At 64.7% G+C, this 56,709-nt stretch carries 53 protein-coding genes (1 of these 53 only partly in view); 19 read left to right on the top strand and 34 right to left on the bottom strand.

All coding sequences use genetic code 11. The features are described 5' to 3' along the window. A protein-coding gene (locus tag CIW53_RS16990) for a sugar-transfer associated ATP-grasp domain-containing protein (protein ID WP_149365913.1) crosses the window boundary here: on the top strand, positions 1 to 213 show its 3' portion. Its footprint begins 915 nt before the window's first position; only the last 213 of its 1,128 coding nucleotides appear in the window; its start codon lies beyond the left edge, outside the window; the stop codon is at positions 211 to 213. A 9-nt stretch (positions 214 to 222) separates the two neighbouring features. On the opposite strand, the gene mddA is transcribed toward CIW53_RS16990, so the two are convergent. The 8 genes from mddA to CIW53_RS16950 form a co-directional block, all read right to left on the bottom strand. Continuing rightward, on the bottom strand, positions 223 to 1,002 hold the full coding sequence (gene mddA, locus CIW53_RS16985) for a methanethiol S-methyltransferase (protein WP_149365912.1): 780 nt from the start codon (positions 1,000 to 1,002) through the stop codon (positions 223 to 225). Between the two features lie 46 nt (positions 1,003 to 1,048). Continuing rightward, on the bottom strand, positions 1,049 to 2,488 hold the full coding sequence (locus CIW53_RS16980) for a hypothetical protein (RefSeq protein WP_197736692.1): 1,440 nt from the start codon (positions 2,486 to 2,488) through the stop codon (positions 1,049 to 1,051). Positions 2,489 to 2,654: 166 nt separating this feature from the next. Then, complete coding sequence (locus CIW53_RS16975; RefSeq protein ID WP_149365911.1) at positions 2,655 to 5,471, bottom strand: serine/threonine-protein kinase; 2,817 nt, start codon at positions 5,469 to 5,471, stop codon at positions 2,655 to 2,657. Positions 5,472 to 5,579: 108 nt separating this feature from the next. Further along, entirely contained in the window at positions 5,580 to 6,110 is a 531-nt protein-coding gene (locus CIW53_RS16970; RefSeq protein ID WP_172969718.1) for an ECF-type sigma factor, read from the bottom strand. A gap of 192 nt (positions 6,111 to 6,302) precedes the next feature. After that, complete coding sequence (locus CIW53_RS16965; RefSeq protein WP_242451962.1) at positions 6,303 to 7,379, bottom strand: hypothetical protein; 1,077 nt, start codon at positions 7,377 to 7,379, stop codon at positions 6,303 to 6,305. 342 nt (positions 7,380 to 7,721) lie between these two features. Beyond that, entirely contained in the window at positions 7,722 to 8,582 is an 861-nt protein-coding gene (locus CIW53_RS16960) for a sulfotransferase (RefSeq protein WP_172969717.1), read from the bottom strand. A gap of 183 nt (positions 8,583 to 8,765) precedes the next feature. Then, entirely contained in the window at positions 8,766 to 9,764 is a 999-nt protein-coding gene (locus tag CIW53_RS16955; protein WP_149365908.1) for a helix-turn-helix domain-containing protein, read from the bottom strand. Continuing rightward, complete coding sequence (locus CIW53_RS16950; protein ID WP_149365907.1) at positions 9,761 to 11,008, bottom strand: MFS transporter; 1,248 nt, start codon at positions 11,006 to 11,008, stop codon at positions 9,761 to 9,763. The genes CIW53_RS16955 and CIW53_RS16950 overlap by 4 nt, the downstream gene beginning before the upstream one ends. A 421-nt stretch (positions 11,009 to 11,429) precedes the next feature. Here CIW53_RS16950 and CIW53_RS16940 point away from each other — a divergent pair, with 421 nt between their 5' ends. Next, on the top strand, positions 11,430 to 13,010 hold the full coding sequence (locus CIW53_RS16940) for an SDR family oxidoreductase (RefSeq protein ID WP_149365905.1): 1,581 nt from the start codon (positions 11,430 to 11,432) through the stop codon (positions 13,008 to 13,010). A gap of 159 nt (positions 13,011 to 13,169) precedes the next feature. Here CIW53_RS16940 and CIW53_RS16935 read toward each other — a convergent pair whose 3' ends face one another. After that, positions 13,170 to 14,561 carry a tyrosinase family protein gene (locus tag CIW53_RS16935; RefSeq protein WP_149365904.1) on the bottom strand — a complete coding sequence of 464 codons (1,392 nt, stop codon included), beginning with the start codon at positions 14,559 to 14,561 and terminating at the stop codon, positions 13,170 to 13,172. A 533-nt stretch (positions 14,562 to 15,094) separates the two neighbouring features. Between CIW53_RS16935 and CIW53_RS16930 the strand changes: the two genes are divergently transcribed. The 6 genes from CIW53_RS16930 (at position 15,095) to CIW53_RS16905 (ending at position 20,064) form a co-directional block, all read left to right on the top strand. Continuing rightward, positions 15,095 to 15,796: a pirin family protein gene (locus CIW53_RS16930; RefSeq protein ID WP_149365903.1), complete on the top strand. Its 702-nt coding sequence runs from the start codon at positions 15,095 to 15,097 to the stop codon at positions 15,794 to 15,796. A 39-nt stretch (positions 15,797 to 15,835) separates the two neighbouring features. After that, positions 15,836 to 16,852 carry an NAD(P)H-quinone oxidoreductase gene (locus tag CIW53_RS16925; RefSeq protein ID WP_149365902.1) on the top strand — a complete coding sequence of 339 codons (1,017 nt, stop codon included), beginning with the start codon at positions 15,836 to 15,838 and terminating at the stop codon, positions 16,850 to 16,852. 96 nt (positions 16,853 to 16,948) lie between these two features. Then, a complete protein-coding gene (gene ada, locus CIW53_RS16920) occupies positions 16,949 to 18,025 on the top strand; it encodes a bifunctional DNA-binding transcriptional regulator/O6-methylguanine-DNA methyltransferase Ada (protein WP_149365901.1) in 1,077 nt (358 codons plus the stop codon). Next, complete coding sequence (locus CIW53_RS16915) at positions 18,022 to 18,750, top strand: 2OG-Fe(II) oxygenase (RefSeq protein ID WP_149365900.1); 729 nt, start codon at positions 18,022 to 18,024, stop codon at positions 18,748 to 18,750. The genes ada and CIW53_RS16915 overlap by 4 nt, the downstream gene beginning before the upstream one ends. Then, positions 18,747 to 19,406, top strand: a complete 660-nt coding sequence (gene alkB, locus CIW53_RS16910; RefSeq protein ID WP_149365899.1) for a DNA oxidative demethylase AlkB — start codon at positions 18,747 to 18,749, stop codon at positions 19,404 to 19,406. The genes CIW53_RS16915 and alkB overlap by 4 nt, the downstream gene beginning before the upstream one ends. Positions 19,407 to 19,410: 4 nt before the next feature. Further along, positions 19,411 to 20,064, top strand: coding sequence for a DNA-3-methyladenine glycosylase (locus CIW53_RS16905; RefSeq protein WP_149365898.1), 654 nt, complete (start codon positions 19,411 to 19,413; stop codon positions 20,062 to 20,064). On the opposite strand, the gene CIW53_RS16900 is transcribed toward CIW53_RS16905, so the two are convergent. Both CIW53_RS16900 and CIW53_RS16895 read right to left on the bottom strand, forming a co-directional pair. Then, positions 20,042 to 20,470 carry a DUF2231 domain-containing protein gene (locus tag CIW53_RS16900; RefSeq protein WP_149365897.1) on the bottom strand — a complete coding sequence of 143 codons (429 nt, stop codon included), beginning with the start codon at positions 20,468 to 20,470 and terminating at the stop codon, positions 20,042 to 20,044. The genes CIW53_RS16905 and CIW53_RS16900 overlap by 23 nt on opposite strands. Before the next feature lie 16 nt (positions 20,471 to 20,486). Then, on the bottom strand, positions 20,487 to 20,828 hold the full coding sequence (locus CIW53_RS16895) for a hypothetical protein (RefSeq protein ID WP_172969716.1): 342 nt from the start codon (positions 20,826 to 20,828) through the stop codon (positions 20,487 to 20,489). A 196-nt stretch (positions 20,829 to 21,024) separates the two neighbouring features. Between CIW53_RS16895 and CIW53_RS16890 the strand changes: the two genes are divergently transcribed. Beyond that, positions 21,025 to 21,948: an MBL fold metallo-hydrolase gene (locus CIW53_RS16890; RefSeq protein WP_149365896.1), complete on the top strand. Its 924-nt coding sequence runs from the start codon at positions 21,025 to 21,027 to the stop codon at positions 21,946 to 21,948. An 18-nt stretch (positions 21,949 to 21,966) separates the two neighbouring features. Here the strand turns inward: CIW53_RS16890 and bla are convergent, their stop codons facing one another. The 11 genes from bla to cmk form a co-directional block, all read right to left on the bottom strand. After that, the gene (gene bla, locus CIW53_RS16885; protein ID WP_149365895.1) at positions 21,967 to 22,845 is read right to left on the bottom strand and encodes a subclass B3 metallo-beta-lactamase; all 879 of its coding nucleotides are present in this window, start codon (positions 22,843 to 22,845) and stop codon (positions 21,967 to 21,969) included. A gap of 100 nt (positions 22,846 to 22,945) precedes the next feature. Beyond that, complete coding sequence (locus CIW53_RS16880) at positions 22,946 to 23,293, bottom strand: tRNA-binding protein (protein WP_149365894.1); 348 nt, start codon at positions 23,291 to 23,293, stop codon at positions 22,946 to 22,948. Continuing rightward, entirely contained in the window at positions 23,290 to 24,579 is a 1,290-nt protein-coding gene (locus CIW53_RS16875) for an FAD-binding oxidoreductase (RefSeq protein ID WP_149365893.1), read from the bottom strand. Before CIW53_RS16875 ends, CIW53_RS16880 begins: the two co-directional genes overlap by 4 nt. A 94-nt stretch (positions 24,580 to 24,673) precedes the next feature. After that, a complete protein-coding gene (gene galU, locus CIW53_RS16870; protein WP_149365892.1) occupies positions 24,674 to 25,558 on the bottom strand; it encodes a UTP--glucose-1-phosphate uridylyltransferase GalU in 885 nt (294 codons plus the stop codon). Beyond that, positions 25,555 to 27,453, bottom strand: coding sequence for a nucleoside-diphosphate sugar epimerase/dehydratase (locus CIW53_RS16865; protein WP_149365891.1), 1,899 nt, complete (start codon positions 27,451 to 27,453; stop codon positions 25,555 to 25,557). Before CIW53_RS16865 ends, galU begins: the two co-directional genes overlap by 4 nt. Next, the gene (locus tag CIW53_RS16860) at positions 27,440 to 28,462 is read right to left on the bottom strand and encodes a glycosyltransferase family 4 protein (RefSeq protein ID WP_149365890.1); all 1,023 of its coding nucleotides are present in this window, start codon (positions 28,460 to 28,462) and stop codon (positions 27,440 to 27,442) included. Before CIW53_RS16860 ends, CIW53_RS16865 begins: the two co-directional genes overlap by 14 nt. A gap of 7 nt (positions 28,463 to 28,469) precedes the next feature. After that, entirely contained in the window at positions 28,470 to 29,642 is a 1,173-nt protein-coding gene (lapB, locus tag CIW53_RS16855; protein WP_149365889.1) for a lipopolysaccharide assembly protein LapB, read from the bottom strand. Next, on the bottom strand, positions 29,639 to 29,884 hold the full coding sequence (locus CIW53_RS16850) for a LapA family protein (protein WP_149365888.1): 246 nt from the start codon (positions 29,882 to 29,884) through the stop codon (positions 29,639 to 29,641). Before CIW53_RS16850 ends, lapB begins: the two co-directional genes overlap by 4 nt. Before the next feature lie 152 nt (positions 29,885 to 30,036). Further along, positions 30,037 to 30,336 carry an integration host factor subunit beta gene (locus CIW53_RS16845; protein WP_149365887.1) on the bottom strand — a complete coding sequence of 100 codons (300 nt, stop codon included), beginning with the start codon at positions 30,334 to 30,336 and terminating at the stop codon, positions 30,037 to 30,039. Between the two features lie 73 nt (positions 30,337 to 30,409). After that, the gene (gene rpsA / locus CIW53_RS16840) at positions 30,410 to 32,083 is read right to left on the bottom strand and encodes a 30S ribosomal protein S1 (RefSeq protein WP_149365886.1); all 1,674 of its coding nucleotides are present in this window, start codon (positions 32,081 to 32,083) and stop codon (positions 30,410 to 30,412) included. A gap of 175 nt (positions 32,084 to 32,258) precedes the next feature. Continuing rightward, entirely contained in the window at positions 32,259 to 32,939 is a 681-nt protein-coding gene (gene cmk, locus CIW53_RS16835) for a (d)CMP kinase (RefSeq protein WP_172969715.1), read from the bottom strand. 111 nt (positions 32,940 to 33,050) lie between these two features. Between cmk and CIW53_RS16830 the strand changes: the two genes are divergently transcribed. From CIW53_RS16830 to ykgO, 4 genes are all read left to right on the top strand, one after another. After that, positions 33,051 to 33,308: an acyl-CoA-binding protein gene (locus tag CIW53_RS16830; protein ID WP_149365885.1), complete on the top strand. Its 258-nt coding sequence runs from the start codon at positions 33,051 to 33,053 to the stop codon at positions 33,306 to 33,308. A gap of 87 nt (positions 33,309 to 33,395) precedes the next feature. Then, positions 33,396 to 35,414 (top strand): NADPH-dependent 2,4-dienoyl-CoA reductase, encoded by a 2,019-nt coding sequence (locus CIW53_RS16825; protein ID WP_149365884.1) that lies wholly within the window; start codon positions 33,396 to 33,398, stop codon positions 35,412 to 35,414. Between the two features lie 259 nt (positions 35,415 to 35,673). Further along, positions 35,674 to 36,585, top strand: coding sequence for a LysR substrate-binding domain-containing protein (locus CIW53_RS16820; RefSeq protein WP_149365883.1), 912 nt, complete (start codon positions 35,674 to 35,676; stop codon positions 36,583 to 36,585). A gap of 61 nt (positions 36,586 to 36,646) precedes the next feature. Continuing rightward, positions 36,647 to 36,772 carry a type B 50S ribosomal protein L36 gene (ykgO, locus tag CIW53_RS16815; RefSeq protein ID WP_007080705.1) on the top strand — a complete coding sequence of 42 codons (126 nt, stop codon included), beginning with the start codon at positions 36,647 to 36,649 and terminating at the stop codon, positions 36,770 to 36,772. 101 nt (positions 36,773 to 36,873) lie between these two features. Here the strand turns inward: ykgO and greA are convergent, their stop codons facing one another. The 3 genes from greA to carA are packed head-to-tail and all read right to left on the bottom strand — an operon-like array spanning position 36,874 to position 41,703. Further along, positions 36,874 to 37,350 (bottom strand): transcription elongation factor GreA, encoded by a 477-nt coding sequence (greA, locus tag CIW53_RS16810; protein WP_149365882.1) that lies wholly within the window; start codon positions 37,348 to 37,350, stop codon positions 36,874 to 36,876. Beyond that, complete coding sequence (gene carB, locus CIW53_RS16805) at positions 37,347 to 40,574, bottom strand: carbamoyl-phosphate synthase large subunit (RefSeq protein ID WP_149365881.1); 3,228 nt, start codon at positions 40,572 to 40,574, stop codon at positions 37,347 to 37,349. The genes greA and carB overlap by 4 nt, the downstream gene beginning before the upstream one ends. Next, positions 40,567 to 41,703: a glutamine-hydrolyzing carbamoyl-phosphate synthase small subunit gene (gene carA, locus CIW53_RS16800; protein ID WP_149365880.1), complete on the bottom strand. Its 1,137-nt coding sequence runs from the start codon at positions 41,701 to 41,703 to the stop codon at positions 40,567 to 40,569. Before carA ends, carB begins: the two co-directional genes overlap by 8 nt. Before the next feature lie 216 nt (positions 41,704 to 41,919). Here carA and CIW53_RS16795 point away from each other — a divergent pair, with 216 nt between their 5' ends. After that, positions 41,920 to 42,615: a 2OG-Fe(II) oxygenase gene (locus CIW53_RS16795; protein WP_149365879.1), complete on the top strand. Its 696-nt coding sequence runs from the start codon at positions 41,920 to 41,922 to the stop codon at positions 42,613 to 42,615. A 136-nt stretch (positions 42,616 to 42,751) separates the two neighbouring features. Here CIW53_RS16795 and dapB read toward each other — a convergent pair whose 3' ends face one another. From dapB to hrcA, 5 genes are all read right to left on the bottom strand, one after another. Next, entirely contained in the window at positions 42,752 to 43,552 is an 801-nt protein-coding gene (dapB, locus tag CIW53_RS16790; protein WP_149365878.1) for a 4-hydroxy-tetrahydrodipicolinate reductase, read from the bottom strand. Positions 43,553 to 43,609: 57 nt separating this feature from the next. Continuing rightward, the gene (dnaJ, locus tag CIW53_RS16785; protein ID WP_149365877.1) at positions 43,610 to 44,737 is read right to left on the bottom strand and encodes a molecular chaperone DnaJ; all 1,128 of its coding nucleotides are present in this window, start codon (positions 44,735 to 44,737) and stop codon (positions 43,610 to 43,612) included. A 131-nt stretch (positions 44,738 to 44,868) separates the two neighbouring features. Next, on the bottom strand, positions 44,869 to 46,800 hold the full coding sequence (dnaK, locus tag CIW53_RS16780) for a molecular chaperone DnaK (protein WP_149365876.1): 1,932 nt from the start codon (positions 46,798 to 46,800) through the stop codon (positions 44,869 to 44,871). 142 nt (positions 46,801 to 46,942) lie between these two features. Then, on the bottom strand, positions 46,943 to 47,476 hold the full coding sequence (grpE, locus tag CIW53_RS16775) for a nucleotide exchange factor GrpE (RefSeq protein ID WP_149365875.1): 534 nt from the start codon (positions 47,474 to 47,476) through the stop codon (positions 46,943 to 46,945). Between the two features lie 79 nt (positions 47,477 to 47,555). Next, complete coding sequence (hrcA, locus tag CIW53_RS16770) at positions 47,556 to 48,617, bottom strand: heat-inducible transcriptional repressor HrcA (protein WP_149365874.1); 1,062 nt, start codon at positions 48,615 to 48,617, stop codon at positions 47,556 to 47,558. Positions 48,618 to 48,903: 286 nt separating this feature from the next. On the opposite strand from hrcA, the gene recN reads away from it, so the two are divergent. Beyond that, the gene (gene recN, locus CIW53_RS16765) at positions 48,904 to 50,577 is read left to right on the top strand and encodes a DNA repair protein RecN (protein ID WP_149365873.1); all 1,674 of its coding nucleotides are present in this window, start codon (positions 48,904 to 48,906) and stop codon (positions 50,575 to 50,577) included. 31 nt (positions 50,578 to 50,608) lie between these two features. Here recN and CIW53_RS16760 read toward each other — a convergent pair whose 3' ends face one another. Further along, positions 50,609 to 51,244, bottom strand: coding sequence for a response regulator transcription factor (locus tag CIW53_RS16760; protein WP_149365872.1), 636 nt, complete (start codon positions 51,242 to 51,244; stop codon positions 50,609 to 50,611). Between the two features lie 107 nt (positions 51,245 to 51,351). Between CIW53_RS16760 and CIW53_RS16755 the strand changes: the two genes are divergently transcribed. After that, positions 51,352 to 52,950, top strand: a complete 1,599-nt coding sequence (locus CIW53_RS16755) for an MASE1 domain-containing protein (RefSeq protein ID WP_149365871.1) — start codon at positions 51,352 to 51,354, stop codon at positions 52,948 to 52,950. A gap of 324 nt (positions 52,951 to 53,274) precedes the next feature. Here CIW53_RS16755 and fur read toward each other — a convergent pair whose 3' ends face one another. After that, positions 53,275 to 53,697 carry a ferric iron uptake transcriptional regulator gene (fur, locus tag CIW53_RS16750; RefSeq protein WP_149365870.1) on the bottom strand — a complete coding sequence of 141 codons (423 nt, stop codon included), beginning with the start codon at positions 53,695 to 53,697 and terminating at the stop codon, positions 53,275 to 53,277. Positions 53,698 to 53,773: 76 nt separating this feature from the next. Between fur and bamE the strand changes: the two genes are divergently transcribed. After that, positions 53,774 to 54,232, top strand: coding sequence for an outer membrane protein assembly factor BamE (bamE, locus tag CIW53_RS16745; protein WP_149365869.1), 459 nt, complete (start codon positions 53,774 to 53,776; stop codon positions 54,230 to 54,232). Positions 54,233 to 54,243: 11 nt separating this feature from the next. On the opposite strand, the gene CIW53_RS16740 is transcribed toward bamE, so the two are convergent. Then, positions 54,244 to 54,522: an RnfH family protein gene (locus CIW53_RS16740; protein WP_149365868.1), complete on the bottom strand. Its 279-nt coding sequence runs from the start codon at positions 54,520 to 54,522 to the stop codon at positions 54,244 to 54,246. After that, positions 54,515 to 54,946, bottom strand: coding sequence for a type II toxin-antitoxin system RatA family toxin (locus CIW53_RS16735; RefSeq protein WP_149365867.1), 432 nt, complete (start codon positions 54,944 to 54,946; stop codon positions 54,515 to 54,517). The genes CIW53_RS16740 and CIW53_RS16735 overlap by 8 nt, the downstream gene beginning before the upstream one ends. Before the next feature lie 83 nt (positions 54,947 to 55,029). Here CIW53_RS16735 and smpB point away from each other — a divergent pair, with 83 nt between their 5' ends. Continuing rightward, entirely contained in the window at positions 55,030 to 55,521 is a 492-nt protein-coding gene (gene smpB, locus CIW53_RS16730; protein ID WP_149365866.1) for an SsrA-binding protein SmpB, read from the top strand. Positions 55,522 to 55,624: 103 nt separating this feature from the next. After that, complete coding sequence (locus CIW53_RS16725) at positions 55,625 to 56,179, top strand: hypothetical protein (protein WP_149365865.1); 555 nt, start codon at positions 55,625 to 55,627, stop codon at positions 56,177 to 56,179. Positions 56,180 to 56,709 lie beyond the last annotated feature (530 nt).

Here is a 56,709-nt window from a genome sequence, read left to right as displayed (position 1 = left end):
TTCGCGGCAGCGATCGCCATGGTCAAGCGAGTGCACGAATACCTTCCGCACATCCATTCGATCGGTTGGGATGTCGCCATCTCCACCGATGGCCCAGTCATCGTCGAGGGCAACGATGACTGGGACGCCGGCTGTCTGATGGTTCTCGAACAGGGTTTCAGACAGCATTTTATGGAGCTGTGTGGCAGGCGCGATTCGAAACGCGTCCGTTGAAGACCGAGCTCAGTGCTGCGGCACTCTCGCCGTCGGCTCGGATGCCTTGCCGTGTAGCCGCGGCCATGGGCAAAGCATCGGCACCTCACGTTGATAACGCTGGTAGTCGCAGCCGTGCGCGGCGATCAGGTCGCGCTCCTCGAGGAACTTCACCGCGATCAGGATGTAGCCCGTGGTGGCCACGGCAAACAGCAGATGACCGACGCTCATGTGCGGAATGGCCCAGAACGCGATGAGGAAACCGAGCATCAGCGGATGCCGCACGACGCGGTAGAAGAAATGCTGTTTGAACGGCAGCGGCGTGCAGGATTGTCCGCGTGCGTACAGCCAGACCTGACGCAGGCCGAACAGATCGAAATGATTGATGACGAAGGTGCCCGTGAGCACCAGCAACCAGCCGAAAGCGAACAGTGCGTACAGCGCCATGGAGCCCCAGCCGGGCTCCGCCTGCCAGACCGTGCCCGGCAACGGCCGCCACTGCCAGAACAGTAGGATCAGCGCCAGGCTGGACAGCAGTACGTAGGTACTGCGCTCGATCGCCGGGGACAGCCTTCGCGTCAGCCATGCCTTGAAGCCCTGACGGGCCATGCCGCTGTGCTGCACGGCGAAAAGTCCTAGCAGCACCACGTCGATGACCCATGTCGCGAGCGAGGCCGGCCCGCCCGGCGGTGGCTGATCCAGGGTCCGGGGTACCAGAAAATCGCCCACGAAAGCGATGGCGTAGAGAAACGTCAGCAAGAACACGACGTAGCAGAGCACGCCGTAGCAGAGGGTCAGCAAGGCACGCATGATCGGTCATCTCCGTCAGGGTAAAGGGAAGCTCTACCGGCACGCGTCACAGCGCCGACAAAAAAGCCACAAGGTCGCGTTTCTGCTGACCGCTCATGTGGATGTTGAAGCGGGTGTTGTAGAAGTCGACCACGTCGCCCAGGGTGGCCGCCGAACCGTTGTGGAAATACGGTGCGCGCGCGGCCAGGCCACGCAGGATCGGGCCCTTGAACTTGCCGATGTCGGCCCATTTGCCCGTGATCATGGCCAAGCCCGGATCGGTGGTTTGCACCGACTTGCCGGTGATCTGGTTGGTCAGTGTGTAGAGCGGCATGTCCGGGGTACGCCGGCTGGCGTCGGCGACGCCGATGTTGACCGGCAGCGCCATCGAGTGGTTGCCGATGTTGGGCGAGTTGTGACAGCTGCTGCAGCTGCCGTGGATCACCGGCATGCCGGTGACGTCGTTGAGCCCGGCCACACCGCGGATGGCGATCGGCATCGAATTGAACAACTGCTCGCCGCGGGCGATGGCGGCACGTGCAAGGCCGCGCGGGTCACGGCGGAACTGCGCGGTGGGATCGTTCCAGTCGTCGAACAGGCGCATCGCCTTCTCGTCGAACGCGTCGCCGGTGGGGTCGTTGCCGAGGGTGTCGTTGATGCCGACCCAGAAGCGTTGCTGGGCGAGGATGTTGGCACCGCCCATCGCGTTGTCGCTGTTGAGCTGGCCCGCGCCGTTGTCGTCGACCTGTGCGGTAACCATGTGCATTTCAAAATCGACGATCTGCGCGATGACCGCGTCGCTGGGCGCAGCGGCCGCCTGTTCGTGGCCAAGGATGGCATGGCGGGCCTGCGAGGCGAGGCTGACCCGCAGGTTTTCCAGATCGATGCCGGCATCCATCGGCGGCTTGAACGGCGAGAAGGTTTCGCGACCGTCCCACATCACGGCGGTGAGCCAGATCAGGTTGGTCGCCGGCAGCGGCCGGCGGAACAGCGACAGCTCGCGCGCGCTGGCGTAGCCGTAGGGATCGTCCACTTTGGTCAGGCGAAATTCGGCGTTCGCCGGCATCGGCATGCCGACGCGTATCAGTCCGCGGCTGAGCAGCATGGCGTAGGCGCTGCGGCGGGCGTAGACATTGGACACATCGGCCACTGGCGACACGGCGCCATCGACCAGGGAAAAAATGGGATCGGTGCCGTTGGTCCTGGCGAAACGCTGGCGCAGTTCGTCGGGCGAGACCGTCCAGCCTTGCGCCTGGCGGTGGCAGGAGTCGCACGAGCGGCCGTTGCTGCCGAAGCTCTGGAAGAAGGGATTGGCGCTGTCGATGCGGCCGCTGGGCGTGCTGGTTTGCAGCCAGCCGGAGGGGTCGGCAGTGGTCAACGGGCTGGCATGCGAGAGCTGGCGATCAGGCTGCTGTGCGTGTGTGGCGCCGACGCCCACCAGCAGCAAGGTCACGAGGGTGGCTGCCAATCGCTGGCGTGTGGTGAATCGGAAACGGTGATCGAACATGACGGTTGCCCCATGGCTGGATGAGCGTTCCTCAGGCCCTGCCCGGCCGATACGGTCGTGGCATGACGGAGAACACTGCCGATGGGCAAACTGCGACATGCGTGGCGGCACGGCGCGCGCAGGCCAGCTGCCAGCGCCCGGATTGTCATGAGGCGACTCATGAGGGTCAGTTCAGCAGAGCGCGGCAGGACGCGATGGGCCGGCGCAACAGCGCACTGGCGCTGGCCAGCTCGGGATGCGAGGCGAGATCAGCGGCTTCGGTGATCGCGCGTACGGCCTTTGTCTGCGCGGTGGCGTAGGCGCAGTCACCGCTGCGGGCCGCGGCGACCGCAAGCCACAGCTGCGCCGCGAGCCGACGCGGATGCGCCGCCGGCAATTCATGGCTGGCGCGCGGGATAGCCACCGCCAGTCGCGCTCTCGCCCGACCTGCTTCGCCATGTTCCAGCTCGACCTGCGCCAGCAACGTGTGCACCCACAGCAGTTGCGGATCGCTGCGGGACGCGACCGCGGCAAGGTCACGATCGACCGTCGCCTGGAGGGCTTGCGGACACTGCGGCCCGGGAGATCGGCTGCAAGCCAGTAGCAGGCGCGCCTCGGCGATCAGTGGCGGCATCCGGTACTTGCGCGTGCGCAGGCCGGCGATGGCTTCCGGCAGCAGCGCGCGCGCCAGCGCGGGCTGGCCTTCCAGCAAGGCGATGCCGGCCAGTTCGCTGTCCACGCGACCGATCCGCATGCGGTTGGCCGGATCGCTGCCGTATCGCTGGCGTGCTGCTTCGAACAATTTCCGCGCACCGGCGAGATCGCCGGCTTCGACTTCACCAAAGGCGGTGGCTTCCAGCGAATCTCCATGCAATGCACTATCTGCACCGAAGCCACCGGCAGACCAGGCCTGCGCCTGACGGCAGCGCGCCTGTGCGCTGGCGCGATCCGCCCGCAATCCTTCCAGCACGCAGGCCTTCTGCGCCGCATACACCTGGGTGAGCTGCAGCCGGCCGCCGTTGCGCGCGTACATCGCCAGCGCCTTAGCGAACAGCGCATGCGCCTGTGTCCAGTGACCGGCGCGATACGCGGACGAGGCCCAGCCGGCCAGTGCCAGGGTGGATTCATTGCTGGACGAGCCGAAGTGCGCCAGCTCGAACTGCCAGGTCTTGCGCCACATCCCGATCGCCTCGTCGTAGCGCTCCAATCCTTCCAGCGCAGAGGCGACGTCGTTGTAGCCGATGCCGACGCGCGGATCGTCCGGCCCCCAGGTGGCGATACGCTCGGCCAGCGCTTCGCGGGCGAGATCCAGTGCAGCTTCGCCGTGCCCTTCGCTGTTCTCGACCGCGCCCAGCGGACCGATCAGGTCGACCAGCGCTTCGCCATGGATCCCCTGCGCAAGCAGACGCCGGTGCGCCAGCCGAAGGTCGGCGCCGCCGGCTGCGTAGTCTTCGGCGCGCACCTCGGCGTAGCCGCGCGCGGTGAGCGCACGGATCGCCTCGATGTCGGACGGCGCCAGCGCCCGCTCGGACAAGGCGACGGCCCGGTTCGCCAGCCGGCGCGATTGCGCGGCATCGCCAAGGTTCTCGTACAGGCGCGAAAACATCGCCAGCAGGTCCACGCGGCTGCCGTCGTCCATCTGCGGCGAGTTGTCCAGTTTCGCCACGCCATGTGCCAGCAGTTCGTCCAGGCTGGGCTGTTTCGTTGCGGCCACCCCGTAGCGGATCGGCGCAAACAGGCTCTCGACGAAAGTTCGCGCCATGTCGGCGCGCGCTGCCTGCTCCCGCGCGACGTGCGCCTGCCACAGGGCGATCGACAACGAGACCAGAATGGCGAGCATGAACACCGCCGTGGCGACCACGCCGCCGCGATGGCGGTCGACGAACTTGCTGGTGCGATACCAGCGCGAGGGCGGATGGGCCGATACCGGCTGGCGATCCAGGTGGCGCTCGATGTCTTCGGCCAGCGCGCCAGCCGAGGCGTAGCGGCGCTCCGGCTCGATGGCAACAGCCTTCAACACGATGTTGTCGAGGTCGCCGCGAAGCTTGCGCCGCAGCGGCCTCACCGAGGCCGGCGCATGCGCCACGCCGTAGGCAGTGGCGACGGACCCCGAATCGATCCGCGACGATGGCGTCGTGGTATCGCCGGTGGCGCGACGACGCCCCGTGATCAACTCGTCCAGCAGAATGCCGAGCGCGTACACGTCGGTGGAGGTGGTGATCGGCTGCTGCGCAAATTGTTCCGGCGCGGCATAGGCCGGCGTGAGCGCGCGATGCTGGGTACGGATGGCGCCGGTCACGTCCTCATCCAGCAGTTTGGCGATGCCGAAATCGAGCAGCTTGACGTCGCCTTCGGGGGTGACCAGCACATTGGATGGCTTCAGGTCGCGATGCACGATCAGCGCCCGATGCGCCGTCTCGACGGCACGGCAGACCATCAGGAACAGTACCAGCCGCTGGCGCAGGTCCAGGCCGTGCCCGCAGGCGTAACGCGTGATCGGCACGCCGTCGACCAGCTCCAGCGCGATGTAGGCGAGGCCGCCGTCGGTGATGCCGCCCTCGATCAGGCGCGCGATGCCCGGATGCCGCAGGCGTGCCAGCGCCTCGCGTTCGCGGCGAAACTGGCGCTGCGCGTCGACTGTGTACAAGCCGCGCGCCAGCAACTTGATGGCGACTTCCTGGCGCACTCCATCGGCCTGGCGAAACGCGCGAAACACGGTGGACGAGCCACCCTCGCCAAGTATCTCCACCAGCGTGAACGGACCTATGCAGCTGCCGGCCGGCAGGGCATCGGCAATACTGGCGTCGCCGATCACCCGCGCGGCGCGGGCGGCATCGCCGGTGGGCAGCAAGTCGTCGCCCATGGCGTCGGCGGCCAGCATGCGCTCGATCTGCGCGCGCCGTAACGGGTCCGGGCAACGTTCGGCCAGCAGTTGCGCACGCGCAGCGGCAGGCAGCGGGAGCGCGGCCTCGAACAGTTCGCGCAATGACGGTGTGGATGCCATGACGAACTTCTCTCCGACGTGCCTGCCTTCGATAAACCCCGGATGTGCGCCAATTGCGACCTCGGCCGATTACTGTTGCCTGGCTGGCAGGTTGTAGAAAGACAACTGCTAGTCCATGCGTGCCTTGATGAACGCGCGAGCGAAGCGCCAGTCGCGGTCGATGGTGCGCCGGCACAGCCCGAGCGTTTCACCGACCTGCTCCAGGCTGAGCCCGGCGAAAAAGCGCAACTCCACGACCTGGGCGGCGCGCGCATCGGCCTGTTCGAGCTCGTCCAGCGCCGCATCCAGCGCCAACGCCTGCTCGGCGGTGTCCAGCGCGAGTTTCAGCTCACGATCGTCCAGCGTGACGCGCTGCCATTGCCCGCCGGCGCACAGGCGCAGGCGGTCGCGTGCGCGATTGATCAACAGGTGGCGCATGGCACGCGCGGCATAGCTGAAAAACTGGGCCGGATGCTCGAACTGCAATGCCTCCCGTTGCCCCATGCGCAGGTACAGCTCGTGCACCAGCTCGGTGGTGTCCAGGGTGGCATTGCGTTGTCCGGCCAGTTGCCGCGCGGCCATCGCCTTGAGGCGCGCGTAGACCGCGACGAACAATGCCGGTGCCGAGTGATCGACCGGTACCTGCCGGGTATCGGACATGGTGAAGTACCTCCATGCGTTGCAGGCCTTCAACGGCAGCATGGTACGCCTGTGCCGGTTGGCCGGCGCGCCATGGCATGGAGCAACAGGGGCATGGGCCGTAATACCGGCACGGTGTGGCGCTACGCTTGGCCTCTCGGTCGCTCAGCGCTCAGCCAGATACGGCTGCCGCCGAGGCCGCCGCGACACCGTTCAACCCAAGGCAGTGAACGCCACCTCGGCGCGCGGCGTACCGCGATGCCAGCCGTGCACGAAGGTGCGCAGCCGGCCGCCGACCACGGCGATCACCGGACGCGTGGTCAGGCGCAGCGTCGGGAAAGCCGACGGCGACATGCACAGGCCGATCTGGTGTTCGGCATGCATCCGAGCCGCCTTGGCGGCAAACCAGGCCTTGGGGCCGGTCAGCAGCACGCCGGAGCTGGCCTCTGCCTGGCGGGAGCTTTCGATGATCTGGCGCAGATGGACAAGGTGGCGTTGGGCGAAAGCCTGCGCCAGCGCTTCGACCTGGAACGGCGCGGCGGTGTATTCGTCCAGCAGGCCGCCCAGCATGGCCGCGACGCGCAAGGCGATCTGTCGGTTGGCGCGCTCGCCATGCGACGAGCCGGGGCATGTCTGCCACGCCCCATCGATGGCGCCGGCCAAGGCATGAAACTCGGCCTGATTGAGGGGGCGTTGGGGCAGCGGCGTGTTGCGGCGATCAATCAGCCACGCCTGGTCTGCCGTCGGCAGCGCGTGCGAACGATGCGCAGCGCGGTGCCGGGCATCTTCCATCGACAAGCCGTCGACGAGGGTCAGTTGCTCTGCAAGTGCTTCCTGGGTCAACGGTTGCACGCGTGCGGAGCCGTCGGCGTCGAACCAGCGGCGGTATTCAAGTGTGGCAGCATGAAAGAGTTCGCGTGGCGGTTGCACCATGGCGCGCGCTTCGGCAGCGTGATCGAGTGCCGGAGCCATCGGGCGCAGCCCTGCTGCACAGGCGGCCAGCACGCGGGCAAGCAGCACCTCGGCGCGAACCAGATGCTGATGACAGGCCATGCGTCGCTCGCCACCGTCGGTCGAGGGAAAGTAGACGAAGCGGATGCGCGGAGCATGCGCGGGCGCTGCGGCGCGCACACCGCCACCGGTGGCCTGCGGCATCGCACCATGGCAGCCCTGCCCGGCGATCCGCCGCCCGATCGGCAACGCCCCATGTGCGTTTGGCAGATCCCCCGTCATGGCGTCGATGGTCGTTGAAAATACGGCGGCAAAACCGGCCTGGATGGCCTCTTTCAAGCTTACGATGGCTGCCGTTGGCACGCTCACGGAACACCCTTCCAACCTTGGCGGTGGCGGCTCCCGACTCCGCAGGCGCCCGCACTCCGCACGACTATCACTCTTGCCATCCGACCGGATGGTCACGGCTCCACTTTTGCATTATTTGCAGACACCAAAGTGTGCGGTAGCTGGCAATTCAACGCAGTCGGTAGCGCCGTTGTGCGAAGAGTATCCGCCGGTCGCCCGATGGCGATGCCCTGCCTCGCCGGATCACCGGAAGCGCGCGATGGCGCGTCAGCCCTGCTCCATTCGACTGATTCGACCAGGGGCATTTGATGCAAGGGGCGCCGGGGGTGATGCTCAGACCACGCGTACGCCGCGCGGATTGAGTTGCGGATCGCGCCAGAAGGCGTCGTTCTCGAAGCGTCGGAACACATCCGGCGGCAGCACGCTGATGCGCTCGCGTGCCTCGACTTTCTTGCGCACGGCAGACAGGCCCGGTGTGCCGGCACGCCGGTCGACTTCGTCGGCGTCGAGGCTGACGTTCTCCAGGTCGTGAGAGAACACCGGCTCGCCGATGAAGGCGTAAACCGCCCTCACCGCAGCGACGGGATTGCTCACCAGGGTTTCGTACTGCAGCAGCATCAGATTGGCGGTGTCTTCGCCGTAGTACGCCTCCTTCAAGGCGTTGTAGGCGAACCCGACGATGCCATCGTCATGGGCCAGGCTTTCGCTGCCCGAATAGACGGTGCTGCCGGGCTGGTAATTGAAGATGGACGACAGCGGGAGGGTATTGCTCCGGACCAGTCGCTCGATGCTGTCGATGATCCACGGCATGTCCCGCACGCAGGCAATCATTTTCGCCTGCGGGAAAAGTACTTTCAGGATGCCCAGCTTGCTGCACCAGATGCGGTGGGCATCGAACACCACGTCGGCGCTGAATTCATCACCGTAGTAGTTGTCGAACAGCCCCCGCAGGATGCGCTGACGCTGGGTATCGTTGATGAACACCGCGTATTCGTTGCGCCCGCTCATCTGCCCTTGCAAGGTGTCGAACAAACCACCCACGGGACTGCTCATGCCGGCATGGAAGCGGGGATTCTGGCGCAGCAGCCCTGCGAGCAGGGTCGAGCCGGATCGCGGCAAGCCCGATATGAAATGTACAGGTCGCAAGCAATGTCCCAGCGGGTTCGACGGTCTGACATGCAGCGGAAACGCCATGCGGGCGTAAGCATGCGACGCGCTTGCCCGGCCGACATGATCGGCTGCATCACACCACTGTTCGATTCATCCATGACGCGCGTCGCACCTGTTCATGCTAAGCATGGGCAGCAGCAAGCGACATGTCTGTGCGTTGCATTCTCGCGACGCAGGTGCTGATTCGCCGTCGTGGCGGAAATCGGCTCAGTTGAGTTCGGTCAGGCTGCTGCTCCAGCGTCGTGTCATGAGATCGATCGACGGCTCGCGGGCTCCCCGGATGCTGGCTGCACGATAGGCGCCGGGGGAGATGCCGAACGCCTGCTTGAACTGGCGACCGGCATGGCTCTCGCCCGAAAACCCCGACATGGGTGCCAGTTCGGCGAGTGGGCAGGCGTCGAAGGCGCGGTCATCCAGGCGATCACGCAGGTGCTGCAACCGCCGCAGCTGGATGAACCGGGCCACGCCACCGCTGGATTCGAACAGGCGATACAAGCTCGCGCGCGAGACGCCCGTTTCGCTGACGATGTCCTGCACCGAAAAATCGCGGTCGGCAAGGCGCAATTCGATCAGGCGTTGTGCCGCTTCGCGACGCACGTATTCCAACCGGTAGAAGTCGGACCGCGCACCGGTGCCGGCAGGATTGACCGCCACGGACAACAGGTCGACCAGGCTGCGCGTGACCGCAGGCTGTGCGCCCGGTGGCAAACGGGGTGCCTGTTGGACCAATGCGTGCAACAAGGCACACAGCAACGCGCCCTCTTCCGTTCCGATCGTGCGGCCATGCAGGTTGTCGAGGCTGCCGGCGGCAGCCCGCACCGCATCGCGCGCCACGCTGACCGTGATCAGGCTTGCGTCGCGAGCGGTGCTTTCCATCGTCTCGCGGGTATCCAGCAGCAGGGTTTCCCCCGGAGCGATCGCCACCGCAGCACCATAAGGCCCGCCGACCAGCGTGCCCCCGACCACGTGGTGCAGCACGAAATGATCGAATCCATCGGATGCCACGCGCTCCTTTCGGCGGTGCCTTATGCCGCCGTATTCCCGGGCGAACAGCAAAGTCCGGTCCAGTCTCCAGCTCCTGACGCGGGCGAAGAACGGATCGGACGTGCGCTCCACATCCGAACCGCCGGCATAGAGATCGCGATAGCGCTCGAACGCCTCACCCACTGCGTAGTCGGCACTGTCAAACGCGAACATCTCGCTCATCCGGCGTTCTCCAGGGTGGCGCGGCGCCAGCCCGCGCTTGCCAGCAAGGCCGAGCCGGCCCCCAGGATCGCCGCTGCCACGCACACCAGGTACAGCGCGGTGGATAGTCCGTGCGCGCCGGTACCGATGCCGTCACTGACCACGCCCGCGACGAACGGCCCCAGCCCCACCCCGAGCACGGTGATGAATACCAGGAACATGCGCACGCCGGCGTCGCGGAGCGCCATGGGCAGCATCGGCGGCAGCCCGGCCAGCGCGGCGACGGCAGCCATGCCGCCAACCAGGGAGGTCAGCGCCAGGAGGCTGCAAGCCATTACCGACGAGGTGGCACCGGGCAACATCCAGAGCAGTGGTACGGCAAGCAGCAAGCCACCTGCCATGACCATCATCGGGGGCACCCGTTTGCTGCGCAGATCGACCAGCGTGCCCGCGCTCAAGTGCCCCAGCGGCGATGCCGCCAGCAGCGCCACGCCAAAGACGAGCGCCGCGGCGGCTGGCGCGAGCCCTTGTTCACGATGCAGCACCGAAGGCGCCCAGGCGCCGATGGTTTGCACGATCAGCACACTGCTCACCGCAGCGCCAAGGTACAGGCTGATCAGTCTAGGTCGACGCCGGAACCAGTCCAGCAACTGCCTGACGCAAGCCATGGGATATGGCGATGCCGGCGGTTGCTCCGCGCAGCGCAACAGCAAGACGATGAGCAGCAGGTTCGGTGCCGCCATCACCAGGAAGAGCAGACGCCAGTGCGCCAGCCCCGCAGCCGGAGCCCAGCGCTCAAGCAATGCCAGCGTCGCGCCACCGGCCAGCGAAGCGATACTGCGTCCGACCACCGATGCGGCGGTGAACACTGCGATCGAACGCGCGCGCCACATCGGCGCAGAGCGTTCCACGATCAAGCCGAGTGCAAGCGGCACAAAGGCTGATTGCGCCAGCCCGACCAACGCCCGGGCGGCGACCAGCATGTCGAACGATCGCCCCAGCGCGAAAAACAGCATGCCCAATACCCACAGGGCGATGCACGCTGCCAGCAGACGAACGCGATGCCGCGAACTCGCCAGCGGCCAACTGGCGAGCATGCCGACGGCGTAGAGCACGACGAACGCCGGCCCGTCGATCAGGCCCAACTGGGCGTCCGAAAGGCCCAGGTTGGCCTTCAACAGCGGGGCCGCCACGGCAGGAAGACTGCGATCGGCAAAAGCTGCGCAATGACCGAGCGCCAGCAAAACGACGAGCGAGGCGGGCATGTCGCCCGCAGTCGGGTGTGAATCGGACAGCGGAATTTCTCCTCAAGCCAAGATGCGTGCGCAGACATGCCCATCAAGAAACGCGCCATCGAGGCGATGCGCGTGGCCTGTCGCCTTTCGATGGAGTCGATCCAGCCGCACGGTGTGCATCGGCCGCGACCGCGCGTGCGGCGGCCCGCGAATGCCCGGTCGGATCACGACACCTTGTGACGCGGCTGACGCTCGCGGTCACGTGCCGCAACGTCGACGAAGCCGGCGAAATGCAACCAGGTGGACGCTCCGGCGGCGTCGTTTCTCCCCCCACGCCGGGCGCGACCGGCCAAAAACAGGCAAAATGGCAGGCTGACCAAACCGGCCTGCCCGGCTGGCCCCCTGTTTGCGGCATCCACGAAGTCGCCTTCACGCAGCTCACGACCTGACGATGACCACTCTTCACGTGCCAACGCTCGACGACACCGGCTCGACGCTGAGCGAGCAACTGCTTGCCGCTACCCGGCTGCTCGAATCCGTGGCAGCCGATCCGCAGTTGCTGGACAACTTGCCGGCAGACGACCGTGCCCGCCTGCACCAGGCCGTGGCCCGGGTCTATCACCCCGACCCGGTGGCCCGCCGGATCAAGTTGAAGGCGGCCGAGAAGGCGCGGCATGCGTCGAAGCTGGAGGCCGAGGATGCGGTACTCAACCAGACCGGCATCCGCGCGCTGCGGCGCAAGCCGGTGTTCACCACCTCGAGCGTGTTTGCGCCCGAGGGTTTCCTGCCGCACGACATCAACACCGATGCCGATGCCGCGCAGCCGCGCGAGTCGATCGAGCCGAAACACTGCTACGTGTGCAAGCAGAAGTACTCGGCCATCCATTTCTTCTACGACCAGTTGTGCCCGACCTGCGCCGCATTCAATTACGCCAAGCGCACCGAGCTGGTCGACCTGCGCGGCCGTGTGGCGCTGCTCACCGGCGGGCGCGTGAAGATCGGCTACCAGGCCGGTTTGAAGCTGCTGCGCGCCGGCGCCGAGCTGATCGTCACCACGCGCTTCCCGCGTGATTCCGCCGCGCGTTATGCGCAGGAGCCGGACTTCGGCGAATGGAGCCATCGGTTGCAGGTCTACGGCCTGGACCTGCGTCACACACCAAGTGTGGAAGCGTTCTGCAAGGAACTGGTCGCCACGCGCCCGCGGCTCGACTTCATCATCAACAACGCCTGCCAGACGGTGCGCCGCCCGCCGGATTTCTATGCGCACATGATGGAAGGCGAGACCGCTGCGCTGCACGACCTGCCCGAACACGTGCGCAAGCTGGTCGGCCATTACGAAGGTTTGCGCAGCTCGAACATCCTGCCCGAAGCCGGCGCATCGTCGAGCGCAATAGCCGGGGCCGGTCGCGAAACGAACATTCCCGGCCTGACTCGTGCTGCCGAACTGTCGCAATTGCCGTTGCTGCCGGAGGAACTGCTGGCGCAAAGCCACTTGTTCCCCGAAGGCCGGCTCGACCAGGACCTTCAGCAGATCGACCTGCGCGAGCGCAATTCCTGGCGGTTGCTGATGGCCGAGGTGCCGTCCGTCGAATTGCTGGAAGTGCAACTGGTCAACGCGATCGCGCCGTTCATCATCAACGCGCGGCTGAAGCCGCTGATGCTGCGCACGCCGGAGCGCGACAAGCACATCGTCAACGTGTCGGCGATGGAGGGCCAGTTCTACCGCAGCTTCAAGACCACCCGCCACCCGCACACCAACATGGCCAAGGCCGCGCTGAACATGATGACGCGCACCTCGGCCACCGATTACCACAACGACGGCATCCACATGAACAGCGTCGACACGGGCTGGGTGACCGACGAAGATCCGGCCGAACTGGCCGCGAAGAAGGTACTGGAAGAGCGCTTCCACCCGCCGCTGGACATCGTCGACGGCGCCGCGCGCATCGTCGATCCGATCATCAGCGGCATCAACACCGGCGAGCACGTGTGGGGGCAGTTTCTGAAGGATTACCGCCCCACGGACTGGTAAGTCGATACGTCACGCCGGCGCAATCCGTTGCGCACGGGCGGACTCCATCGGCAGGCATCCGCGACACCGTGATCGGCCTCACCCCGGTGCCGCGCCGAGACGCATCTTCGAACGGAAACAACACCGCAGCCACGCAGCGCCGTTCCCGTTCGACGGCTGCTATTTCGCCGGCATATCCGACGCTTCCAACCTGAACTCCCTCACCGTGATCATCGTTCCCCTGGCCTGCGTGCGGCCATCAACACGGACGAAGGAAACGCTCAGCTTGCCGAGATTCGCCGGCCAGATCCGCTGCAGGGCCTCGGTAGCCGGGAAGCTCACCTGCACCCCGTCGCTGGTCGGCGCGTGCGCGCCAGACTGCATCTGCTGCATGTGCTGCGCGGCCGTGATCTCGATTGGGCCGAGCGTACCCAGCAGATAATTGTTTTCGGCCAAGGCGATCCCCGCCTGATCGGGCAAATTGATATAGACCTTGTAGAAATAGCCACCTTTCTGGCCGAGCCCTGTGAGGCGAACGCCGTCCAGCACGACGCGGATTGAAGTGCCAGCCAGTGCGGTTGTGGCTGCCGGCTTCATCAACAGCGAGCGCACACGGGTTTGATCCTGCGCGGTAAGCGGCACGGCGATGCTGACCGAGTGCTGATCCAGGGACAGTTGCTGCGCGCCGCCCAGGGACACCGTCTGAGTGTCCAGTGGTTTCGGCGGAAGAGCCTGCAGCGAAAGGGTCGCCGGGGCCCGCAGCATCGACGCGGGAAGCGCGGCCGGCATCGATTCGTCCTCGTATTCATAGTTCAGGCCGTAGGTCGAGTACGTCCCGATACGCAACATGGAAGAGACGCCGGCGCCATAACTGAAGCTCCCCGACCAGTAGGAGCTCGTCTTCGAAGGCATGGTGCGCCCGTGGTCCGCCTTGACCCACGCGGCCCACAGCCGATCGATGTTGCCGTGGTGAACCCAGAAGATCGGATCTGTCGGCGACAGCGTGACACTGCCCATGATGCCGCCGATCAGGTTGTGCACCGCATTGTGCGGGAGGCTTTCGACCTTCGGTTCGAACGCATTGGTGTAGTAACGCGGAAAATTGATGACGGAATCATCGAACGGACCCAGACTGAGCGCATTCGTCACGTCATCGCCGGCGCGATTGGGAACATACAGCGGGGAACGGGTATCGGTGAATTCCGCTGGCAGGATCGGGTCGACGTAATAGTCCCAGTAAGGAAGGATCAGACTCGAATTCGCCGCGACCTTGCGCAGCTGCGCCTCGAACCGGAACAGGAAACCGCGGTGCCAGGCGAGGAAGTACGGCCGCCCGTGCGGACAGAAATTCTTGTGGACGCCCACCCAATAGGACCAGCTTCGGGGATCGGCGGCGTTTGTATTGGCCTTCATCTTGGCCACCGTTTCAAGGAAGACCGGAAACAGCGTCCCCTTGCGGAATGTGTCCCAGCTCGGCCGCACTCTCAACGTCGCGGAAAGAGCGACACGCGGCAGGAACGGGACCAGCGCGACGGTAAGTGATGACTGCAGGAAATGTCTTCTGGAAATCATGTGAACGTTCTCCCTGTCGTTGTAACTCGCGACTTCGGCCCGGCGGGCGCTCCCCACCGCGTCTTTGCCTATCGGGTTTGCAGAGCGGAATACGGCCACACTGCGTCGTTGAAGGGCACGGCTGGCTCTCGGAGGAACGCCGGCGCACACGGAGCCGATTGCGATATTGAAGAATGCGGCGCGCGCGGATCGCGCCGCGTCAGCCTGGGGCCGGTCGCCTCCATCGATCCGGGTTCGGGACGATCCCTGGTTTCAGGTTAGGCGGGGCTGGCATTCCTTCGTTGATGCAGGTCAATGCCAGCACGATTGGAGATTGGAAGCGCTTGTCGCCGCCAGCGGAGACTCGCCCCCGCAACGATCCCCTCGCCCGATGCGGCCGCTCCATTGGCATCGGTAGTGGCGCGCGTGGCGGCCAGCGTGGCGGCCGGCGTGCCGATCAGGCAACAATGTGTTTCCTCCGCGCCGGTTCACGCCGCCACAGCGCAACCCCATGCTATGCACTCCCACTGGCGCAATGCGCAGGAGAACACCCCATGATTGAACGCAGACCCTTCGACAGCCTGGGCGGAGCCGACCACGGCTGGCTCAAGGCCAAGCATCATTTCTCGTTCGCGGGCTACCACGATCCCGACCGCATGGGCTGGGGTGCGCTGCGCGTGTGGAACGACGACACCATTGCCGCGCAGAGCGGCTTTCCGCCGCATCCGCATGCGGACATGGAAATCATCACCTACGTGCGCGAAGGCGCGATCAGCCACAAGGACAGCCTCGGCAACGAAGGTCGCACCGAGGCCGGCGACGTGCAGGTGATGAGCGCGGGCAGCGGCATCACCCACGCCGAGTACAACCTGGAAGACGGGACCACGCGCATCTTCCAGATCTGGATCATCCCCGGCGAGAGCGGCAAGCCGCCATCGTGGGGAGCACGGCCGTTTCCCAAGGGGGATCGTTCAGGTCGCTTTGTCACCCTGGCCAGCGGTTTCAAGGAGGATACCGAGGCGCTGCCGCTGCGCACCGACGCGCGCGTGCTGGGCGCCACGCTCAAGGCCGGCGAATCCACCGAGTACACGCTGGGCGCGGGCCGTTACGCGTACCTGGTGCCGGCACAGGGCGCGGTCGAACTTAACGGCGTGAAGCTCGACGCGCGGGATGGCGCCGCCATTCGGGATGAAACGGTACTGCGCGTGACGGCACTGGAAGATGCAGAACTGGTGCTGGTCGACACTGCGCCCTGAACCGCAGACACGCCCTGAACATCACCCAGGAGTAGCCCCATGCAGGCCATCGAGATCACCCGTCCCGGCACCCCGGCGGTATTGCAGCTGACCGAACGGCCCATCCCGAAGGCGGGTCCTGGCGAGGTGCTGATCAAGGTGGCGGTGGCTGGCGTCAATCGTCCGGACGTGTTCCAGCGCCAAGGCAACTACGCCCCGCCGCCCGGAGCGTCGGATCTGCCGGGACTGGAGGTGGCCGGCGTACTGCTGGAAGGCGACTTCAGTCGCGGCAATCCGTTCGGGCTCAAGCCGGGCGACGCGGTGTGCGCCCTGCTTGCCGGCGGTGGCTACGCGGAATATGCCGCGGCGCCGCTACTGCAATGCCTGCCCATTCCGAAGGGACTGTCGATAGTCGAGGCGGCGGCGCTGCCGGAGAACTATTTCACCGTATGGAGCAATCTGTTCGAGCGCGGCCATCTGGGCCGTGGCGAAGGCGGCCCGCACGAAACGGTGCTTGTACAAGGCGGTTCCAGCGGTATCGGGGTGACCGCGATCCAGTTGGCACGCGCGTTCGGCCATCGCGTGTTTGCCACGGCAGGGAGCGTGGAAAAATGTGCGGCATGCGAAGGACTCGGTGCCGAACGGGCGATCAATTACCGCAAGCAGGACTTCGTCGAGGTCCTGAAACAGGCGACCGCGGGGCGCGGCGTGGACGTGATCCTGGACATGGTCGCCGGCGACTACATCCCGCGCGAACTCGACGCGCTGGCCGAAGGTGGTCGGCTGGTGATCATCGCCACACTCGGTGGCCGCACGGCCGACATCGATGCCGGAGTCATCATGCGACGCCGCCTCACCCTCACCGGTTCCACGTTGCGTGCGCGACCGGTGTCGTTCAAGGGTGCCATTGCCGGGCAGCTGCACGACAAGGTCTGGCCGCTGCTCGAGGACGGCCGGATACGGCCGGTGATCCATCGGGTATTTCCTGCTGTCGAGGCGGCGCAAGCGCATGCGCTGATGGAAAGCAGCACCCATATCGGCAAGCTGGTGCTGCAATGGGAACACCAGGTTCCGTAGCGCGCCGTTCGAATTCAAACGCAAGACCCGGAGTGCCGCAGGCGTTGCCGATCCGTAGATTGAGTCATGCGCGATAATCTTGCGGAGAGCACGATCATGAAGACTTTCGACAAACATGCGGCATCGGCCGCCACCCAGAACGATCCACGTTGGGCCGCGGTGCAGGCCCGCGACGCGCGTGCCGACGGGAGGTTCTTCTACTCGGTCCGGACCACCGGCGTGTACTGCCGGCCGTCTTGCGGCGCGCGTCCGGCGCGTCCGGAAAACGTGATGTTCCACGATTCCGCGGCCGCCGCCGAGCGCGCCGGTTTTCGTCCGTGCAAGCGCTGCAAGCCGGATCGGCCGTCGCTGCCGGAACAGCATGCCGCGATGGTCACCGAAGCCTGCCGGCAGATCGAACAGGCCGAAACCGCACCCACGCTGGAACAGCTGACACAACCGTCCGGCCTGAGTCCGTTCCATTTCCATCGCATCTTCAAGGCCGTCACCGGGGTGACGCCAAAACAATACGCGGCCGCGCATCGTGCCGGTCGCGTGCGCAGCGAGCTGGGCCGGGGCGGCACGGTGACCGAGGCGATCTTCGACGCCGGCTACAACGCCAGCAGCCGTTTCTACGCGACCTCCAACCAGGTGTTGGGCATGACGCCGTCCAGCTACCGTGCCGGCGGCGCCGACAACGACATCCACTTTGCAATCGGCGAATGCTCGCTGGGTGCGATCCTGGTGGCGCAGAGCGGGCGCGGCGTCTGCGCGATCCTGCTCGGCGACGACCCGGACGCCCTGGTGCGCGAGCTGCAGGACCGCTTCCCCAGGGCCAACCTGATCGGTGCCGACCCGGCTTATGAGCAGCGGGTGGCCACCGTGATCGGCTTCGTCGAGGCACCGGCGATCGGGTTGGACCTGCCGCTGGACGTGCGCGGCACGGCGTTCCAGCAGCGCGTATGGCAGGCGTTGCGCGAGATTCCTGCCGGCGCCACGGTCAGCTACAGCGAGATCGCGCGTCGTGTCGGCTCGCCCCGAGCGGTACGCGCTGTCGCCGGTGCGTGTGCGGCGAACATGCTGGCGGTGGCTATTCCGTGCCATCGCGTGGTGCGCAACGACGGCGGCCTGTCCGGTTACCGCTGGGGCGTGGAACGCAAGCGCGCCCTGCTGGATCGCGAGGCCAGGGCATGAACGCGGTTGCCGCGGCGGTCGATATTGACGCGCGGTTGCGGGTTGTCGACTGGGGTGCCATCACCGGCGAACTCGACGCGTACGGTTGCGCGATGCTCGATGCCCTGTTGTCGCCGCAGGAATGTCGCGCGCTGGCCGGGCTGTATCCGCATGACGCGCTGTTTCGCAGCCGGGTCGTGATGGGCCGGCACGGGTTCGGGCGCGGCGAATACAAATACTTCAGCTATCCGCTGCCGGACGCGGTGGCCAGCCTGCGCGACACGGTCTACCCGCGGCTGGTGCCGATCGCGAATCGCTGGAACGCGGCGATGGGCAGCGAGGTGCGCTATCCCGACACGCATGCCGCTTTCCTCCAGCGCTGCCACGCCGCCGGCCAGTCCCGCCCTACCCCGCTGCTGCTCCAGTACGGCGCGGGCGACTACAACTGCCTGTATCAGGATCTCTATGGCGAGCACGTGTTTCCGCTGCAGGTCGCGGTCCTGTTGTCCGAACCGGTCCGTGATTTCAGTGGTGGCGAATTCGTGCTGACCGAACAGCGGCCACGGATGCAGTCGCGGGTCGACGTGTTGCCGTGGCGTCAGGGCGATGCCGTGATCTTCGCGGTGCATCAGCGGCCCGTGCCGGGCACGCGTGGCAGCTACCGGGTGAACCTGCGCCATGGCGTCAGTCGCGTGCGCAGCGGCCATCGGCATACGCTCGGCATCATCTTTCACGACGCCGCATGATCACGACCGATCTGTTCGCCACTGCCAGTGGACCCGAATCCGGCGACGAGCCGTTGTGCGAAGGCGCGGTGGTCCTGCGCGGGTTTGCGCTGGTCGACGAGTCGCCTTTGCTGCAGGCGCTCGACCGCATCGTGGCGCAGGCGCCATTTCGCCACCTGGTCACGCCGGGCGGTTTCCGCATGTCGGTAGGCATGACCAATGCCGGGACGCTGGGCTGGGTAAGTGACCGTCGCGGCTATCGCTACGACCGGGTCGATCCGGACAGCGGCAGGTCATGGCCATCGATGCCGGAGGTTTTCCTGGGGCTGGCCGGTGCGGCGGCGGCACAAGCCGGGTTCGGCGCCTTCGTGCCGGATGCCTGCCTGATCAATCGTTATCGGCCCGGCACCCGCCTGACCCTGCACCAGGACCGCAACGAACACGACTTTGCGCAGCCCATCGTCTCCGTGTCGCTGGGCATTCCCGCGGTATTCCTGTTTGGTGGCATGCAGCGCTCGGATCGGCCACGGCGCGTGCCATTGGCGCATGGCGATGTGGTGGTGTGGGGCGGTGCGTCCCGGTTGCGTTACCACGGCGTGTTGCCGCTCAAGCCGAATCGCCATGACGTACTCGGCGAATCCCGGATCAACCTGACCTTCCGCCGTGCCGGCCCGTGACGGGATGAAGCGCAAGCCCTCAACGCCCGACGCCGCGGCCGCACTGGCCGCGATCGATGCCGACTGGGCTGGCCTGATCTCGCGACTCGGCCCGTGCGGGCATGAGCCCAAGCCCGCGCGCGAACCGTTCGAGGCGCTGGTGCGTGCGGTGGCCTACCAGCAATTGCACGTGCGGGCCGGCGACGCGATCCTGGCGCGCATGCTGGCACTGCATCCGCAGCAGCCGTTTCCATCGCCGACGCAAGTGCTCGACGCCGACACCGGGGCGCTGCGTGCCTGCGGTTTCTCGGCGCGCAAGATCGAAACGATCCGCGGCATCGCCGCGGCCACACTGAGCGGCGTGGTGCCGGATCTATCCAGCGCGCGGGAGTTGCCGGATGACGAACTCGTCACCCGGCTGAGCGCATTGAAAGGCATCGGCCGCTGGACCGTGGAGATGTTCCTGATCTACAGCCTGGCCCGGCCGGACATCCTGCCCGCCGACGATTTCGGCGTGCGCGAAGGCTATCGCCTGCTCAAGTCGCTCGACACCGCACCCACGCCGAAGGCGATGGCGGCGATCGGCCAGGCCTGGAGCCCGCATCGCACGGCCGCTGCCTGGTATCTGTGGCGCGTGCCGCGCCCCGTGAAAGGAGCTACGCCGGCGGCAGCGACTTGACGCCCAGTCGATGCGTGTACACCAGCTTGCCGCCGAGCCAGCCGGCAACGCACAGTGACAGGAAGCCCACCACGCTAAGCCCGATCGCGAGCGCGCCGGGTTCGGCCAGACGGGTTCCCTGCAGACGCAGGAACAGGCTGGCCGTGTAGAAGGCCAGCGCGTTCATCACCAAAATCATGTGCCGGTTGACGTCCTTGATCGCCGGATTGTCCTCCGCGACCTTCGCCAGTTCGACAAAGCCGGCCAGCATGGCGGGAATCGAGAAACCGATCCCCGCCAGCAGCATTACGCCGGCAAACCGCCACGCCGGCTCGCCCCAGGCGAGGCTGGCCAGATCCGCCGCCGTGGCCAGCGACCAGCAGGCGATCGGGAAATGGACCAGGGCCGGATGCAGTGGGTGGCGCATGGCGATTCCTGCCTACTCAGGCCAGCAGCAGGCTGAGCAGGGTCAGGAAACCGACCACCGCCACTCCGGCATGGACGAACACGACGGCCTTCGGTGCGACCTGCTTGCGCAGGTGGAACGAGGCGAGGAAGAAGCCGCCCAACGCCGCCAGCACCAGCAGGGCCAGCGCGGCGGTGAGTCGGCCCGGTGCCGCGCCCTGCAGCACCACGATGATCAACAGCACCAGGCCACTGGCGCCGAGCAGTGCGTGCAGCACCGAGATCGCCCACGGCGCCAGCTTGCCGCGCAATACGCTGGAAGCCAGCACCAGGCCGCCGATGGCGGCAATCGCAAAAACCAGAACTGCATAGAGCAACATGTCATTCCCCTTTGGTTGCATCGCGTTGGTAAAAGGTGGCGCTGAAGATCGGATGCGGCGACACGCGCCAAGGTTCCCGAGGCATGGCGGCGCCACTGCAGAGTGCACCTTTCCGGCGGCCGCCGCTCGACCAGGGTGCGGCGACCCGGTCCGGGCAACTGGTACCCTCGGCGAATCCAGGCATCGCGAGGCACGCATGAGTTCCATCCAGGGTATCCACACCATCGACACCGGCTTCGTGCGGCCGCGCTTCGACGCGGCCTACCTGGTGCTCGAGAACCGGCGCGGCGCCTTCATCGACTGCGGCACGAATTTCGCCGTGCCACGCATGCTCGCGGCGCTGGACGAGGCGGGAATCTCCGCTGCCGAGGTGGACTGGTTGATCCTCACCCATGTACACCTGGACCATGCCGGCGGCGCCGGCGAACTGATCGCGCGGTTGCCGAACGCGAAGCTGGTGGTGCATCCGCGCGGCGCCCGCCACATGATCGATCCCTCGGTACTGTGGGCCGGCGCCAGCGCGGTGTACGGCGAGGCGGTGATGGAGCAGACCTACGGCAGGCTGCGCCCGATCCCTGCCGAGCGCGTCATCGAGGCGCCGGACGGGCATGTGGTGGAGCTGGCCGGCAGACCGTTGCGGTGCATCGACACGCCCGGTCATGCCAGGCATCACCTCACCGTGTACGACGAACGCGCCAACGCCTGCTTCACCGGTGACGTGTTCGGCCTGTCGTATCGCGAGTTCGATACCGCGAACGGTCCTTTCATCCTGCCGACCACCTCGCCGGTGCAGTTCGATCCGCCGGCGCTGCACGCGTCGATCGAGCGACTGCTCGCCCTGAAACCCGACGCGATGTACCTCACCCACTACGGCCGGGTGGAGAATGTCGAACGCTTGGCTGTCGATCTGCATGCGCAGATCGACGCGATGGTGGATCTCGCCTGCGCCGCGGACGGCAAACCCGACCGGCATGCCGCGCTGATGGAATCGCTGACCGATCTCTACGCGGCCGGTGCCGCGGCCCACGGCTGGGGCCAGGGGCGCGACGCCTTGCGCCAACTGCTGGGCATGGACATCGAGCTGAATGCACAGGGGCTGGAGGTCTGGCTGGATCGCTGATTCATCATGCAGGCCGGCTCACTGGCCTGCTTCGCGCGCATCCTGCTGCTCCTTCGCCAACCGCGCCTCGAAGCGCGGCCGCGCCGCTGCGGCGTAGTTCCTGCACGCGCTGGTATCGATCAATGCCGCGGACGAATGCTCGCGATCGCGCGCGGCGACCTTCTGCATGAAGCCGCTGGCGTCGGGGTGTGGCGTGATCAGGATGTCGCAGGGCAAGCTGGCGACCGTGGCGAAGGAGCGGCGGAAACGCGCGACCCGCGCCGGGTCGTCGCTGTAGCGGAAGCCATCGTGGCCAAGCGCGGTGAGACTGTCGACGTAGGCCAGCGTCACGCAGCGTGCTTTTTCACAGGAGAGCCAGGTCCACGACGTGCTTCCCGGCGTGTGGCCGGGCGTGTAGTGCGCCGTGATGGCCACCGATCCCACCCGAACGGCAGCACCATCGGCGATCACCTTGACTGGCGTAACCGCCGGATAGCGCGTCGCCATGCCGTACTGCGGGTCGTCCGGATCATTGCCGCCTGAACGCAATTCTTTCGCACCGGCCTCGCTTGCCGCCACCGCGGCGCCGCTGTCGTGTGCCAGTCTGGCGATCGCCCCGGCGTGGTCGAAGTGGGCATGCGAGTTGAGGATCAGCTTGATGTCGCGAAGGCGGAAACCGAGCGCGCGGATGTTCGCTTCGATCTGCGCGGCATTCTCTTCCATCGTGCCGTCGATCAGCACGTGGCCCTGCGGCGAGGTGATCAGGATCACGCCCAGTCCTTGCGTGCCCACGTACCAACTGTTGCCGTAGATGCGGAACGGCTGCTGCGGCTGGTTCCAGCGCGGATCGTGCGCGTGCGCCAGGCTTGCCGCGACCACAGCGGCGCCGATGCACAACGTGCGGATGAAGGGGTTCATGCGTGAGCTCCGTGGGGACGAGGCCGTCATGATGAACGGCATCGACGAACAGGCGATGGCGCGTTGCTGACAAATTGCGGGCAACGCGCGGTCGGCCGGCTCAGGCCAGCCGGGTGCCGTTCGGTACCGGGCGTTCGATCGCGGTGACCACCACGCCATCGTCGGTGGGAAAGCCGGTCAGCAGGAACTGCGAGCGGAACGGGCCGATCTGTTTTTCCGGAAAGTTGATCACGCCCACGATCTGCCGGCCAAGCAGGTCCTCGGCCCGGTACAACGCGGCGATCTGCGCGCTGGTTTTCTTCTCGCCGTAGGGGCCGAAATCCACCCACACTTTCCATGCCGGCTTGCGTGCTTCGGGAAACGGCTCGACCCTGGTCACCGTACCGGCGACGATCAGGACCTTCTCGAAATCGGCCCAGCTGATTTCGGGGTGACTCGTTGCGCTCATCCTTCCAACCTCGTTTTCAGACAGTCGCGGCCTTGTTGCCACCAGTAGCTCGCCTGCGCCGCAAGGTAACCGAACGGGCGGTGGGTGCTGCCCAAGCCGTAATCGGCAAATTGCTTCCAGCGCTCGTCGCCTTCGGCGATCGCCGCCGCCAGCAGCTCGCCGGCGGCGCAGGTCGGCGCCAGTCCGTGCCCGCCGAAGGCCTGGGCCCACCACAGTCCGTTGCCGTCACCGCCGATCTGCGGCATCTGATGCCGCGCGTAGCTCATCAGGCCCGACCAGGCATGGTCGATGCGCACGCCCTTCAGTTGCGGGAATACCCGCAGCAGGTCCTTCGTCAGCAGGCGCTGCACAGCGTGTGGCGAGCGGTTGAGCACCGAGATGCGTCCGCCCCACAGCAGCCGCGTATCCGGCAGCGCGCGATAGTAGTCGAAGGCGAAGCGGCTGTCGTAGATCGCCGCGCGGGTGTGCAGGCAGTCGTCCAGCCGGTCGCCGAGCGGTTCGGTCACCATCACGTAGGTGGCGATCGGCAGGATCGCCCGATCGATCGGCTTCTGCAGGCCTGCCAGGTAACCGCCGCAGGCCAGCACCACCTGATCGGCCAGCAGTTCGCCTTGAGCCGTGCGCAGGCGCCACTGCAGGCCTTCGCGCACGAGGCTGCGCACGCCACTGTTCTCGTGGATGCGCACGCCCTGCCCGGCCGCAGCCGCAGCCAGGCCGATCGCGTAGTTGAGCGGGTGCAGGTGCAGCGCGTCGCGCTCGTACAGGCCATCGTGATAGCGATCGCTACGGATGCGCGCGCGCAGTTCGGCCTCGGGCAGCCACTGCCACTGCACGCCGTAATGTTCGGCCAGCAACTGCTGGCGCTCACGCAGCACGGCGGGGTCGCGAAACCAGTTGGCCCAGATCACGCCCTCGTCGACCAAGTCACAGGCAATCGCATGGTCGGCAATGCGTTGGCGGATTCGTCCGACCGCTTCGGTGGTGAGTTTGAACAGGGCGCGCGCGCGCGATTCGCCCAATTGATCCAGCAGCGATTGTTCGCCCAGCGAATAGCCGGCGAACACGAAACCGCCGTTGCGCCCGGATGCACCAAAACCGATCTGTTCGCGCTCCAGCAGCACGACGTCGCGCACGCCGCGCTCGGCCAATCCAAGCGCGGTGTTCAACCCCGCAAAACCACCACCGATGACGGCGACCCGTGCATGCGCGCGCCCCTGGAGCGGTGCATGGGGGGCGTAGGGCGCGGCCGTGGCGCGGTAGTAGGAGCTGGACGAGGATGATTTCATGCGTTGGCCGATGCCCGAGTGGACGAGCGGCACCTATGCACTGGTGTCAGTGGTGGCTCATGTGGCGGCATGCCCCACATGAGCCGCAAGGGCTTCAAAGCTGTTCGAGAAAAGCGCGCACCGTGGGCGCGAGCTTCGGATCCTGCATCGCCATGTGCATGGTGGCACGCACCAGGCCGGCCTTGTTGCCGCAATCGAAACGGATGCCTTCGAAACGGTAGGCGAGCACCTTGCCCTGCTCCTTCAGCAAGGCATCGATGGCGTCGGTGAGCTGGATCTCTCCGCCGGCACCTGGCGTGGTCTGCTCCAGCAACTGGAAGATGCGGCCGGGCAACACATAGCGACCCACGACGGCCAGGTTCGATGGCGCATCGGCCGGCTTGGGCTTCTCGACCATGTAGCGGATCAGGGCGCTGCGTTCGTCGATCGGGGCGGCATCGACGATGCCGTATTTGTCGGTCTGGTCGTGTGGCACTTCCTCGACCGCGATGACCCCCGCCTGCTGGGCGTCGGCAAGCTCGGCCATCTGCCGCAGCGCGCCCTTGCCGCTGCCGATGGCACCGTTCCAGATCAGGTCATCGGGCAGCACCACACCGAACGGCTCGTCGCCGACCACCGGCTTCGCACACAGCACGGCGTGACCAAGGCCCAGGGCTTCGGGCTGGGTCACGAAAATGGCCCGCACATGCTTCGGCAAGGTGCCCTGCACCAATGCCAGCAATTCGTCCTTGCCCTTCTCCTGCAGCTTCGATTCCAGCTCGTAGGCCTTGTCGAAATAATCGGCGATGGCGTGCTTGTAGCGGTTGGTGACGAAGATCAGCGTATCGGCGCCGGCATCGACCGCCTCGTCCACGGCGTATTGGATCAGCGGCTTGTCCAGCACCGGCAGCATTTCCTTGGCGACGACCTTGGTCGCCGGCAGGAAGCGGGTGCCGAGGCCGGCCACGGGGAATACCACCTTGCGCAAGGGCTTGCTCACTCTTTGATCTCCGGATTGGCACGACGAATCGACACGACGTTGTCCGGTTGCGCCGATTCGCTCCAGCGGAACGAGGGCAACAGGCTGGATACGCAGCGGCGAAGTTCTTCCTCATCGAAAACGTCAACCGCCTCTGCAGCCTTGTGCAGCAGTGCCTGCAGCAGGTCCCACGACACTTCCCGATGCTGGGCCAGGAAGATCTTGGCATGCTCGGTGGCGCTGTAGTTTTCCAGCGGGTGGAACAGTTCCTCGAACAGCTTCTCGCCGGAACGCAGGCCGGTATAGACGATCGGGATCTCGCTGCCCGGCTTCTTGCCCGCCAAACGGATCATCTGCTCGGCGAGGTCGCGGATCTTCACCGGCTCACCCATGTCGAGCGCGAAGATTTCGCCGCCCTTGCCCAGGCTCGCCGTCTGCAGGATCAGCTGACAAGCCTCGGGAATGGTCATGAAGTAGCGCGAGATTTCCGGATGGGTCACGGTAACCGGGCCGCCGGCTTGGATCTGCCGCCGGAACAGCGGTACCACCGAACCGGCCGAGTCGAGCACGTTGCCGAAACGCACGGTCATGAAGCGGGTCCGGGCATGCGCGTCGAGGTTCTGGCAATAGATCTCGGCGACGCGTTTGCAGGCGCCCATCACGCTGGTCGGGTTGACCGCCTTGTCGGTGGAAATCAACACGAAGCATTCGACGCCGAACTCATGCGCCGCGTCGGCAATCGTGCGCGTGCCCAGCACGTTGTTGCGAAACGCCGAACGCAGCTGGCCCTGCAACATCGGCACATGTTTGTAGGCTGCCGCATGAAACACCACTTGCGGCCGCGCCTGCGCAAATGCCTTGCGCATGGCCGGTTCGTCGCCGCAATTGGCAAGGATGTCCTCGAGGATCAATTCGGGAAAATCCGCCCGCAGCTCCTGGGTGATCCGATAGAGGTTGTATTCGCTCTGCTCGACCACGGTGAGCGACTGCGCACCCAGACGCGCGACCTGACGACACAGTTCCGAACCGATCGACCCGCCACCGCCCGTGATCAGCACGCGACGTCCACTCAGGGTTTCGCGGATCGCGGTCCAGTCCAGTTCCACCGCATCGCGGCCAAGCAGGTCCTCGATCGCCACTTCCTTGATCTGGTTGAACTGCGCGCGGCCGGCGACGACATCCTCCAGTCGCGGAACCGTCCGGTACGGCAGGCCGGTCGCGTCGCACAGCGCCACCACTTGCCGCATCACGCTGGTCGAGGCGCTGGGCAAGGCAATCAACACCATGTCGACTGCAGCCGAGTGTGCCACTTCGGACAACTGGTCGAGCCGTCCCAATACCGGGTGGCCGTTGATGCTGGCGCCGCGCAGGCTGTTCTTGTCGTCGACGAACCCGACGACCAGATAGCGATTGTCGCGACGCAGATCACGCGACAGGACCTCGCCAGCCCTGTCTGCGCCCACGATCAGCACTCGCTTCACGGCCTGGTTCTGCAGCAGGTCGTTACGACTGTCCTTCCAATAGCGGTAGACAAGCCGCGGCCCGCCGAGCAGCACGGCAAGGAGACCGGGATAGAGGAACAGCGTCGCGCGCGGCACACCTTGCAGGCGGTCGTACAGGAACAGCGCAAGACCGATAGCCACCGCGCCGGTCATCACCGCGCGCAGGATGTTCCACAGATCCGGCAGGCTGGCGAAGCGCCAGACGCTCCTGTACAGACCGGTCCAGCGAAAGATCAGGCCCTGCACCAGCAGCACGATCGGGAATTCGAGCAACTGGTAGCTGACGAGCTGATCCGGGGCGAGGGTGTAGCGCAGCAGCTTGGCAATCCACCACGCCAGCGCAGTCATGGCCAGATCGTGGATCACGACCGCTACGCGCGGATGGATGAAGCCGACAAGTTTACGCAGGGACATGGGGTGCCTTGGGCAGATGGCGTCGCAGACAAAGACGTTTCAGCGTCAGCCACGCGGCTGTTGCTCCCAGATAGACGATCATGGTAATCGGCAACGCCATTTGCAGATGACTCCAAGCCAACCACGCCGATGGCGCCGCGACCAGCAGATTCCAGCCTAGATAGGCTGCATCCGCCTGTGTGTGTGTCCCGCGAAGGCGGACCAGCCACTGGTACAGGTGTTCGCGGTGCGCAGTGTACCAGCGGCGCCCGCGCCAGATGCGTACCAGCAAAGTCAGACCGGCGTCCACCGTGAATGCCGAAGAAAGGATCAATGCGGGCCACAACAAGGCGCTCTCGCGCCGCCAAAGCATCGCACTGAACGCAAAAATCAGAACGCCGACACTGCCGCTGCCGACATCACCCATGAATATCCGCGCCGGCGGCCGGTTGTAGTACCAGAACCCCAACGCCGCCGCTGCAAGACTGGCGGCGGCCACCGCCAGCGCCGGCTGCATGGCGGACCATGCCAGCAACGCCAGACCGGTGCCGACGAAGATCGCCTGCTGCGCCAGCAAGCCGTCGATGCCGTCCATGAAGTTGTGCAGGTTGATGCTCCAAGCCCCGCCGATCAACAGCAGCGGAAGCCACCACCATGACGGGCCGTCGGTCAGCAAACCTAGCGAAAAAATGCCTACCCCAAGCAACTGGGCGCCCAGCCGTGGCAATACCGGAAGCGCTCGATGATCGTCCCACCAGCCGGCCAGCGCGACCAGCAACAAGGCAGCAAGCAGGCAGGCGATCGACCTTGCCGACCATCCCGCCGGAAAGCTCCAGAGTATGCCAGGCAGGCAAAGCAGCATCGCCACGACAAGGCCGATGCCGCCGCCCCGAGGAGTGGGCAGACGATGCGAGCGTCGCTGGCCCGGTTGATCGAGCATGCCGCGTCGATGCGCGTAGCCGATGGCGAAGCGCACCAGCAACGATGAAATCAACAGGCTGGAAAGCAACCATCCGATGGTCGTGTACATGGTCATGTCACTCGCTGGCGACACCGTGGATCGGACGGATCGTGCTCCAGTTCTTGCAACTGGGACACTGCCAGTGATGCGCCTTGGCCCCGAAACCGCAACGGCTGCAGCGGTACATCGCCTGGCCCTCAATCAGCTTGCGGGTAAGATCGCGCAGAATAAGGAAATTGTCGCGCGCCTCACCCTCGATCTTGTCCATCGTGGCGTCGATCAGCGCCATCAGGCCGCGTACCGAGGGACGCTGGCGCAACTGCGCGGTGAGAAAGTCGATCGCCGCCCGCTCGCCATCGCGTTGTCGATACAGGCGGGTCAAAGCCAGTACCGGCGACACGCCGTGATAACGCCCCAGCATGTCGCTCAGGAAACTTTCGGCGCGGCTCATCTGCCGGGAGCGAGCGTAGCTGTCGAGCAGCGGCGGCAGGATTTCCGGGGTAAATGCGATGTCGGCATTGATCGCGGCCTCGTACGCCACCACGGCTTCCTCGTGATGGCTGTCCTCGGCCTGAAGCCTGCCGGTCAGCATGAACGCGCGGACACAATCCGGCTGGCACTCGAACGCCAGGCTCAGGTAATCGCGCGCTTCGGCCCGTGCCCCGTGCTGGCGTGCGCGGTCGGCAAGTTCGCAATAGAACTGGGCGATCATTGGCGTCTCGTCCTCGCCGGTCATCACTTCCAGCCGGCGCGCGTGTTCGATCGCCTTGTGCCAGTCGCGCTCGTGCTGGTAGATCGCGATCAGGTGACGCAATGCCGATGGTGCATGAGCATCCATCGCCACCAGGTCGGAAAACAGTGCTTCGGCGCGATCGAGCAGGCCGGCACGCATGTAGTCTTCACCCAGTTCAAGCAGGGCGACGGTCTTCATCGCATCGGAGAGGCCCGGCCGCGACACCAGGTGCTGGTGCAGCCGAATCGCCCGATCGACTTCGCCGCGACGACGGAAGAGATTGCCCAGGGCCAGGTGCGTCTCGACCGTATCGCGGTTGTATTCGGCCAGCTTGAGGAAGACCTCGATCGCCTTGTCCTGCTCCTCATTGAGCAGGTAATTCAGGCCGCGGAAATAGTCCGAGGAAAGCTCGCTGACTTCGGCCCCCGAGCGGCGAGCGCCGATCTGGCGGGAGGCCCACCAGCCCAGCACGAATGCCGCAGGAACCAGCGACACCAGCACATACATGAGATTCATGGTTTGACCGGCGGCTTCTTGCCTGCCCGCAGGCGCTGGCGACGGCTCGAACTCACCCCTAGCCACGCGGTAATCCCGCCCAGCAGCCAGCCGACCACCAAGGCAACCAGCAAGGCAGCGCCCTTGGGCAACTGCACCCGGAAGAACGCGAGATCGTAGCCGACCATATCGGCGTTGAGCGCGCCGAGCACGACGCCGGCAGCAATGAAAATGACGAGAACGATGATGGCGGGCAGTCGCATGCCGCGACTTTACCCGATTGATCCTGACAGGCACAGGCAACAAGCCTCGGTCATGCGGCAGGGATTCATGCAGGCAACACGCGACGCCAGAATTTTACGCAAAAAAAGCAGGCCGACTCGCGTCGCCTGCTTCGGTGAACTTGCCCGCGGTATCAACCGGCTTCCTGTTCCAGGTCCATGTTGACGCGTTCGCGCAGTTCCTTGCCTGGTTTGAAATGGGGAACATGCTTGCCGGGCAGCGCCACGGCTTCGCCTGTCTTGGGGTTACGGCCCATGCGCGGGGGACGGTAATGCAACGCAAAACTGCCGAAACCGCGCACTTCGATGCGTTCACCATGAGCCAGGGCATGGCTCATTTGCTCGATAACGCTCTTGACGGCCATCTCGACGTCGGCAAACGCAAGATGGGTCTGGCGCCTGGCAAGCGCTTCGATCAATTCGGATTTGGTCATGGGACCCCAATGTCCGTGACGTGAAACAGCGGGGCGGCAATGCGCCGCCCCGCGTCAGGCTTCGTGCAACCGATCAGTCGGCCTTGTTGAACTGCTCCTTGAGCAGCGCACCAAGCTTGGTCGTGCCACTGGCCGCGGACGAATAATCCACCGCGGTATCCGGCGCGTCTTCCTCGTCCTTCGCGCGGATCGAGAGCGCCAGCTGGCGACCCTTGCGATCCATGCCGGTGAACTTGGCCTCGACCTTGTCGCCTACCTTCAGATGCAGCGTGGCATCCTCGATGCGCTCCTTGGCGATGTCGTTGGCGCGCAGGTAACCCTCGACGCCCTCGCCCAGATCGATCACCGCACCCTTCGCATCGACTTCCTTGACGGTGCCGTTGACGATGGTGCCGCGCGGATTCGCCGCCATGAACTGGCCGAACGGATCCTGCTCCATCTGCTTGATACCGAGCGAGATGCGCTCGCGCTCCGGATCGACCGCCAGCACCACGGCCTCGATCTCGTCGCCCTTCTTGAAGTTGCGAACCAGGTCTTCGCCGGACATCTGCCAGGAGATGTCGGACAGGTGCACCAGACCGTCGATGCCGCCGTCCAGGCCGATGAACACGCCGAAATCGGTGATCGACTTGATCTGGCCGGAGACCTTGTCGCCCTTCTTGTGCATCGCTGCGAAGGCTTCCCACGGGTTCGAGCGGGTCTGCTTGATACCCAGCGAGATGCGGCGACGCTCCTCGTCCACGTCCAGCACGGTCACTTCGGTCTCGTCACCGACCTGCACCACCTTGGCCGGGTTGACGTTCTTGTTGGTCCAATCCATTTCGGACACGTGCACCAGGCCTTCCACGCCCGGCTCGATCTCGACGAAACAGCCGTAATCGGTGACGTTGGAGACCTTGCCGAACAGGCGGCTGCCGACCGGGTAGCGGCGAGCGATGGCGACCCACGGGTCGTCGCCCAGCTGCTTCAGGCCCAGCGAAACGCGGTTGCGCTCCTTGTCGTACTTCAGCACGCGCACGTCCAGCTCGTCGCCGACGTTGACCACTTCGGACGGATGACGCACGCGCTTCCACGCCATGTCGGTGATGTGCAGCAGGCCGTCGATGCCGCCCAGGTCCACGAACGCGCCGTAGTCGGTGAGGTTCTTGACGGTGCCCTTGACCACGGCACCCTCGGTCAGGCGCTCAAGCAGCTTCTCGCGCTCCTCGGAGAACTCGGTCTCGACGACGGCGCGGCGGCTGACCACCACGTTGTTGCGTTTGCGATCGAGCTTGATGATCTTGAACTCGAGTTCCTTGCCCTCGAGGTAGACCGGGTCGCGCACCGGGCGCACATCGACCAGCGAGCCCGGCAGGAATGCGCGGACGTCCTTGATGTCGACGGTGAAACCGCCCTTGACCTTGCCGGAAATCATGCCGACGATGGTTTCTTCCTTGTCGAACGCCTGCTCCAGGTCGTCCCACACCATCGAGCGCTTGGCCTTCTCGCGCGACAGCTTGGTCTCGCCGAAACCGTCTTCCAAAGCTTCGAGGGCTACCTTCACCTCGTCGCCTACCTGTACCTCCAGCACGCCGTCCTCGCTCTTGAACTGCTCGATCGGGACGATGCCTTCGCTCTTCAGGCCGGCATTGATCACGACGACGTCATTGCGGATTTCCACAACGATGCCGGTGACGATGGCGCCGGGCTTCAGCTTGGAGATAGCCTGTTGGCTCTGTTCAAACAGTTCGGCAAAACTTTCAGTCATGTTGATTCCATAGTGGGAAAAGACCGTGGTCCGTTGCGCCTGGTTGGTTGTTGCGCACGAACTTTCCGGTCCACCGGTTGAGGGTGCCTTCGGGTGGTTTCGCGAACCGACCGTGGTCACCGTTGGCCAAAACCTCCTGCCGTGGCAGGAGCGCAGAAACCGTCACGCAACCCGGTCAGGGCTGCACGACGGCAAGTACTTTCGCGACGACTTCGTCGATGCCCATCCCGGTGGTATCCACCAGTACGGCATCTTCGGCAGGCTTGAGCGGCGCGACCGCACGCGTTGCATCGCGGCTGTCACGCGCCTCAATTTCGCGCTGAAGGCCGCCAAGTGTAACGCTGAGTCCCTTTTCCTTCAACTGCTTATAGCGCCTTTTCGCCCGCTCGGCGGCGCTCGCGGTGAGGAAAACCTTGTGGGCCGCATCCGGGAAGATCACCGTGCCCATGTCGCGGCCATCGGCCACCAGTCCGGGCGCCTTGCGAAAGCCCAGCTGCAGCGCCACCAGGGCCTCACGCACCGGTGGCATCGAGGCGATCGCCGAAGCTGCTGCCCCGGCCGTCTCGGTTCGCAGCTCGTCGGTGGCATCGTGCCCGTTGACGATCACCCGGGTCTCGCCGCCGTCGCTGGCTGCACGAAAATGGATCTTCGTGGTCTGCGCGCAGCGGGTCATCGCCTCGACATCCGACAGATCCAGACCGGCCATGCCCGCGGCGTAACCCACTGCCCGGTACAGCGCACCGGAGTCCAGCAACCGCCATCCCAGCCGTTCGGCCACCAGCGCGCTGATGGTGCCCTTGCCCGATCCCGACGGCCCGTCGATGGTGAGTACGGGAGCGGTGGGGGCATGGCTCATGGAGAAATCCTGGCTGAGGAACGAAAGCGGCGAGTTTACCGCGTTGACCCCACCGGGGACGCGTGCTATCTACCCGGTCTCCTTGCCTGCAAGCCATTCCCGATCCGCCTCATGACCGATCTTCGCCGCGAGTTCGACCAAGCCGCCGAGGACATCCAGCGACTGGGCAAGCGTCCGGACAACGACACCTTGCTGAAGCTCTACGCGCTCTACAAGCAGGGTTCGGAAGGCGACCTGAAACGTGCCCAGCCCGGTTTCTTCGACTTCGTCGGCACCGCCAAGCACGAGGCCTGGGCGCAGTTGAACGGCATTCCGGAAGAGGAAGCCATGCGCCGCTACATCGCGCTGGTACACCAGTTGCTGGCCTGACTCCGGCGCCGCAGCGCACGCGGCGCTTGCTTTCGGATAGCGAACGCCGGCACATTCATACGATCGTTTGAGTCTGGTGTGGATCGCATGGATTACCCGAACCTGTTCGCCCCGCTCGACCTGGGCCACCTCACCCTGCCCAATCGCATCCTGATGGGTTCGATGCACACCGGGCTGGAGGACAAGGCGAGGGACTTCGACAAGCTGGCCGGGTATTTCGCCGAACGCGCCCGCGGCGGCGTGGGGCTGATGGTCACCGGAGGCATTTCGCCCAGCATCGAGGGTTGGCTCAAGCCGTTCGGCGGACGTCTCACCCTGCCCTGGCACAAGCCTCGCCACCGCAAGCTCACCCGAGCCGTACACGCCGAGGGCGGGCGCATCTGCATGCAGATCCTCCACGCAGGCCGTTACGGCTATCACCCGCTGTCGGTGGCGCCATCCAGGATCAAGTCGCCGATTACCCCGTTCACGCCGCGGGCGCTCTCCGCGCGTGGCGTGGAGCGCACCATCGGCGACTTCGTACATTGCGCGAAATTGGCCCGGGACGCCGGCTACGACGGCGTCGAGGTGATGGGTTCGGAAGGCTACCTGATCAACGAATTCATCGCCGCGCGCACCAACCGGCGCGATGACGCCTGGGGCGGCGACGCCCCACGGCGCATGCGCTTTGCCGTCGAAATCGTGCGGCGCACGCGCGAGGCGTTGGGGCGCGACTTCATCATCATCTATCGTTTGTCGATGCTCGATCTGGTCAGGGACGGCCAGGACTGGAGCGAGATCGTCGCCCTGGCCAAGGCTATCGAGGTGGCCGGTGCCAGCATCATCAACACAGGCATCGGCTGGCATGAAGCGCGCGTGCCGACCATCGTCACCAGCGTGCCGCGTGCCGGGTTTGCCTGGGTCACCCGGAAGCTCAAGGGCGAGGTATCCATTCCGCTGGTCGCTACCAACCGGATCAACATGCCGGACGTGGCTGAACGCATCCTCGCCGACGGCGACGCCGACATGGTCTCGATGGCGCGCCCGCTGCTGGCCGATCCGGCCTGGGTGAACAAGGCCAAATCCGGCCGCAGCGACCGGATCAACACCTGCATAGCCTGCAATCAGGCCTGCCTCGACCACGTGTTCCAGAACCAGCGCGCCAGTTGTCTGGTCAACCCGCGCGCCTGCCACGAGACCGAGCTGAGGATCGAACCGACCCGCACACGCAAACGCATCGCCGTGATCGGTGCCGGTCCGGCCGGCATGGCCTGTGCCAGCACGCTGGGCGAGCGCGGTCACGCGGTGACCCTGATCGACCAGGCCAACGAGATCGGCGGCCAGTTCAATTACGCCAAGCAGATTCCGGGCAAGGAGGAATTCCATGAAACCTTGCGCTATTTCCGCCACCAGTTGGACGACACCGGCGTCGATGTCCGGCTTGGCCAGGTCGCGGATGCCGCTTCGCTGCGCGCCGCCGGCTATGACGAAATAGTGATCGCCACCGGCATCACGCCACGCCAGATCAGATTCCCCGGCAGCGATGATCCGCGCGTGCTGAGCTATCTCGACGTGCTGGCCCGGCACCAGAGCGTCGGTGCGCGAGTGGCGGTCATCGGTGCCGGAGGGATCGGTTTCGACGTGGCCGAGTACCTGGTCGAGCCTGCCCCCTCACCCACCACCGATGTGGCCCGCTGGACCCGCGAATGGGGCGTGGACACGCAACTGGCCCACCGCGCCGGACTGCAGCCACCGCAACCGGAAGCGCCTGCGCGGCAAGTGTGGCTACTCCAGCGCAGCGAGGGCCGCCTCGGGGCGCGGCTCAACAAGACCAGCGGCTGGGTGCATCGGGCTACGCTCAAGGCGAAGCAGGTGACCATGCTGGGCAAGGTCGTCTACCAGCGCTTCGACGATCAGGGCCTGCACATCACCGTCGACGGCAAGCCGCAACTGCTGGCTGTGGACAATGTGGTGGTGTGCGCCGGTCAGGAACCGAACCGCCGCCTGGCCGACGAGCTGATCGCGGCCGGCAACAAGGTGCACGTCATTGGCGGTGCCGACGTGGCGGCCGAACTCGATGCCAAGCGCGCCATCGCCCAGGGCACCCGGCTGGCCAGCGAGATCTGATTCCTGCACCCCGGATATGACAGCGCCGCGACCCGTGAAGTCGCGGCGCCCATTCTGCAAAAGAAAGCGCCCCGCAGGGGAGACGCATCGCCATGGGTTCAGGGGGGGAGTTGAACCAGATGGCGTATTTAGCGTCGCTGCGGGGCGAGGGCCGCCGCCACTAGGGGGGGAGGGAAGTGGCGGGACGAAGCGAATTTTATGACCGGCACAATAAAGTATCTAATATATATTTACGCGTCTATTGATTCGAAATGCCTATATGTTCGATTTCCGCCAGCTGCGCTACTTCATTGCCGTCGCCGAGGAGCTGAGCTTCACCCGGGCAGCACTGCGCCTGCACATCTCCCAGCCGCCGCTGTCGCAGCAGATCCAGTCGCTGGAACAGGATCTGGGCGTGCGCCTGCTGGAACGTACCAAACGGCATGTCGAGCTGACCGAGCCGGGCCGGGTCTTTCTGGAGCAGGCGCGGCAGATCCTGGCCAAGGCCGATGAAGCGCGCAGCCAGGCCGTCGCGGCGGCATCCGGCTTCACCGGCCAGCTGCGGATGGCGTATACGGTTTCGGTCTCGTTCCATCCGGCGCTGCCGCAGGCCTTGCTTCGCTATGGCCAGATTGCCCCCAACGTCCGCCTGCAGCTCAGCGAGATGTATACCGAACCGCAATTTGCGGCGCTGCTGGCTGGCCAGATCGACATCGGCTTTGTCCGCGATGAACCGACTCATGCTCAGGATGCCCGTCGCCTGCGGATCAGCGTGATTGATCGCGAACCCCTGCTGCTCGCCCTGCCCGCCAGACATGTACTGGCCGGCCGCTGCAGCGTGCGCCTGGCCGAAGTGGCCGGCGATGCCTTCGTCTCGCAGCCACGCGAGCTCGCCGCCACGCTCTACGACCGGCTGGTGAAGCTGGCTGCCAAGGCGGGGTTCCATCCAACGATCGCCCAGCATGCGCAGCAGATCAACGGCTTGCTGGCCCTCGTCGCCGCGGGTCTCGGGCTGGCTCTTGTGCCGGCCAGCATGCGTGCGGTGCGCCTGGCGGGGGTCAGCTACGTTCCGCTGGAAGATGCCGATGCCTACCTGTTGCTGGCCGTGGCCAGCCGCGCCGACGACCAGTCCCCCGCGTTGCTGCAATTCCTGGCCACGGTGGCCGAAGCGGCCATCGCACCAGGCTTGTGATAAGTCATTCAAGTCGTTACACTTGCACGCTTACATTTTCGTTTAGTGTCAGGAGCTGGCCGTGAAGGTGCTTAACTCTTTGAAGTCCGCCAAGGCGCGGCACCGCGACTGCAAGATCGTGCGTCGTCGCGGCAAGGTGTTCGTGATCTGCAAGAGCAACCCCCGTTTCAAGGCTCGTCAGCGCTGAGTTTCAGCGCGTGTCGAGTGTGAAAAAAAGGCCGCGAAAGCGGCCTTTTTCATGTCCGGAACAAGCCCCCGCAAAATCGCGGAACGCTTGTCGCTTGGCGATCAGACGTAACTGATGCTGATGACCTCGTAGTGCTTGACGCCGTTGGGTGCGGTGAACTCGATGCTGTCGCCGGCGTTGCGGCCGATCAGGGCGCGTGCGATCGGTGAGGACACCGCGATCATGTGCCGTTTGATGTCCGCCTCCAGGTCGCCCACGATCTGGTAGGTCACCCGCGTGCCGGAATCCTCGTCTTCCAGTTCCACGGTGGCTCCGAATACCACGCGATCGCCCGGGTTGAGCGTCGCCACGTCGATCACTTCGGCGTTCGACAGCAAGCCTTCCAGTTGGCCGATTCGGCCCTCGGTGAAACTTTGCTGCTCGCGTGCGGCGTGGTACTCGGCGTTCTCCTTCAGGTCGCCATGCGCGCGCGCCTCGGCAATCGCCGCGATGATGCGCGGGCGATCGACGAACTTCAGTTGCTCAAGCTCGGCGCGCAGGCGCTCGGCACCGGCCTTGGTGATCGGGGGGCGACTCATGCGTTGAGCTCCTTGTGCAGTTCCTGCAGGCTGTGCACTTCGCCATCGCTGCGGAAATCCAGCGAATGCACGAGCGCGCGGGCGCCTGCCACAGTGGTGGAATAGGTGACGCGATGCTGCAGCGCCTCGCGCCGGATCGAGAACGAATCGGCGATCGCCTGCTTGCCCTCGGTGGTGTTGACGATATAGACGATCTCGCCGTTCTTGATCAGGTCGACGATATGCGGACGACCTTCCAGCACCTTGTTGATCCGTTCGCAGACCACACCGTGTTCGGCGAGGTAGCTGGCGGTACCGGACGTGGCCACCAGGTTGAAGCCACGTGCGATGATTTCCCTGGCGATCGGCAGCAGTCGTTCCTTGTCGCCGTCGCGTACCGACAGGAAAGCCTTGCCTACCGTCGGCGGCTTGATCCCGGCTGCTTCGTGGCCCCGCGCGAATGCGGCACCGAAGCTGCGCCCCACGCCCATCACCTCGCCGGTCGAACGCATCTCGGGGCCGAGGATCGGATCGACGTTCTGGAACTTGAGGAACGGGAAGATCGCCTCCTTCACCGAGTAGTACGCCGGAATCACCTCGCGCGTCGCGCCAAGACTGGCCAGCGTACGGCCAGCCATCACCCGCGCCGCCACCTTGGCCAGCGGCACGCCGATGGCCTTGGACACGAAGGGCACGGTGCGCGAGGCTCGCGGGTTCACTTCGAGGATGTAGACGGTGTCGCCCTGGATGGCGAACTGGGTGTTCATCAAGCCGATGACCTTCAGTTCCTTCGCCATCGCGGTGACCTGACGGCGCATCTCGTCCTGGATTTCCGCGCCCAGCGAGTACGGCGGCAGCGAGCAGGACGAATCGCCCGAGTGCACGCCGGCCTCCTCGATGTGCTCCATGATGCCGCCGATCAGCACGTTGCCTTCGGCGTCGGCGATCACGTCCACGTCGACTTCGACTGCGTGGTCGAGGAAGCGGTCCAGCAGCACCGGCGAATCGTTCGACACCTTCACCGCATCGCGGATGTAGCGCGACAGGTCGGCGTCGTCATGCACCACTTCCATCGCGCGGCCGCCAAGCACGTAGCTCGGCCGCACCACCAGCGGATAGCCGATCTCGCGGGCCAGCGCCAGCGCCTCGTCGGCGTTGCGCGCGGTACGGTTCGGCGGCTGCTTCAGGCCGATCTTCTCGATCATGTGCTGGAAGCGCTCGCGATCCTCGGCCAGATCGATCGAGTCGGGGCTAGTGCCGATGATCGGCACCCCGGCCGCTTCCAGGGCGCGCGCCAGCTTCAGCGGAGTCTGCCCGCCGTACTGCACGATCACGCCCTTCGGCTTCTCGACGTGAACGATCTCCAGCACGTCCTCCAGCGTCAGCGGCTCGAAGTACAACCGGTCGGAGGTGTCGTAGTCGGTCGACACCGTCTCCGGGTTGCAGTTGACCATGATGGTCTCGTAGCCATCCTCACGCAGCGCCAGCGACGCATGCACGCAGCAATAGTCGAACTCGATGCCCTGCCCGATCCGGTTCGGGCCGCCGCCGAGCACGATGATCTTGTCGCGGTCGGTCGGCGCCGCCTCGCACTCTTCCTCGTAGGTCGAATACATGTAGGCAGTGCTGGTGGCGAACTCGGCCGCGCAGGAATCCACCCGCTTGTACACCGGACGCACACCGAGCGTGTGGCGCAGATGGCGCACCGAGGCTTCGTCGGTGTTGAGCAGTTCGGCCAGGCGTGCATCGGCGAAACCGAGCCGCTTGAGCTCGCGTATGCGCGACTCGTCGAGTGCCGTGATGCCCTGCGCCACGATCTCGGCCTCGGTCAGCACGATGTCCTCGAACGCGGCGAGGAACCAGGGGTCGACGCGGCTGAGGCTGTGCACTTCCTCCAGCGTCAGGCCGGCGCGAAACGCATCGGCCAGATGGAAGACGCGATCGGGGCGTGGCTCGCGCAGTTCGCGCTTGAGCACGGCCAGGCCGTCCTCGGTGCTGATGTCCAGCCCAGTCGGGTTGAGCCCGGTCTTGCCGATCTCCAGCCCGCGCAGCGCCTTCTGCAGCGATTCGTGGAAAGTGCGGCCGATCGCCATCACCTCGCCGACGGACTTCATCTGGGTAGTCAGGCGCGCATCGGCGGCCGGGAACTTCTCGAACGCGAAACGCGGGATCTTGGTGACCACGTAGTCGATTGAAGGCTCGAACGACGCCGGCGTGAGTCCACCGGTGATGTCGTTCTTCAATTCGTCCAGCGTGTAGCCGACCGCCAGCTTGGCAGCGATCTTGGCGATCGGGAAACCGGTGGCCTTCGATGCCAGTGCGGACGAGCGCGACACGCGCGGATTCATCTCGATCACCACCACGCGGCCGTCTTCGGCGTTGATGCCGAACTGCACGTTGGAGCCGCCAGTGTCCACGCCGATCTTGCGCAGCACCGCGATCGAGGCATCGCGCAGGCGCTGGTATTCCTTGTCGGTGAGCGTCTGCGCCGGCGCCACGGTGATCGAGTCGCCGGTGTGCACGCCCATCGGATCGAGGTTCTCGATCGAGCACACGATGATGCAGTTGTCCGCGGTGTCGCGGACCACCTCCATTTCGAACTCCTTCCAGCCGAGCACGGATTCCTCGACCAGCACTTCGCCGACCGGCGACAGTTCCAGGCCGCGCTTGACGATCTCCTCGAACTCCTCGCGGTTGTAAGCGATGCCGCCGCCGGAGCCGCCGAGGGTAAAGCTCGGCCGGATGACCGTTGGGAAACCCACCTTGGCCTGGGTCAGCAACGCCTGCTCGAACGTGCGCACAACCTCGGCCTTCGGGCATTCCAGGCCGATCTCGCCCATGGCCACGCGGAACAGCTCGCGGTCCTCGGCCATGCGGATGGCTTCACGCTTGGCACCGATCAGCTCGACGTTGTACTTCTCCAGCACGCCGTTGTCGGCAAGGTCCAGAGCACAGTTGAGGCCGGTCTGGCCGCCCATCGTGGGCAGCACCGCATCCGGGCGCTCCTTGGCGATGATGCGTTCCACCGTCTGCCAGTTGATCGGCTCGATGTAGACCGCATCGGCGGTGTCCGGGTCGGTCATGATCGTGGCGGGGTTGGAGTTCACCAGGATCACCCGGTAGCCCTCTTCCTTCAGCGCCTTGCATGCCTGCGCGCCGGAGTAGTCGAACTCGCAGGCCTGGCCGATCACGATCGGGCCGGCACCGATGATGAGGACGCTCTTGATATCGGTACGCTTAGGCATGCGTGCGGGCCTCCTGCATCAGTGTCGCGAAACGTTGGAACAGGTAGCCGATGTCGAGCGGCCCGGGGCTCGCTTCGGGATGGCCCTGGAAGCAGAACGCCGGGCGGTCGGTCAGCGCGAAACCCTGCAGCGAACCGTCGAACAGCGAAACATGCGTGACCCGCACGTTCGCCGGCAACGTGGCCGGATCCACCGCGAAACCATGGTTCTGCGAGGTGATCAGCACGCGACCGTCGTCCAGGTCCTTGACCGGGTGATTCGCCCCGTGGTGGCCGAACTTCATCTTCAGCGTCTTGCCGCCCAGCGCCAGGCCCATCAGTTGATGGCCGAGGCAGATGCCGAACAGCGGGATCTTCGCGTCGAGGAATTGCCCGGTCGCCGCGATCGCGTAATCGCAGGCGGCCGGATCGCCAGGGCCGTTGGACAGGAACACGCCGTCGGGCTGCATCGCCAGCACCTCGGCGGCAGGCGTCTGCGCCGGCACCACGGTGACCTCGCAGCCCTGTTCGGCGAGCAGGCGCAGGATGTTGAGCTTGGTGCCGAAGTCGTAGGCGACCACCTTGAAGCGCATGGCCGGCTGGTTGAACGCAGTGCGGTCCAGGTCGTACACACCCTGGTTCCATACGTACGGCTTGGCCGTGCTGACCACCTTCGCCAGATCCATCCCGTTCAGGCCAGGGAACGCGCGCGCCTTGGCCAATGCCACCTCGGCATCGACCTGAGCGCCGGCCATGATGCAGCCGGCCAGCGCGCCCTTGTCGCGCAGGATGCGGGTCAGCCGACGGGTGTCGATACCGGCGATCGCCACGGTGCCGTGACGCTTCAGGTAATCGGGCAGGCTCTCGGTGCTGCGCCAGCTGCTGGCCCGGCGCGGCACATCGCGCACGATCAGGCCGGCGGCATGCACGGCGATGGATTCGACGTCCTCGGCGTTGACGCCAGTGTTGCCGATATGCGGATAGGTCAGCGTGACGATCTGGCGCGAGTACGAGGGATCGGTGAGGATCTCCTGGTAACCGGTCATGGCGGTATTGAAAACCACCTCGCCAACGGTTTCGCCGATAGCGCCGGCAGCATGACCAAGAAACACGCTGCCATCTTCGAGGGCCAGCAGGGCAGGTTGAGGCATACGGTGACCGCCTTTTGGATGCAACAAAGTCCGCAAGCCGCAGGATTGCTGGCTTGTGGAGCTCGGAAAGGAAAGTATCTGGGCGGGATGAAATGATAGGCGGCGGAGCCGTTTCTGTCCACCTTACGCAGCCTGAATCGTGCGTTCCGCGAACAATCATCATGGTTTCGGCCGGGCGCTACACTACGCAGATATTTCAATGGAGTTGAATGATTCATGAGCACCGCCTTTCTGCTCGATCCCGCCCGACTTGATCGCCCGGATACCAAGGTGCTGCACCATCCTTTTCCGTTCATGGTGGCGCACGGTCAATTGCCGGATGAGTGGCGCGGCGACCTGGATCGCGACTTTCCGCGTTATGCCAGCGCCGGCTTTTTCCCGTACGAAGCGAGCGATTGCGGTCCCTCCATCAACGCATTGATCGCCAACATGACGGCACCGGCATTCGCCAGTGCGGTCGGGCAACGGCTAGGCATCGACAATCTGGGCCAGTATCCAACCCTGGTGACTCTCTGTCGTCTGCTCAACAAGCGCCATGGCACCATCCATACCGACAGCAAATCCAAGGTGGCCACGGCACTCATCTATCTCAATGCCCAGTGGCCTGATACCAGCGACGGCTGCCTTCGCTTCCTGCATCGGATCGACGACATCGACAGTATCGTGATCCCGGAACTGGCCCCGCTCTATGGCGAATTCGCCGTGTTCAAGCGATGCGAAAACTCCTTCCATGGGCATCTGCCTTATGAAGGCGAGCGTCGGGTGATCCAGGTTGCCTGGCTCACCAGCGAAGAAGAGAAATTGCGCAAGACGAAGCGCGGCAAGTTTTCGCGCGGGTTCAAGAAGTTGTTCGGCAAGCTCGATACCAGGCTCGGCGCGGGCCGCGATCGAAGCGCTTCACACCCCGACTGAACTCACACCCGGTCCACCCGCCCACGAAGTGCCCCCATCACGAAGGCGGCGGACACGTCACCCAGCGGCTCCCCAAATAATCGCCGACGCCCTCCCGGCAGTGATGCACGATGCTGCGCGAACCACGCTGGCGGGCTCAAACCGGGCTGGAAATCACATCGTCCAGTTGCCATTGCCCGGGGACTCGACCCGCCAGCCAATACGCCGCCTGCAAGGCGCCGCGCGCAAAGATCGAACGATCCGTGGCGCGATGGCCCAACTCCAGCCGCTCGCCCTGCCCGATCAGCATGGCGGTGTGTTCGCCGACGATATCGCCGCCACGCACCACCGCAAATCCGATGCTGCCTTCGGCCCGTTCGCCCGCTTGGTGTCCGCGGTTGTACACCGCTGTGGCTTCCAGTGTGGTATCGCGTGCAGCGGCGGCAGCTTGACCGAGCGCGAGCGCGGTGCCGGAAGGCGCGTCCCGTTTGCGGTTGTGATGCGCTTCGACGATTTCCACATCCCATGCCGGCAGTGCAGCAGCGGCTGAGCGCAGCAATCGGGTCAATACCGCCACGCCGAGACTGAAGTTGGCGGCACGCAGGATGGCGATGCTCCTGCCGGCGTCGGAAAGTCGCGCCTCCAGTTCCGTATCGATGCCGGTGGTACCGCTTACCAGCGCCGAGTGGTGCGCCAGACAGTGATCGAGTGCGGGTGCAAGGGCCGCCGGACCGCTGAAGTCGATGATGACATCCAGTGGAGGCGCTTGCGTCCAGTCGTGTGCATAACGCAACGAGCCCGCGGTGCCGACGAAGACGGGTTTCCCGTCGTGGGCCGAACCGGGTGCCACCACCGCATGCACCAACTCGAAACGGCCATCGCCGCCGAGCAGTTCCAGCAGGGCACGACCCATCCGGCCGGAAGCACCGTTGATGGCGAGGCGAACGGGTCCGGTCATCGGTATGCTCCAGTCAAGACCGTCGATTGCCACATGCTGCCACGCGGGCTGCGAGCCTCACGCGGTGACCTTCGACCAGAACTGCTTCACCCCATCGACCCAGCTCTTGGCGCGCGGGGTGTGCTTGCCGGCATCGCTGCTGTCGAACGTGGCCTCCAGCGATTCCAGCAATTCGCGCTGCTGTCTGGTCAGTCGCACCGGCGTCTCCACCACCACGCGGCAGATCAGGTCGCCGTGACGGCTGCTGCGCACCGACTTGACGCCACGGCCACGCAGACGGAACTGGGTGCCGGTCTGGGTCTCCGGCGGGATGCTGATCGGCACCTCGCCCTCCAGCGTCGGCACGGGCAACTCGGAGCCCAATGCAGCTTGCGAAAACCGGATCGGCAGCTCGCAATAAAGATCACTGCCCTCGCGCTGGAAGATCGCATGCTCGCGCACGCGCACTTCCACGTACAAATCGCCAGCCGGCGCGCCGGACGGGCCTGCTTCGCCCTGCCCGGTCAAGCGGATGCGATCGCCATTGTCGACCCCCTCGGGGATCTGTACCGACAGTGTGCGGGTTTCCTCGATCCGACCTTCGCCGTGACACTTCCTGCATGGTTTTTCGATCGCCTGCCCGGTGCCGCCGCAATGCGGACAGGCCTGCTGGATCGAGAAGATGCCGTTCTGCATGCGTACCTGGCCATGGCCATGGCAGGTCTTGCACTTGCTGGTCTTGCCGTCTTCCGAACCGCTGCCGTTGCAATGATGACAGTTGACCTGGGTCGGCACTTCGATCTGCCGGCTGACGCCAAAGACGGCCTCTTCCAGGTCGAGCTCCATGATGTAACGCAGGTCGGAGCCACGCCGCGGACGGCCGCGACCGCCACCGCTCCTGCCGAAGATATCGCCGAAAATGTCTCCGAAAATGTCTCCGACATCGCCAAAACCGGCGCCGCCACGACCGCCCATGCCGTGCTCAAAGGCAGCGTGGCCGTGCTGGTCGTACATTGCGCGCTTTTGCGCGTCGGACAGCACCTCGTAGGCTTCCTTGGCCTCCTTGAACTTGTCCTGCGCGGCTGGATCGTCCGGACACCGGTCCGGATGGTATTTCATCGCCAGTCGACGGAAGGATTTCTTCAGCTCGACATCGCTGACGCTGCGCTCGACGCCCAGCACTTCGTAGTAGTCACGCTTGCTCATTCATGCATCCACACTGCTTGTCGCGCCCCCGCAGGAAACAAGAATTCCCTGCTTGCCATTCAACAAACAGCCCGTGCCGGGAGAATTCCCGGCACGGGCTGGTCCATCGGCCGTGCCGATGACATGACCGATTATTGCTTGTCGTCCTTCACTTCGGTGAACTCGGCGTCGACCACGTCGTCCGGCTGGGCCGAACCGCCGCCCGGCGCGGATTGTTGCGCCCCGGCACCGGATGATGTGGCGTCTCCGCCCTGCGCTGCTGCATACAGCGCCTGCGCCACCTGCTCCAGTTTCTCGACCTTCGACTCGATCGCAGCCTTGTCATCGCCGTCCTTGACCTTCTCCAGATCGGACAACGCGCCCTCGATGCTGCTGAGCTGATCGGCCGGCACCTTGCCGCCGTGTTCCTTCAGCGCGCTGCGGGTCGCGTGCACCAGCTGATCGGCCTTGTTGCGCGTGGCGACGAGCTCGTGGAACTTCTTGTCCTCTTCCTTGTTCGCCTCGGCGTCGGCGACCATCCGCTGGATCTCCTCGTCGGACAGGCCCGAACCGGCCTTGATCTCGATCTTCTGTTCCTTGCCGGTCTTCTTGTCCTTGGCCGACACGTGCAGGATGCCGTTGGCGTCGATGTCGAAGGTGACCTCGATCTGCGGCATGCCGCGCGGCGCCGGGTCGATGCCCTGCAGGTCGAACTTGCCCAGCGACTTGTTCGCGCTGGCACGCTCGCGCTCGCCCTGCAGCACGTGCACAGTCACCGCGGTCTGGTTGTCGTCGGCGGTGGAGAAGGTCTGCGAGGCCTTGGTCGGCACCGTGGTGTTCTTCTCGATCAGCTTGGTCATCACGCCGCCCATCGTCTCGATGCCCAGCGACAGCGGGGTGACGTCGAGCAGCAGCACGTCCTTGACCGAACCGCCCAGCACGCCGCCCTGGATCGCCGCGCCCACGGCGACGGCCTCGTCCGGGTTGACGTCCTTGCGCGGATCCTTGCCGAAGAAGTCCTTCACCGACTCCTGCACTTTCGGCATGCGGGTCTGGCCGCCGACCAGGATCACGTCGTCGATGTCGGACACGCGCAGGCCTGCATCATTCAGCGCCGTGCGACACGGCTCGATGGTGCGCTTGACCAGCTCTTCCACCAGCGACTCGAGCTTGGCCCGGGTCAACTTGATGTTGAGATGCTTCGGGCCCGACGCGTCGGCCGTCACGTAGGGCAGGTTCACGTCGGTCTGATGGTTGGTGGACAGCTCGATCTTGGCGCGCTCGGCCGCGTCCTTCAGGCGCTGCAACGCCAGCGGATCCTTGCGCAGGTCGATGCCCTGCTCCTTGTTGAACTCGTCGACGAGGTAGTCGATGACGCGCATGTCGAAGTCCTCGCCGCCAAGGAAGGTGTCGCCGTTGGTGGCCAGCACTTCGAACTGCTTCTCGCCGTCGACTTCGGCGATCTCGATGATCGAAACGTCGAAGGTGCCGCCGCCGAGGTCGTAAACCGCGATCTTGCGGTCGCCGCCCTTCTTGTCCAGACCATAGGCCAGCGCAGCGGCGGTCGGCTCGTTGATGATGCGCTTGACGTCGAGCCCGGCGATCTTGCCGGCGTCCTTGGTGGCCTGGCGCTGGCTGTCGTTGAAGTACGCCGGGACCGTGATCACCGCTTCGGTGATCGTCTCGCCGAGATAATCCTCGGCGGTCTTCTTCATCTTCATCAACACCTTGGCGGCGATTTCCTGCGGAGCCATCTTCTTGCCGTCGGAGGTCTGCACCCAGGCGTCGCCGTTGTCGTGCGCGACGATGGCGTACGGCACGATATGCAGGTCTTTCTGCACCTCGGCGTCGGTGAACTTGCGGCCGATCAGGCGCTTCACCGCGTAGAAGGTGTTTTTCGGATTGGTCACGCTCTGGCGCTTGGCCGAGGCACCCACCAGCACTTCGCCGTCCTTGTTGAAGGCGACGATGGACGGCGTGGTGCGATCACCTTCCGAGTTTTCGATGACCTTGGTCGTGCTGCCATCCATGACAGACACGCAGGAATTGGTCGTGCCCAGGTCGATACCGATGATCTTACCCATGTGTATGCTCTCCTAAAGTATTCTTGCGGCCCCCGCGGCCGCGATGATTTTCAGATGGGGGGCCTGCTCTGGCGATTCAATGCCGGCAGGATCCCCGAATGCGCATGCCGGTGCGCCGTTCAGGCGCGCCCGACGAGGAAGTTCAGTCTTTCGCCACGGCGACCAATGCCGGACGCAGCAGGCGATCGTTCAGCACATAGCCCTTCTGCAGCACGCCGACCACGGTGCCGGGTTGCTGGCCCGGCGCTTCCACCATGCTCACCGCATGGTGGCGCTCCGGGTCGAGCGGCTGACCGAGCGGGTTAACCTGGGACATGCCGTGGTTTTCGCCGACCTTCAGCAATGCCTTCAAGGTCAGGTTGAGACCTTCGCGCATCGACGCCAGGTCACCCCCCTCGACCGCCAGGCCACTCTCCAGTCCATCGTAAACCGGGAGCAATTCGTTCAGCAGCTTCTCGTTGGCGAAACGGCGCGCCTGTTCGAGATCGCGGTGCAATCGCCGACGCTGGTTCTCCAGTTCCGCATGCTCGCGCAGAACCGTCTCGCGCAACTCGGCGTTGTTTGCCTCCAGCTCCGCCACGCGCGCCTGCAGGTTTTCCAGCTCGGCCGTCACGGACTCGCCGGGCTGGCCCTGTACCGGCGTCTCTCCCGGCGACTGCGGATCGTTGTTCTGCATGCATCACTCCAGAGCAAAGTTCGTGGCCGGCATGTGAGCCGACCGTTATTGATGTGAAAACCCCCGCTTCCCGCAGCGGTTATAGGGTCGTGGCGACGCGATTCAAGGCATCGCTGAGCAATCCGGCGGTGGCCTGCACCACCGGGATCACCCGCTCGTAGGCCATACGGGTCGGGCCAATCACTCCGACCGCGCCCAGCACCCGCCCTTGCGCGCCGTAGCTGGCGGTCACCACGCTGCAACCATCGAGCGCGGTGAAACCGGATTCCTCGCCGATGAACAGCCGCACACCGGGAGCCTTGGCGCAAACTTCCATCAGCTGCAGCAACTCGTTCTTCTGCTGGAACGCATCGAACAGTTCGCGCAGGCGCACCAGGTCGGCCAGCTCCGAATACGCCATCAGGTTGGTCTGGCCGCTGACCAGCACGTCGCTGCCGCCCGCCTGCGGCGCAAACGAGGCCGTGGCCAGTTCCATCGTGCTGGCCAACAACCGGTTGAGCTCGCTGCCGGTTTCGCGCAACTCGGCCAGCAACCGCGTGCGGATGTCGTCCACGCGCAGGCCGGCGAACTGGGTGTTCAGATAATTGGCCGCCTGCTCAAGCTCGCGGGCGTCGAGCGGCTTGGCGAGTTGCACGATGCGGTTCTGCACCTGGTTGTCGGTGAATACCAGGATCACCAGCACGCGCGCGTCCGGCAGTGCCACGAAGTCGATATGCCGCAGCGGGAAGTCGGCTTGGCGCGGTACCGTGACCACGCCGGCGAAACGGGTCATCGCCGACAACAGGGTCGACACGTTGCCGAGCAAGTCCAGCGTGGTCGTCGGCCCCGGCGGCAGCTCGCGCTGCAGGCGCGCCATGTCGTCGTGCGGCAGCGGCTGCAGTTCGATCAGGCTGTCGACGAACAGGCGCAGTCCCCGTGGCGTCGGCACCCGCCCGGCCGAGGTATGCGGCGAGGCGACCAGGCCGGCATCCTCGAGGTCGGCCATGATGTTGCGGATCGTCGCCGGGCTCACATCCAGCCCCGACGAGCGCGACAACGTGCGCGAACCGACCGGTTCGCCATCAACCAGATACTGGGCGATCAGCGTGCGCAACAGGCGGCGCGCGCGGGCGTCGAGGTCGTGGCGAGGCGGGTTGATCATGCGCTGAGGTGACCCATGTGTAGCAATCCTTGAGACCCGACAGAAATAAGGTCTGCGCGCGTAGCTTGCAAGTGGCGATACTTCCTGAGGCCGGCGGCGGGAACGCAGGCGGCCGGGACTTCGCCCCTTTTGGCGAGCACTCATCTTGACCGGTAGACCAGGGCCAGGCGCTCAAGGAATCGAAAGGGTCGGCTCGGGATCGCCTCGCTCAACCGGTTTGCACCGTCCGGGCTCCTGCCACCCCGGGCTGCCGCTACAATCCATCCACCTCATCATTTGCCTGCCCATGCTAACTTCGCTCTACGTCCGCCATTTTGCCGTCGTCGAAGCCGCCGAGATTGCATTCGGGCCTGGCCTGACCGTAGTCAGCGGTGAAACCGGCGCCGGCAAGTCGCTGCTGGTCGATGCCTTGATGCTGCTGGCCGGTGCCCGCGCCGACAGTGGCGTGGTGCGCACCGGCAGTGATCGCGCCGAACTCGCCGCGGAGTTTGATCTGACCGAATTGCCACTGGCCCGCGAATGGCTTCAGCGCGAGGAACTCGACGAAGAAGGCGGCTGCCAGTTGCGTCGGGTGATCCGTGCCGAGGGCAGTTCCAAGGCATGGATCAACGGCCGCCCCGCCAACGCCCGCCAACTGGGCGATCTCGCCTCGCTGCTGGTCGAGATCCACGGGCAGCATGAGCACCAGGCACTGCTCTCGCGCTCGCATCAACTGGCGCTGCTTGATGCCTACGCCGCACACGATGGCGTGCTGGAACAGGTGCGGGAAAGCGCCCTGAAATGGCGCGAACTCGGCGTCCGCATACTCAAGTTGAGCGGTGGCGAAAATCGCGACCAACGCATCGAGTTGCTGCGTCACGAGATCACCGAGCTGGAAAAGTGGGCGCTGCCAACCCCGGAGTTGACCGACCTTGAGGCCAGCCACAAACGCCTTGCCAACGCCGGACGACTCGCCGAAGGCACCGCCGGAGTCGTCGAACTGCTCGACGGTGACGGTGAGTTCGCATTGCGCCGCGCGCTTGGTCGCGCCCATGCCGAACTGGGCAAGCTCGCTGCGCTCGACGACAAGCTGACACCGCTGCTGGAACTGCTGGACAACGCCGGCATCGAGCTTGGCGAAGCCGCCGATGGTCTGGGACGGTATGCGCAGGATGTCGACCTGGATCCGGAACGCTACACCGAAGTCGACAACCACCTGGCACGCTTGCATGATTTGTCGCGCCGGCATCGTTTGCCCGTACCCGAGCTGCATGACAAGCTGGCTGAATTGCGCATCGAACTGGCCGAACTCGAAGGCGCCGGCGACGCACTCGAACGACTTGCCGCACAACGCCAGCGACTGCAACTCGACTATGCCGACGCTGCAGCCCGCCTGAGCCAGTCACGTACAGCAGCGGCCAGCCAACTTGGTGACGAAGTCAGCACGCTGATGGGCGAACTGGGCATGGCGGGCGGGATTTTGCGCGTCGAATTGGAGGCGGTCGCCGGCGATGAACCGGATCCGCAGGGTCAGGAGCGCTGCGAGCTGCTGGTCAGCGCCAACCCCGGCCAGCCACCGCGGCCATTGCGCAAGGTTGCGTCCGGCGGCGAACTGGCCCGCATAAGTCTTGCGATCGAGGTGGCAACGCTGGGCAAGGACACCGTCGGCAGCATGATTTTCGATGAGGTTGACTCCGGCATCGGCGGCGCCGTGGCCGAAGTGGTCGGGCAAAAATTGCGTGCGTTGGGCGGGCAACGCCAGGTGCTTTGCGTCACCCATCTGCCACAAGTGGCGGCACAGGGCCACGCACACCTGCGCGTCAGCAAGCACAGCGATGGCGATTCCACCCTTACGCGGATCGACCGACTCGATGCCCGCGGCCGGCGCGATGAACTGGCGCGCATGCTGGGCGGTGTCGAGATCACCCGCGAGACACGAGCTCACGCGAAGCAGATGCTGGAGCGCGCGCAGACCGCCTGAAACACGCGCCCCAACATGCCAACCGTCCTGCTCACCCGCTGGGCGGCAGCAGTCCCCGTTCGGTGGCCATCCGGTACAGATCCAGCTCCGACCCGGCCCCGAGCTTGCCCATCAGGCTGGCGCGATGGATGTAGACGGTCTTCTGGCCGATTCCCAATTCCCCCGCCACCTGCTTTGGCGCGCGACCACCGGCGAGCAACAGAAAAACCTCGCGTTCGCGCGCGGTCAGACGGTTGATCGGATCCAGCGCCGCATTCGGCCGATCCGCCCGGCGCTGCAAAAGATCGGAACTCAGGAAGCACTCGCCTTGCATGACGGCACGAAGGCCCGCCACCAGTTCCTCTGGTGCCACACCCTTGGTGACGTAGCCACTGGCGCCGCGACGCAAGGCCTCGGACACGTAAGGCTCGCCGTCGTGCATGCTCAACACCACCACACGCGTCTGCGTGGATACGCTGAGCAGGTGCTCGATGAGGGGGAGTCCGCTGCCGTCAGGCAGGGTAAGGTCCAGCGCCACCAAATCGGGACGCCAGTGACCGACCGCCTCGACCGCATCATCAGCACTGCGGCACTCGGCCACGACATCGAGATCGGGCTCCATCTCGATCAATCGTTTGAACCCTTCGCGAACGATGGCGTGGTCATCGACCAGAACGATGCTGTACATCGCGCTACTTTACACATTGATCCATCATTTATGCACGTCCATCCTCGATCATTGGTGCCCACGCCTATCCCGAGTCACGCGTGCGAACACACATGTACCATCGGCACATGCGCCTGAAATCATTCCAGCTCCCCGATTCCGGCCCGTTGCTCGCGACGGGCTACCTGGTGTTCTGGTTGCTGCTGTGGCCCACCGTGCAGCCGTTCTGGATGCTGCCCTATGGCCTGCGCTTCGGCGCGTTGCTGCTCGCTCCTGTGCGCTATTGGGGCTGGCTGCTCGGTGCAGAACTTGCCGTCACCGCAGGTATCGACCTGACCCACGGATTGCGCGGAGGCTGGCTCGGTTTTGCGATCAATGAATTCCCCGAGCCGCTGGTGATGGCGGCCAGCTTGTGGCTGCTGCGCCAGTTCAACCTGCATGCCAGCTTGCACAGTCCGCAGGAAGTGACTCGGATGCTGCTGTCGGTGATCCTCGTGGTTACCGCGACCACCGTCGTCGACGCAGCCCTGCTGGCGCTGATCAATTTGCCCGCATCATCCGAACTGATGATGCGGGTACTCGGCGAGGAGTTGCTGAGCCACTACCTTGGCATCCTGCTGATCGCGCCATTGATGATCATGGTGCTTCGCACCAAGATCGAACGGAGGGCACTGACCAGCCTGCTCATGGACGGGTTGCTGGTCATGCTGCCCTCGATGACGATCTTGCTGGTGCTGTCAGAACAGGCCGCGCCACAGCCGCAGTTTGCCCGCGTCCTGTCGCTCGCCCCGGTCTTGTTTTTCGCGTTTCGTCACGGCTGGCGCGGCGCAAGTCTGGCGATGATCATCTCCAGTCTCGGCATGACGATGGTCGACCGGCATTTGGGCCACGCCCCTTCTGGCGCAGCCGCCTACTTGTTCCTGGCCGTTGCGGGTACTGGCGCACTGATGCTGGGCTCGGCCACCGACGCGTTGCGCCGCAGCAGCAAACGGGTAGCGGAGCAGAACGTCTACCTGGGTGCGGTCAACCGCCGCCTGGATCAGCTCGCCCAACAATTGCGGGGGGCCGCTCGTGGCAATCTGCAGGCGGATGAAAACCAGCGCCGGCATCTGGCCGCCGAACTGCACGACGAACTGGGTCAGAACATCACCGCCATCCAGACCCACGTGAAACTGGCTCAAGCCAGACTGCTTCAGGCCGGCATGGAAGACATCAGCACGTCGATCAATGCCATCCTGGCGCATATGCGACGTGCGCTGCATCGGCTGTTGGACGATTTGCGACCGGCCGTCCTGGACGAATTCGGCCTGCTTCGCGCGCTCGACGAAGGTCCGATCCGTGATCTGCTGAATGCCGCCGGCATGGTCTATCACACGGAGTTGCACGGTGATCCCCGGCTTCTCGATGACGATACCCGTACCGCCATCTATCGGCTGGTCCAGGAAAGCGCGACCAATGCGGTCAAACATGCACAGGCCGGCGAATTCCGACTACGCCTGCGTATCGGCGAACGCCGCGGGATCGCGCTGGCCGTGCTCGACCTGCGCGACGACGGCACCGGCCTGCCCAACCGACTGCCCCGTGGCGGCCGCGGCTTGCAAGGGATGCGCGATCGGGTCACCTCGCTCGGCGGTCAGTTTCGCTTGCGTCCCGATCATGCCGGCGTGCACTTGCGCATTTTGCTGCGGGGCAACAACACCGTTGCCGAGGCGTGTGAACAAGACTAGGAATTTTTCCGATACCGGAAACGTGAAAACCTCGTTACGCTCCTTCCCATCGATGTGGGGGAGCCACCATCGCAGGATGGTGGATCAGCGTCGCCGTGGGGACGGTGGGCGCTGAAACAACGGCAGGATGCCGTTTTGCCACTACCTGGATACCACTCCGGGGCAATCGCGAAACATTTCGCGGGCCGAGGCGGAACAGGTAGAGGAGCAGCCGCGGGCGGACAGGAGTCCTCCTCGCGGCTTTTTTATGCGCGTCGTTCAAGGTTCAGCATGACGTGCAAGGGCGCGCTCCCTGCGCAACCAGGCGTGGCGCGCCGCACAGACTCAACTTTTCCGTGAGTGCTGTTTCGGTCGCACATACAACACCAGGCTGTGATCTTCGATCACATAACCGTGCCGCGCGGCGATTTCGTGCTGCAGGCGCTCGATTTCCTCGCTGACGAACTCAATCACTTTCCCGCTGTCCACATCAATCATGTGGTCATGATGCTTGCCACGATCGAGTTCATAGACGGCCTGACCGCCCTCGAAGTTGTGCTTGACGATGATGCCTGCCGCCTCGAACTGGGTCAGCACGCGATACACCGTGGCCAGGCCAATGTCCTCCTGGTGGGCAAGCAGTTTCTTGTAGACGTCTTCGGCGGTGAGATGCTGCACACCCTCCTCGTCGAATATCTGCAAGATGCGCATGCGCGGATGGGTCACCTTGAGACCGACCCGGCGCAGCTCTTTGGTTTCCTGTTCCATAACCCACACCCCGCGCACGGCGTCGCCAAGCCGGTAGTGTATCATCCGACACCTTTACGACCCGGACGCAACACGCATGCAAAAGCTGATCACCCTGCTGGTTTTCGCCATGCTGGCGCTCTCCATCGCCGGCTGCCACATCGTCTACACGCCCGATGTGCAGCAAGGCAATCTGCTCGACAAGAAAATGGTGGATCAGCTCAAACCCGGCATGACCAAACACCAGGTACTGGTGTTGATGGGCACCCCGTCAGTGACCTCCCCGTTCGACCACAGTCGCTGGGATTACGTGTCGACCCAGTCGCATCGTGGCGGCAAGCTCAAAGTGCGTACGTTCACGCTGACCTTCAACAACGACACGCTGGTACGTACCGAGGGTGACTTCTTTGCCCAGGATGCGCAGCAATTGGTCAAGGACAGCAAGAAGTACCACGCCGACTATCCTGTCAACGAGACGGAAGGCGACAAGAGCAAGACCCCGAACGACCGCAAGGATGACGGTGGCTTCGGCAAGGACAACGACCCAGGCCACTGACGGGCGACGCTTCAACCGGCGCGTCGTCGGCGCGCCTCCATCGGATCCAGCAGGAGCGGCCGGAAAATCTCTATCCGGTCGCCTTCGTGCACTATCCGATCCGGCTGCACCCTGTGCGCGAAGATGCCCAGACGTCGACCGTCGATTGCACCGTCCGGGAGCACGGCGGCTATTCCCGACGCGTCGATCGCCTGCATCACCGTGCTCCCGGCGGGCAGTTCCAGCCGTCGCAAAACGTGCCAGTCGGCCTCGGCATAAACCACGGTCACGGCAATCGTGCGATCAGCCATACACACGCTCGGCCTCGCGGCAAAAATCGTCCACCATGCGCCCCGCCAAGCCTTGAAAACCAAGCTTCAACGCTCCGCCACCAAGCCGACCGGCATAGTCGAAGTCCAGCGCAAAAGCGACCTTGCAACCTGCATCGCCCAAGGCAACGAAATCCCACACGCCTTCGAGCGTACGGAAGGGCCCCTCGACCAGATCCATCTTCAGGCGCCTTGGCGGATCCACTGTATTGCGCGTAGTGAAACTCTGCCGGAACCCGGCGAACCGGAGATCCAGCTGCGCCACCAGCACATTATCCCGACGCTCGATGATCCTGGCACCAGCACACCAGGAGAAACGCTTTGGGTATGCTTCAACCTCATTGACCAGGTCGAACATCTGCGCCGGCGAATACTTCACCAACGCGCTGCGGCGGATTTCGATCACGGCAACCTCTTCACATCACGCTTGGCTTGGCCCGACATGCGGCCGGACCAACATCAGGGCAACAAAGCCCGAGTTTAACGGACATGGCCAAAACGAAGGACAAGGACAACAAGGGCAGCGGCACGATCGCGCTCAACAAGCGCTCCCGTTTCGAGTACCACATCGACCAGCGATTCGAGGCCGGCATCGCCCTGCAGGGTTGGGAATTGAAGGCACTGCGCGCCGGACGGATCAACTTCGGCGACAGCTACGCGGTCGTCCTGAAAAACGAGATATTCCTGATCGGCACCTCCATCCCGCCGTTGATCAGCGCATCCACCCACGTCATCGCCGAAGATCGACGCACCCGCAAACTGCTGCTGCATCGCAAGGAAATAGATCAACTGGTTGGTGCCGTCGAACGCAAGGGCTACACCCTGGTGCCCACCGCGATGTATTGGAAGGGCAACAAGGTCAAGGTCGAGATCGGCCTCGCCCGCGGCAAACAGGAACACGACAAACGCGATACCGAAAAGCAGCGCGACTGGCAGATCGAGAAACAGCGCACCATGCGCTCGCACAACCGCAGCGCCTGAATCACATCCGACAAAACCAAGAAAGCCCCCGATAAATCAGGGGCTTTTAATTGGTGGAGGTGGCGGGAGCCTTTCCCCAACATTCGCCAAGTGCTGATTTTACTTGATTTTTCTCTCAAGCAATTCAGAACTCGACAACGCTCGTGATACCTCACTTGATACCTACAAGGGTACCACACCAAGGCTGGCAAGATTCCAAGGCTGCGTGCGCTCAAGCGATGCTTACAGAGGTACGATTGGTTGGAATCCGCGAGTAAGGAAAGCGACGATGGGGAGTTTCAGGCTTAAGGCTGACAGAATAGAGATCGTTCAGGCTCTTTTACAGAATGGTTTCCCTGGGGTCACGGTCACGGTCGACGACATGGGTGCTCACAGGCAAAAGCTCGGCACCTATCAGACCAAGAGTGTCCCGACATTTGACGATGCGTCCAGCATCCTCCAAGTGATTGTCCACATTGGCGAGGGCGTGGCCATCAAGGTATTCGCCGATTGGTTCACGGCCTTGTTGAAAAAGTATAGATCTGAGAAATCGGAGATAGACGGCACGCAGTTACCGAACTCAGACGCGGAGATAAAAACCATCGTCAACGCTGCCGCGAACTCCTCAGTGAATGTGATAGTCAATGTTCATCAGGGCAGCCCGAAGCAAGACAAATAAAATCGTAGCCAGCTAGGGGCTTGGCTTCGGAGTAGGAAAACTTGCCCAACCTTGAGCCGTGACCCGCGTTGCAGGTCGTTCCGATGGTCGCGGTGGAAAAGTAGGGACGCCTTGGGCTGGTTGGAATGCTTTGTGTGGAACGATTTTAATGGCGAAAGCGTCATCGGCTCTGGCCTTGTATCCCTTTCCCCTTCCTGACCGCTTGTGGCCGTATGCGTGAAGGCTGGCGGTTGAGCGGTGCCCCATGAAGGCGGCCGCTTCGCTGGGAGTGGTGGTGCCATCTTCAATCCCCGCCTTAAGGTCCGAGCCAACGGCGTGGCGGAATGAATATAGCGACAGGCCTGGAACCAATGCATTCAATAAACGGTTTGCGCTGCGTACATCCGCCTCCGTCGTATGCAATGGGTTCTACCCCGTTAACGCGGACACTTCTAAGAAGACCGATCATGGTCAAAAAGGAGTGTCATGTCCAAGCGAAGAAAGTTCAGCGACGAGTTCAAGCGGGAGGCCGTCGGCCTAACCCGTCAGCC

It is taken from the genome of Rhodanobacter sp. T12-5, from assembly GCF_008329435.1.
Classification (GTDB): Bacteria; Pseudomonadota; Gammaproteobacteria; order Xanthomonadales; family Rhodanobacteraceae; genus Rhodanobacter.
The sequence above is the reverse complement of the archived record's forward strand: the minus strand, read 5'-3'. Positions and strand labels throughout refer to the sequence as shown.

Excerpts from the sequence above, each read along its gene's own strand:
- CIW53_RS16795 (WP_149365879.1), top strand. The coding sequence starts at position 41,920 with ATGAGCACCGCCTTTCTGCTCGATCCCGCCCGACTTGATCGCCCGGAT.
- CIW53_RS16890 (WP_149365896.1), top strand. The coding sequence starts at position 21,025 with ATGAGTTCCATCCAGGGTATCCACACCATCGACACCGGCTTCGTGCGG.
- fur (WP_149365870.1), bottom strand. The coding sequence starts at position 53,697 with ATGGAACAGGAAACCAAAGAGCTGCGCCGGGTCGGTCTCAAGGTGACC.
- CIW53_RS16755 (WP_149365871.1), top strand. The coding sequence starts at position 51,352 with ATGCGCCTGAAATCATTCCAGCTCCCCGATTCCGGCCCGTTGCTCGCG.
- dapB (WP_149365878.1), bottom strand. The coding sequence starts at position 43,552 with ATGACCGGACCCGTTCGCCTCGCCATCAACGGTGCTTCCGGCCGGATG.
- CIW53_RS16875 (WP_149365893.1), bottom strand. The coding sequence starts at position 24,579 with ATGAAATCATCCTCGTCCAGCTCCTACTACCGCGCCACGGCCGCGCCC.
- CIW53_RS16860 (WP_149365890.1), bottom strand. The coding sequence starts at position 28,462 with ATGTACACGACCATCGGATGGTTGCTTTCCAGCCTGTTGATTTCATCG.
- CIW53_RS16980 (WP_197736692.1), bottom strand. The coding sequence starts at position 2,488 with ATGTTCGATCACCGTTTCCGATTCACCACACGCCAGCGATTGGCAGCC.
- CIW53_RS16740 (WP_149365868.1), bottom strand. The coding sequence starts at position 54,522 with ATGGCTGATCGCACGATTGCCGTGACCGTGGTTTATGCCGAGGCCGAC.
- dnaK (WP_149365876.1), bottom strand. The coding sequence starts at position 46,800 with ATGGGTAAGATCATCGGTATCGACCTGGGCACGACCAATTCCTGCGTG.
- greA (WP_149365882.1), bottom strand. The coding sequence starts at position 37,350 with ATGAGTCGCCCCCCGATCACCAAGGCCGGTGCCGAGCGCCTGCGCGCC.
- CIW53_RS16830 (WP_149365885.1), top strand. The coding sequence starts at position 33,051 with ATGACCGATCTTCGCCGCGAGTTCGACCAAGCCGCCGAGGACATCCAG.
- hrcA (WP_149365874.1), bottom strand. The coding sequence starts at position 48,617 with ATGATCAACCCGCCTCGCCACGACCTCGACGCCCGCGCGCGCCGCCTG.
- rpsA (WP_149365886.1), bottom strand. The coding sequence starts at position 32,083 with ATGACTGAAAGTTTTGCCGAACTGTTTGAACAGAGCCAACAGGCTATC.
- dnaJ (WP_149365877.1), bottom strand. The coding sequence starts at position 44,737 with ATGAGCAAGCGTGACTACTACGAAGTGCTGGGCGTCGAGCGCAGCGTC.
- CIW53_RS16975 (WP_149365911.1), bottom strand. The coding sequence starts at position 5,471 with ATGGCATCCACACCGTCATTGCGCGAACTGTTCGAGGCCGCGCTCCCG.
- CIW53_RS16880 (WP_149365894.1), bottom strand. The coding sequence starts at position 23,293 with ATGAGCGCAACGAGTCACCCCGAAATCAGCTGGGCCGATTTCGAGAAG.
- smpB (WP_149365866.1), top strand. The coding sequence starts at position 55,030 with ATGGCCAAAACGAAGGACAAGGACAACAAGGGCAGCGGCACGATCGCG.
- CIW53_RS16865 (WP_149365891.1), bottom strand. The coding sequence starts at position 27,453 with ATGTCCCTGCGTAAACTTGTCGGCTTCATCCATCCGCGCGTAGCGGTC.
- CIW53_RS16760 (WP_149365872.1), bottom strand. The coding sequence starts at position 51,244 with ATGTACAGCATCGTTCTGGTCGATGACCACGCCATCGTTCGCGAAGGG.
- mddA (WP_149365912.1), bottom strand. The coding sequence starts at position 1,002 with ATGCGTGCCTTGCTGACCCTCTGCTACGGCGTGCTCTGCTACGTCGTG.
- CIW53_RS16895 (WP_172969716.1), bottom strand. The coding sequence starts at position 20,828 with ATGTTGCTCTATGCAGTTCTGGTTTTTGCGATTGCCGCCATCGGCGGC.
- alkB (WP_149365899.1), top strand. The coding sequence starts at position 18,747 with ATGATCACGACCGATCTGTTCGCCACTGCCAGTGGACCCGAATCCGGC.
- CIW53_RS16925 (WP_149365902.1), top strand. The coding sequence starts at position 15,836 with ATGCAGGCCATCGAGATCACCCGTCCCGGCACCCCGGCGGTATTGCAG.
- bamE (WP_149365869.1), top strand. The coding sequence starts at position 53,774 with ATGCAAAAGCTGATCACCCTGCTGGTTTTCGCCATGCTGGCGCTCTCC.
- recN (WP_149365873.1), top strand. The coding sequence starts at position 48,904 with ATGCTAACTTCGCTCTACGTCCGCCATTTTGCCGTCGTCGAAGCCGCC.
- ada (WP_149365901.1), top strand. The coding sequence starts at position 16,949 with ATGAAGACTTTCGACAAACATGCGGCATCGGCCGCCACCCAGAACGAT.
- carB (WP_149365881.1), bottom strand. The coding sequence starts at position 40,574 with ATGCCTAAGCGTACCGATATCAAGAGCGTCCTCATCATCGGTGCCGGC.
- CIW53_RS16935 (WP_149365904.1), bottom strand. The coding sequence starts at position 14,561 with ATGATTTCCAGAAGACATTTCCTGCAGTCATCACTTACCGTCGCGCTG.
- carA (WP_149365880.1), bottom strand. The coding sequence starts at position 41,703 with ATGCCTCAACCTGCCCTGCTGGCCCTCGAAGATGGCAGCGTGTTTCTT.
- CIW53_RS16845 (WP_149365887.1), bottom strand. The coding sequence starts at position 30,336 with ATGACCAAATCCGAATTGATCGAAGCGCTTGCCAGGCGCCAGACCCAT.
- CIW53_RS16850 (WP_149365888.1), bottom strand. The coding sequence starts at position 29,884 with ATGCGACTGCCCGCCATCATCGTTCTCGTCATTTTCATTGCTGCCGGC.
- CIW53_RS16950 (WP_149365907.1), bottom strand. The coding sequence starts at position 11,008 with ATGCCCGCCTCGCTCGTCGTTTTGCTGGCGCTCGGTCATTGCGCAGCT.
- cmk (WP_172969715.1), bottom strand. The coding sequence starts at position 32,939 with ATGAGCCATGCCCCCACCGCTCCCGTACTCACCATCGACGGGCCGTCG.
- CIW53_RS16905 (WP_149365898.1), top strand. The coding sequence starts at position 19,411 with ATGAAGCGCAAGCCCTCAACGCCCGACGCCGCGGCCGCACTGGCCGCG.
- lapB (WP_149365889.1), bottom strand. The coding sequence starts at position 29,642 with ATGAATCTCATGTATGTGCTGGTGTCGCTGGTTCCTGCGGCATTCGTG.
- grpE (WP_149365875.1), bottom strand. The coding sequence starts at position 47,476 with ATGCAGAACAACGATCCGCAGTCGCCGGGAGAGACGCCGGTACAGGGC.
- bla (WP_149365895.1), bottom strand. The coding sequence starts at position 22,845 with ATGAACCCCTTCATCCGCACGTTGTGCATCGGCGCCGCTGTGGTCGCG.
- CIW53_RS16955 (WP_149365908.1), bottom strand. The coding sequence starts at position 9,764 with ATGAGCGAGATGTTCGCGTTTGACAGTGCCGACTACGCAGTGGGTGAG.
- CIW53_RS16960 (WP_172969717.1), bottom strand. The coding sequence starts at position 8,582 with ATGGCGTTTCCGCTGCATGTCAGACCGTCGAACCCGCTGGGACATTGC.
- CIW53_RS16915 (WP_149365900.1), top strand. The coding sequence starts at position 18,022 with ATGAACGCGGTTGCCGCGGCGGTCGATATTGACGCGCGGTTGCGGGTT.
- CIW53_RS16825 (WP_149365884.1), top strand. The coding sequence starts at position 33,396 with ATGGATTACCCGAACCTGTTCGCCCCGCTCGACCTGGGCCACCTCACC.
- CIW53_RS16940 (WP_149365905.1), top strand. The coding sequence starts at position 11,430 with ATGACCACTCTTCACGTGCCAACGCTCGACGACACCGGCTCGACGCTG.
- CIW53_RS16930 (WP_149365903.1), top strand. The coding sequence starts at position 15,095 with ATGATTGAACGCAGACCCTTCGACAGCCTGGGCGGAGCCGACCACGGC.
- CIW53_RS16820 (WP_149365883.1), top strand. The coding sequence starts at position 35,674 with ATGTTCGATTTCCGCCAGCTGCGCTACTTCATTGCCGTCGCCGAGGAG.
- CIW53_RS16970 (WP_172969718.1), bottom strand. The coding sequence starts at position 6,110 with ATGTCCGATACCCGGCAGGTACCGGTCGATCACTCGGCACCGGCATTG.
- CIW53_RS16900 (WP_149365897.1), bottom strand. The coding sequence starts at position 20,470 with ATGCGCCACCCACTGCATCCGGCCCTGGTCCATTTCCCGATCGCCTGC.